At 64.9% G+C, this 54,449-nt stretch carries 57 protein-coding genes (2 of these 57 running past the window's edge); 34 read left to right on the top strand and 23 right to left on the bottom strand.

Going from position 1 to position 54,449, the window contains the following annotated elements; genetic code table 11:
• On the top strand, positions 1-12 hold the end of the coding sequence (lptG, locus tag Q4G24_RS08255) for an LPS export ABC transporter permease LptG (protein WP_303366040.1). Its footprint begins 1,119 nt before the window's first position; 12 of the gene's 1,131 nt are visible here — the last part of the coding sequence; the start codon falls outside the window, past its left edge; its stop codon occupies positions 10-12.
• On the top strand, positions 12-2,333 hold the full coding sequence (locus Q4G24_RS08260; RefSeq protein WP_303366041.1) for an LPS-assembly protein LptD: 2,322 nt from the start codon (positions 12-14) through the stop codon (positions 2,331-2,333). The genes lptG and Q4G24_RS08260 overlap by 1 nt, the downstream gene beginning before the upstream one ends.
• Positions 2,334-2,819: 486 nt before the next feature.
• Here the strand turns inward: Q4G24_RS08260 and Q4G24_RS08265 are convergent, their stop codons facing one another.
• The gene (locus Q4G24_RS08265; protein ID WP_303366042.1) at positions 2,820-3,371 is read right to left on the bottom strand and encodes a DUF1440 domain-containing protein; all 552 of its coding nucleotides are present in this window, start codon (positions 3,369-3,371) and stop codon (positions 2,820-2,822) included.
• Positions 3,372-3,602: 231 nt separating this feature from the next.
• On the opposite strand from Q4G24_RS08265, the gene Q4G24_RS08270 reads away from it, so the two are divergent.
• Genes Q4G24_RS08270 through rsmA form a run of 3 tightly spaced genes read left to right on the top strand, consistent with a single transcriptional unit; the run spans position 3,603 to position 6,695 of the window.
• Positions 3,603-4,880: a peptidylprolyl isomerase gene (locus Q4G24_RS08270; protein WP_303366043.1), complete on the top strand. Its 1,278-nt coding sequence runs from the start codon at positions 3,603-3,605 to the stop codon at positions 4,878-4,880.
• Entirely contained in the window at positions 4,858-5,850 is a 993-nt protein-coding gene (pdxA, locus tag Q4G24_RS08275) for a 4-hydroxythreonine-4-phosphate dehydrogenase PdxA (RefSeq protein WP_303366044.1), read from the top strand. Before Q4G24_RS08270 ends, pdxA begins: the two co-directional genes overlap by 23 nt.
• Positions 5,847-6,695, top strand: coding sequence for a 16S rRNA (adenine(1518)-N(6)/adenine(1519)-N(6))-dimethyltransferase RsmA (gene rsmA / locus Q4G24_RS08280; protein ID WP_303366045.1), 849 nt, complete (start codon positions 5,847-5,849; stop codon positions 6,693-6,695). The genes pdxA and rsmA overlap by 4 nt, the downstream gene beginning before the upstream one ends.
• Here the strand turns inward: rsmA and Q4G24_RS08285 are convergent.
• The gene (locus tag Q4G24_RS08285) at positions 6,692-7,297 is read right to left on the bottom strand and encodes an N-acetyltransferase (RefSeq protein WP_303366046.1); all 606 of its coding nucleotides are present in this window, start codon (positions 7,295-7,297) and stop codon (positions 6,692-6,694) included. The two genes, rsmA and Q4G24_RS08285, sit on opposite strands and share 4 nt — an antisense overlap.
• On the opposite strand from Q4G24_RS08285, the gene Q4G24_RS08290 reads away from it, so the two are divergent.
• Together Q4G24_RS08290 and Q4G24_RS08295 are read left to right on the top strand one after the other, a co-directional pair.
• Positions 7,296-8,078, top strand: a complete 783-nt coding sequence (locus tag Q4G24_RS08290; protein WP_303366047.1) for an AzlC family ABC transporter permease — start codon at positions 7,296-7,298, stop codon at positions 8,076-8,078. The two genes, Q4G24_RS08285 and Q4G24_RS08290, sit on opposite strands and share 2 nt — an antisense overlap.
• The gene (locus Q4G24_RS08295; protein ID WP_303366048.1) at positions 8,075-8,404 is read left to right on the top strand and encodes an AzlD domain-containing protein; all 330 of its coding nucleotides are present in this window, start codon (positions 8,075-8,077) and stop codon (positions 8,402-8,404) included. The genes Q4G24_RS08290 and Q4G24_RS08295 overlap by 4 nt, the downstream gene beginning before the upstream one ends.
• A 7-nt stretch (positions 8,405-8,411) precedes the next feature.
• Here Q4G24_RS08295 and Q4G24_RS08300 read toward each other — a convergent pair whose 3' ends face one another.
• The 4 genes from Q4G24_RS08300 to Q4G24_RS08315 form a co-directional block, all read right to left on the bottom strand.
• Complete coding sequence (locus tag Q4G24_RS08300; RefSeq protein ID WP_303366049.1) at positions 8,412-9,065, bottom strand: hypothetical protein; 654 nt, start codon at positions 9,063-9,065, stop codon at positions 8,412-8,414.
• Positions 9,066-9,080: 15 nt separating this feature from the next.
• The gene (locus Q4G24_RS08305; RefSeq protein ID WP_303366050.1) at positions 9,081-9,233 is read right to left on the bottom strand and encodes an aa3-type cytochrome c oxidase subunit IV; all 153 of its coding nucleotides are present in this window, start codon (positions 9,231-9,233) and stop codon (positions 9,081-9,083) included.
• 88 nt (positions 9,234-9,321) lie between these two features.
• Positions 9,322-10,365 carry an MBL fold metallo-hydrolase gene (locus tag Q4G24_RS08310; RefSeq protein ID WP_303366051.1) on the bottom strand — a complete coding sequence of 348 codons (1,044 nt, stop codon included), beginning with the start codon at positions 10,363-10,365 and terminating at the stop codon, positions 9,322-9,324.
• On the bottom strand, positions 10,362-12,053 hold the full coding sequence (locus Q4G24_RS08315) for an acyl-CoA dehydrogenase (RefSeq protein WP_303366052.1): 1,692 nt from the start codon (positions 12,051-12,053) through the stop codon (positions 10,362-10,364). Before Q4G24_RS08315 ends, Q4G24_RS08310 begins: the two co-directional genes overlap by 4 nt.
• A 114-nt stretch (positions 12,054-12,167) precedes the next feature.
• Here Q4G24_RS08315 and Q4G24_RS08320 point away from each other — a divergent pair, with 114 nt between their 5' ends.
• The gene (locus tag Q4G24_RS08320; protein ID WP_303366053.1) at positions 12,168-13,115 is read left to right on the top strand and encodes an L-threonylcarbamoyladenylate synthase; all 948 of its coding nucleotides are present in this window, start codon (positions 12,168-12,170) and stop codon (positions 13,113-13,115) included.
• 481 nt (positions 13,116-13,596) lie between these two features.
• On the opposite strand, the gene Q4G24_RS08325 is transcribed toward Q4G24_RS08320, so the two are convergent.
• Positions 13,597-14,154, bottom strand: coding sequence for a YqgE/AlgH family protein (locus Q4G24_RS08325; protein WP_303366054.1), 558 nt, complete (start codon positions 14,152-14,154; stop codon positions 13,597-13,599).
• Positions 14,155-14,259: 105 nt separating this feature from the next.
• On the opposite strand from Q4G24_RS08325, the gene Q4G24_RS08330 reads away from it, so the two are divergent.
• Positions 14,260-14,997: a protein-disulfide reductase DsbD domain-containing protein gene (locus tag Q4G24_RS08330; protein ID WP_303366055.1), complete on the top strand. Its 738-nt coding sequence runs from the start codon at positions 14,260-14,262 to the stop codon at positions 14,995-14,997.
• A 79-nt stretch (positions 14,998-15,076) separates the two neighbouring features.
• Here Q4G24_RS08330 and Q4G24_RS08335 read toward each other — a convergent pair whose 3' ends face one another.
• Entirely contained in the window at positions 15,077-15,901 is an 825-nt protein-coding gene (locus Q4G24_RS08335; RefSeq protein ID WP_303366056.1) for a uracil-DNA glycosylase family protein, read from the bottom strand.
• Positions 15,902-15,986: 85 nt separating this feature from the next.
• Between Q4G24_RS08335 and Q4G24_RS08340 the strand changes: the two genes are divergently transcribed.
• Genes Q4G24_RS08340 through plsY form a run of 7 tightly spaced genes read left to right on the top strand, consistent with a single transcriptional unit; the run spans position 15,987 to position 20,842 of the window.
• On the top strand, positions 15,987-16,952 hold the full coding sequence (locus Q4G24_RS08340; RefSeq protein ID WP_303366057.1) for an aspartate carbamoyltransferase catalytic subunit: 966 nt from the start codon (positions 15,987-15,989) through the stop codon (positions 16,950-16,952).
• Positions 16,945-17,430, top strand: coding sequence for a hypothetical protein (locus Q4G24_RS08345; RefSeq protein ID WP_303366058.1), 486 nt, complete (start codon positions 16,945-16,947; stop codon positions 17,428-17,430). Before Q4G24_RS08340 ends, Q4G24_RS08345 begins: the two co-directional genes overlap by 8 nt.
• Positions 17,423-17,983, top strand: a complete 561-nt coding sequence (locus Q4G24_RS08350; RefSeq protein WP_303366059.1) for a hypothetical protein — start codon at positions 17,423-17,425, stop codon at positions 17,981-17,983. Before Q4G24_RS08345 ends, Q4G24_RS08350 begins: the two co-directional genes overlap by 8 nt.
• Complete coding sequence (locus Q4G24_RS08355) at positions 17,973-18,419, top strand: hypothetical protein (RefSeq protein ID WP_303366060.1); 447 nt, start codon at positions 17,973-17,975, stop codon at positions 18,417-18,419. Before Q4G24_RS08350 ends, Q4G24_RS08355 begins: the two co-directional genes overlap by 11 nt.
• Positions 18,416-18,958, top strand: a complete 543-nt coding sequence (locus tag Q4G24_RS08360; RefSeq protein ID WP_303366061.1) for an aspartate carbamoyltransferase catalytic subunit — start codon at positions 18,416-18,418, stop codon at positions 18,956-18,958. The genes Q4G24_RS08355 and Q4G24_RS08360 overlap by 4 nt, the downstream gene beginning before the upstream one ends.
• Positions 18,955-20,241, top strand: a complete 1,287-nt coding sequence (pyrC, locus tag Q4G24_RS08365; RefSeq protein WP_303366062.1) for a dihydroorotase — start codon at positions 18,955-18,957, stop codon at positions 20,239-20,241. The genes Q4G24_RS08360 and pyrC overlap by 4 nt, the downstream gene beginning before the upstream one ends.
• Entirely contained in the window at positions 20,234-20,842 is a 609-nt protein-coding gene (gene plsY, locus Q4G24_RS08370) for a glycerol-3-phosphate 1-O-acyltransferase PlsY (RefSeq protein WP_303366063.1), read from the top strand. The genes pyrC and plsY overlap by 8 nt, the downstream gene beginning before the upstream one ends.
• 4 nt (positions 20,843-20,846) lie before the next feature.
• Here the strand turns inward: plsY and Q4G24_RS08375 are convergent, their stop codons facing one another.
• The 3 genes from Q4G24_RS08375 to Q4G24_RS08385 are packed head-to-tail and all read right to left on the bottom strand — an operon-like array spanning position 20,847 to position 23,056.
• The gene (locus Q4G24_RS08375; protein WP_303366064.1) at positions 20,847-21,083 is read right to left on the bottom strand and encodes a hypothetical protein; all 237 of its coding nucleotides are present in this window, start codon (positions 21,081-21,083) and stop codon (positions 20,847-20,849) included.
• Positions 21,084-21,142: 59 nt separating this feature from the next.
• Positions 21,143-22,513, bottom strand: coding sequence for a glutamate--cysteine ligase (locus Q4G24_RS08380; RefSeq protein WP_303366065.1), 1,371 nt, complete (start codon positions 22,511-22,513; stop codon positions 21,143-21,145).
• Positions 22,514-22,564: 51 nt separating this feature from the next.
• Positions 22,565-23,056 carry a hypothetical protein gene (locus tag Q4G24_RS08385; protein WP_303366066.1) on the bottom strand — a complete coding sequence of 164 codons (492 nt, stop codon included), beginning with the start codon at positions 23,054-23,056 and terminating at the stop codon, positions 22,565-22,567.
• Positions 23,057-23,169: 113 nt separating this feature from the next.
• Here Q4G24_RS08385 and Q4G24_RS08390 point away from each other — a divergent pair, with 113 nt between their 5' ends.
• On the top strand, positions 23,170-23,760 hold the full coding sequence (locus Q4G24_RS08390; protein WP_303366067.1) for a rhomboid family intramembrane serine protease: 591 nt from the start codon (positions 23,170-23,172) through the stop codon (positions 23,758-23,760).
• On the opposite strand, the gene Q4G24_RS08395 is transcribed toward Q4G24_RS08390, so the two are convergent.
• From Q4G24_RS08395 to Q4G24_RS08405, 3 genes are all read right to left on the bottom strand, one after another.
• Complete coding sequence (locus Q4G24_RS08395; protein ID WP_303366068.1) at positions 23,757-26,360, bottom strand: DNA translocase FtsK; 2,604 nt, start codon at positions 26,358-26,360, stop codon at positions 23,757-23,759. The two genes, Q4G24_RS08390 and Q4G24_RS08395, sit on opposite strands and share 4 nt — an antisense overlap.
• 3 nt (positions 26,361-26,363) lie before the next feature.
• On the bottom strand, positions 26,364-27,545 hold the full coding sequence (locus Q4G24_RS08400) for an aminotransferase class I/II-fold pyridoxal phosphate-dependent enzyme (RefSeq protein ID WP_303366069.1): 1,182 nt from the start codon (positions 27,543-27,545) through the stop codon (positions 26,364-26,366).
• A gap of 115 nt (positions 27,546-27,660) precedes the next feature.
• On the bottom strand, positions 27,661-28,989 hold the full coding sequence (locus tag Q4G24_RS08405) for an amidase (protein WP_303366070.1): 1,329 nt from the start codon (positions 28,987-28,989) through the stop codon (positions 27,661-27,663).
• Positions 28,990-29,095: 106 nt separating this feature from the next.
• On the opposite strand from Q4G24_RS08405, the gene Q4G24_RS08410 reads away from it, so the two are divergent.
• Positions 29,096-30,325 carry a UbiH/UbiF/VisC/COQ6 family ubiquinone biosynthesis hydroxylase gene (locus Q4G24_RS08410; RefSeq protein ID WP_303366098.1) on the top strand — a complete coding sequence of 410 codons (1,230 nt, stop codon included), beginning with the start codon at positions 29,096-29,098 and terminating at the stop codon, positions 30,323-30,325.
• Positions 30,326-30,331: 6 nt separating this feature from the next.
• Here the strand turns inward: Q4G24_RS08410 and Q4G24_RS08415 are convergent, their stop codons facing one another.
• The 5 genes from Q4G24_RS08415 to Q4G24_RS08435 form a co-directional block, all read right to left on the bottom strand.
• The gene (locus tag Q4G24_RS08415; protein WP_303366071.1) at positions 30,332-30,544 is read right to left on the bottom strand and encodes a Trm112 family protein; all 213 of its coding nucleotides are present in this window, start codon (positions 30,542-30,544) and stop codon (positions 30,332-30,334) included.
• Entirely contained in the window at positions 30,541-31,164 is a 624-nt protein-coding gene (locus Q4G24_RS08420) for an LON peptidase substrate-binding domain-containing protein (RefSeq protein WP_303366072.1), read from the bottom strand. Before Q4G24_RS08420 ends, Q4G24_RS08415 begins: the two co-directional genes overlap by 4 nt.
• A complete protein-coding gene (locus Q4G24_RS08425; protein WP_303366073.1) occupies positions 31,164-32,072 on the bottom strand; it encodes a co-chaperone YbbN in 909 nt (302 codons plus the stop codon). The genes Q4G24_RS08420 and Q4G24_RS08425 overlap by 1 nt, the downstream gene beginning before the upstream one ends.
• Before the next feature lie 130 nt (positions 32,073-32,202).
• Positions 32,203-32,994 (bottom strand): exodeoxyribonuclease III, encoded by a 792-nt coding sequence (locus tag Q4G24_RS08430; protein ID WP_303366074.1) that lies wholly within the window; start codon positions 32,992-32,994, stop codon positions 32,203-32,205.
• Positions 32,995-33,163: 169 nt separating this feature from the next.
• Complete coding sequence (locus tag Q4G24_RS08435; protein ID WP_303366075.1) at positions 33,164-33,850, bottom strand: response regulator transcription factor; 687 nt, start codon at positions 33,848-33,850, stop codon at positions 33,164-33,166.
• 144 nt (positions 33,851-33,994) lie between these two features.
• Between Q4G24_RS08435 and ribA the strand changes: the two genes are divergently transcribed.
• Positions 33,995-35,062 (top strand): GTP cyclohydrolase II, encoded by a 1,068-nt coding sequence (ribA, locus tag Q4G24_RS08440; protein ID WP_303366076.1) that lies wholly within the window; start codon positions 33,995-33,997, stop codon positions 35,060-35,062.
• Positions 35,059-35,595, top strand: a complete 537-nt coding sequence (locus Q4G24_RS08445) for a L,D-transpeptidase (protein ID WP_303366077.1) — start codon at positions 35,059-35,061, stop codon at positions 35,593-35,595. Before ribA ends, Q4G24_RS08445 begins: the two co-directional genes overlap by 4 nt.
• Here the strand turns inward: Q4G24_RS08445 and Q4G24_RS08450 are convergent.
• Positions 35,586-36,239 (bottom strand): YggS family pyridoxal phosphate-dependent enzyme, encoded by a 654-nt coding sequence (locus tag Q4G24_RS08450; RefSeq protein ID WP_303366099.1) that lies wholly within the window; start codon positions 36,237-36,239, stop codon positions 35,586-35,588. The two genes, Q4G24_RS08445 and Q4G24_RS08450, sit on opposite strands and share 10 nt — an antisense overlap.
• 68 nt (positions 36,240-36,307) lie before the next feature.
• Complete coding sequence (locus Q4G24_RS08455; protein ID WP_303366078.1) at positions 36,308-37,315, bottom strand: porin; 1,008 nt, start codon at positions 37,313-37,315, stop codon at positions 36,308-36,310.
• A 273-nt stretch (positions 37,316-37,588) separates the two neighbouring features.
• On the opposite strand from Q4G24_RS08455, the gene Q4G24_RS08460 reads away from it, so the two are divergent.
• The 5 genes from Q4G24_RS08460 (at position 37,589) to Q4G24_RS08480 (ending at position 43,494) form a co-directional block, all read left to right on the top strand.
• Complete coding sequence (locus Q4G24_RS08460) at positions 37,589-38,032, top strand: DUF3576 domain-containing protein (protein ID WP_303366100.1); 444 nt, start codon at positions 37,589-37,591, stop codon at positions 38,030-38,032.
• A gap of 66 nt (positions 38,033-38,098) precedes the next feature.
• Positions 38,099-40,759: a leucine--tRNA ligase gene (leuS, locus tag Q4G24_RS08465; protein WP_303366079.1), complete on the top strand. Its 2,661-nt coding sequence runs from the start codon at positions 38,099-38,101 to the stop codon at positions 40,757-40,759.
• On the top strand, positions 40,746-41,234 hold the full coding sequence (gene lptE, locus Q4G24_RS08470) for an LPS assembly lipoprotein LptE (RefSeq protein WP_303366080.1): 489 nt from the start codon (positions 40,746-40,748) through the stop codon (positions 41,232-41,234). The genes leuS and lptE overlap by 14 nt, the downstream gene beginning before the upstream one ends.
• A complete protein-coding gene (gene holA, locus Q4G24_RS08475; RefSeq protein WP_303366081.1) occupies positions 41,231-42,256 on the top strand; it encodes a DNA polymerase III subunit delta in 1,026 nt (341 codons plus the stop codon). The genes lptE and holA overlap by 4 nt, the downstream gene beginning before the upstream one ends.
• On the top strand, positions 42,253-43,494 hold the full coding sequence (locus Q4G24_RS08480) for a TIGR03862 family flavoprotein (protein ID WP_303366082.1): 1,242 nt from the start codon (positions 42,253-42,255) through the stop codon (positions 43,492-43,494). Before holA ends, Q4G24_RS08480 begins: the two co-directional genes overlap by 4 nt.
• Here Q4G24_RS08480 and Q4G24_RS08485 read toward each other — a convergent pair.
• A complete protein-coding gene (locus tag Q4G24_RS08485; RefSeq protein ID WP_303366083.1) occupies positions 43,491-44,903 on the bottom strand; it encodes a S8 family serine peptidase in 1,413 nt (470 codons plus the stop codon). The two genes, Q4G24_RS08480 and Q4G24_RS08485, sit on opposite strands and share 4 nt — an antisense overlap.
• An 83-nt stretch (positions 44,904-44,986) precedes the next feature.
• Here Q4G24_RS08485 and Q4G24_RS08490 point away from each other — a divergent pair, with 83 nt between their 5' ends.
• The 3 genes from Q4G24_RS08490 (at position 44,987) to Q4G24_RS08500 (ending at position 48,246) form a co-directional block, all read left to right on the top strand.
• On the top strand, positions 44,987-45,478 hold the full coding sequence (locus tag Q4G24_RS08490) for an RNA polymerase sigma factor (RefSeq protein WP_303366084.1): 492 nt from the start codon (positions 44,987-44,989) through the stop codon (positions 45,476-45,478).
• Positions 45,479-45,524: 46 nt separating this feature from the next.
• On the top strand, positions 45,525-46,277 hold the full coding sequence (locus Q4G24_RS08495) for a hypothetical protein (protein WP_303366085.1): 753 nt from the start codon (positions 45,525-45,527) through the stop codon (positions 46,275-46,277).
• A gap of 175 nt (positions 46,278-46,452) precedes the next feature.
• Positions 46,453-48,246: an SLC13 family permease gene (locus Q4G24_RS08500; RefSeq protein WP_303366086.1), complete on the top strand. Its 1,794-nt coding sequence runs from the start codon at positions 46,453-46,455 to the stop codon at positions 48,244-48,246.
• Here Q4G24_RS08500 and Q4G24_RS08505 read toward each other — a convergent pair.
• Positions 48,243-48,548 (bottom strand): hypothetical protein, encoded by a 306-nt coding sequence (locus Q4G24_RS08505; protein WP_303366087.1) that lies wholly within the window; start codon positions 48,546-48,548, stop codon positions 48,243-48,245. The genes Q4G24_RS08500 and Q4G24_RS08505 overlap by 4 nt on opposite strands.
• An 86-nt stretch (positions 48,549-48,634) precedes the next feature.
• On the opposite strand from Q4G24_RS08505, the gene Q4G24_RS08510 reads away from it, so the two are divergent.
• The 6 genes from Q4G24_RS08510 to Q4G24_RS08535 form a co-directional block, all read left to right on the top strand.
• Positions 48,635-49,792: a glycerate kinase gene (locus Q4G24_RS08510; protein WP_303366088.1), complete on the top strand. Its 1,158-nt coding sequence runs from the start codon at positions 48,635-48,637 to the stop codon at positions 49,790-49,792.
• A 93-nt stretch (positions 49,793-49,885) separates the two neighbouring features.
• Positions 49,886-50,269 (top strand): PepSY domain-containing protein, encoded by a 384-nt coding sequence (locus tag Q4G24_RS08515; protein WP_303366089.1) that lies wholly within the window; start codon positions 49,886-49,888, stop codon positions 50,267-50,269.
• A gap of 129 nt (positions 50,270-50,398) precedes the next feature.
• Entirely contained in the window at positions 50,399-51,976 is a 1,578-nt protein-coding gene (locus Q4G24_RS08520; RefSeq protein ID WP_303366090.1) for an ABC transporter substrate-binding protein, read from the top strand.
• A 62-nt stretch (positions 51,977-52,038) separates the two neighbouring features.
• Entirely contained in the window at positions 52,039-53,019 is a 981-nt protein-coding gene (locus Q4G24_RS08525; RefSeq protein WP_303366091.1) for an ABC transporter permease, read from the top strand.
• Between the two features lie 10 nt (positions 53,020-53,029).
• Positions 53,030-53,950: an ABC transporter permease gene (locus Q4G24_RS08530; protein WP_303366092.1), complete on the top strand. Its 921-nt coding sequence runs from the start codon at positions 53,030-53,032 to the stop codon at positions 53,948-53,950.
• Positions 53,950-54,449, top strand: the 5' portion of a protein-coding gene (locus Q4G24_RS08535) for an ABC transporter ATP-binding protein (protein WP_303366093.1). Its footprint extends 481 nt past the window's final position; the window shows 500 of its 981 coding nt (coding positions 1-500); its start codon is at positions 53,950-53,952; the stop codon falls past the right edge of the window. Before Q4G24_RS08530 ends, Q4G24_RS08535 begins: the two co-directional genes overlap by 1 nt.

The raw sequence follows: 54,449 nt of genomic DNA on the forward strand, positions 1-54,449 counted from the left end.
GAGGACGGATGATGAGCAGCAACCCCGCCAAGCGCCTGATTCTGGCCTCTGCCCTGTCGTTGCTCAGCCTGCCCGCGCTGGCACAACAGGAACCGCTGGTCGCACCGGAACCCTCGACCCGGCCCGGCCCGGCGCTGGCCCCGACCCTGCGGCCCGGCATTTTCAGCGCTGCCGATGGCACCGCGTTGTCCACACGGCCAGTTTCGGTCCGCAATATCCGGGTTCCCGCCCCCGCGCAGATCGACACGCAAGGCAGCGCCGCGACGCTGCTGGCCGATTCGGTGCGGCTGTCAGGCGGCAATGACATCACCGCCGAAGGTGATGTGGTGATCTGGTATCAGGGCGCGCGGCTGGTCGCCCGGCGCATCTTCGTCGATGGTCAGACCGGCGAAATGGAAATCACCGGCCCGGTTCATCTGACCCAGCCCGGCAAGGCCGGAACCGCCGATGAAACCACGCTGATTGCGGATCACGCACAACTTTCGGCAGATCTGAAAACCGGCATCCTGCGCGGTGCGCGCATGGTCATGGCGCGCGAATTGCAAATGGCCGCACAAGAGGCCACCCGCACCGAAGGCGGGCGCATCACCACGCTGAACCGGGTGGTTGCCTCGTCCTGCCAGATTTGCGCCGATGATCCCACGCCGCTCTGGGAAATCCGCGCCCGCAGCATCACCCATGACGCCGAAACCCGGCAGTTGCGGTTTGACCGCCCGCAGTTCCGCGCCTTTGGTGTGCCGGTGCTGTCGCTGCCATGGCTGACCGCCCCCGATCCCACCGTTGACCGGATGAGCGGCTTTCTGCGGCCTCGCATCCGCACCACCTCGAAACTGGGGTTCGGGATCAAACAGCCATATTTCCTGACGCTTGGCGACCATGCCGACCTGACCATCACGCCCTATCTGTCAGCCAGCCGCACCCGGACGCTGGATCTCAGCTATCGGCAGGCGTTCTGGAATGGTCAAATGCAGATCGACGGGGCCTATACCCGCGACGACATCCTGCCCGGCGAATCGCGCGGCTATCTGTTCGGAGCGGGCGAATGGCTGCTGCCCGGCGGCTATACGCTGGGGGTGCAGGTCCAGAACGCCAGCGACCGCGCCTATCTGCTGGATTACGACATCACCGACGCCGACCGGCTGTGGTCCGGGGTGACGCTGGACCGCGTGACCCGCCAGCGGCTGTTCTGGGGCCGCGTTGGCCGCTATGAAACCCTGCGCGACGGCGAGGATCAGGCCACGCTGCCCTCGCTGGTGGGGGATGCCGAATGGCTGCGCCGGTTCCAGCCGGGCCGCATTGGCGGCGAGGCGCTGCTGAGCTGGTCGCTGCACAGCCACCGCCGCGACAGCGATCAGGACATCATCGGCTCGGATATGTCACGCGCATCTGTCGGGCTGGACTGGCGCCGGACCGAAGTGCTGCCCGGCGGTCTGGTCGGTGCGGCAATGGCGGGGTTTGACGCCGACCTGTATCAGATCCGCCAGAACAGCCAGTATGACCGCACCGTGACCCGTGCCTTTCCCTATGTCGGGGCGGAATTGCGCTGGCCGCTGATTTCCTCGGGGCAGCGCGCGACCTTCATGCTGGAACCTGTGATGCAGGTGATCTGGTCGCGCCACGACCCACGCGATGTGCCGAACGAGGATTCCCGCCTGCTGGAGTTCGACGAAGGCAACCTGCTCGCGCTGGACCGCTCGCCCGGCTATGACCGGCGCGAAGGCGGGCTGCGGACCAATCTCGGGGTGACATGGACCCGGATCGACCCCTCGGGCTATAGCCTTGGGCTGACTACGGGCCGCGTGTTCCGCAGCAGCGACCGCGACGGGCTGGGGCTTTACGGGCCGCTGTCAGGGTCGCGCTCGGACTGGCTGGTGGCGGCGAATTATTCTGACAATCGGGGGTTGGCGGTATCGAACCGCACCCTGTTCGACGATGATTTCAAGATCAGCCGCAACGAATTGCGCCTTGGCCTGATGCGCCCCGACCGGGAATTGTCACTGGGCTATCTGTGGATCCGTGAGGACGCCGACGAAACCCGCCTGACCAGCGTATCGGAACTGTCACTGGATGGTGGCTGGCAGATCGCGGAAGGCTGGTGGGCCAGCGCCGCGACCCGCTATGATTTCGAACTGGACCGCGCCGCCCGCGCCGAAATCGGGGTGGCATGGCGCAACGAATGTGTGTCGCTGGAGGCATCCCTGCGCCGCCGGTTCACCTCATCCGACCAGATCAGCCCGGAAACCGATTTTGGTCTGACCGTGCAATTGGGCGGCTTTGGTCAAAGCGCCAGCACCGGCAAAGGCACCGCCGCCCGACGGCAATGCTTGCGTTAAGGTTAACCGACCGGGAAGGTAAACCGACCGGGAAGGCTGACTGGCCGGGTTAACCTTACCTGACGCTAGGTTAACCCCAATTGGAACCGAGTTGGCCTTACCAGACGGGCGTCAAGGTTAGCATGCCGGTGAGGGGGTTGCCGCGAGGATTTGCGGCCGATTTCGGACCGCCCTGCGATTAACCTTGAACGGTAGGGTTCGCCTTAGCTGACGGGCGCTCGGGTAGCTTCCCTGCGAGGCCAGATACTTGTATTAGCCTTAACCCCATTAACCTTAATGGTCCATCCCGCAGTCCATAGTGCCCCTGACATATATCTGGGAAGACCCGATGCAGGACGGGTCACTTGCGCTCAGCTTAAGCATGGGGCGCTTGGACAACGCCAACTTCAGCAGGGTGAAACCTTAATGGCCGCTAACGAGAGTTAACGACCACTTGGGATGCCCCTTTGAGGCCAGGCACCTGTATTAACCTTAACCCGGTTCACCTTAGCGGATCACCCAGTCGCCTTTGATCGGGCGGGCGAACCACGCCAGAACCGCGATCATGCAGACCTCGATCGAGACCGACCAATAGATGTGGCCCAAAAACTCGCTCCACAATTCAAACCCGTTCAGGTTCCACAGCCAGCCGGTCTTGCCCTCGGCATAGGCCGGATTGCGGAAATCCAACAGCGGGATCAGGAACCCATGCATCACCACGGTAATGATGATCCCGTAAAGCGCCCCGAACCACAGCCGGATTTTCGGCCAATACATCGAACCGACCACATAAACGAAGGCAAAGGCAAAGCTGAACAGCCAGTGATACAGCGTCACCGCCCCCAGCACGGACACACCCTGATAGGTGTAATCCAGCGAATGTTGGTTGAAGCCCAGCCAGCCCAGCCAGGCGTCGATATGCGCACCGGGGGGCGAGATTTCACCCGGCATCCGCGGCGGCATGTTCACCTCGGACCCCCATTTCACCAGCGAGCTGAAGAACCCGCCAACCAGCGTCACCCAGATGATGACCTGACGATTCAATTTGCTTTGCCACACAACAGTCATTCCTTTTGCGCAAGGAAGGCCCATTTTTCCGGGCCATTTCAGACGATTCGGCAACCCGATACGTCATATTACCATAGGTTAGCGCAAACATGCCGCATATTCTCTGATGTGGGTCAATTTTTGCACAATATCGTGCCGTATCAGAAAGCGGTTCACCATTGCCGCGCGGGGCGTTAATGTCGCCGCAAAGCCCGTCATGGGCATAAGGATAAGGACCGTTCCATGCGGCATCTTGCATTTACGCTGGCTCTTGCCATGGCCCCGGTGACAATGCCGGTGCTGACCAGCCCGGCGCTGGCGCAACAGGGGCAGTTCGCGCCCGTCGTCTATGTCAATAACGCAGCCGTCACCCGGTTCGAGCTGGACCAGCGCCTGCGCTTCATGCAGGTGCTTGGAATGCCCGGTGCCGATACCGCCACCGCTGAGGCGGAATTGATTAACGACCGCCTGAAGATGCAGGCCGCCGAGACGCTTGGCCTGACCGTCAGCGATGAAAGCCTTGACGCCGGGCTGGCCGAGTTTGCGGGCCGCGCGGGCATGTCCACGGATCAATTCATCGCCGCCCTTGCCGGTGCAGGGGTCGAACGCGAAACCTACCGTGATTTCGTCCGCGCCGGGGTGGTCTGGCGCGAGGTCGTCCGGCGGCAGATCGTGCCGCAGGTGCGGGTCTCGGAATCCGAGGTCGATCAGGTGATGAAGCGCGATCTGGAAACTCCGGTGCTGAACGCCGTCCTGCTGGCGGAACTGGTGATCCCTGCGCCGCCGGGCCAAGAGGCTGCCGCCCGCGCGCGTGCAGAACAGATCATTGCCAGCACCCGTTCGGAAGCCGATTTCACCGCTGCTGCGCGGCGCTATTCAGCGACGCCTTCGGCCAGCAACGGTGGGCGTCTGCCGTGGATGGATCTGGACAATATGCCGCCCTCGCTGCGTCCGATCGTGCTGGCGCTGCGTCCCGGTCAGGTCACGCAGCCGCTGACCGTGCCTGGCGCGGTGGTGCTGTTCTATCTGCGCGACACGCGCGGCAGCGTCCGCCCCGGTGCGCGCGAACAGGTGCTGGATTACCTGACCCTGCCGATGGCTTCGGCTGCCGAGGCTGCGCAGTTTTCCGCCCCGCTGACCGGCTGCGCCGATCTTTACGTCGCCGCTCGTGGCCTGCCCTTGCAGGAACAAAGCGGGCTGCGTCAGGGCCAGATTCCGGCGGATATTGGCCTTGCGCTGGCGAAGCTGGACGAGAACGAATCGACCGTTATCAACCGCGGTATCTCGGCCGAACTGGTGATGCTCTGCCGCCGGGTTCCGGCCCTGCTGGCCAACCAGACCCCGGATGTGCCAACCACCGCGCAGGCCCCTGATGGGGTCGAGGCCGCGACCGCCGCCCCTGCTGACGGGCTGCCGCAGCGGGCCGCCGTGAGCGATCAGGTCTTTAACGCCCGGATCAACAGCATGGCCGAAGCCTATCTGGCCGAGCTTCGTGCCAATGCCATCATGCGCCGTCCGTGAAATGCCGCCGGTCCTGCTGACCTGCGGCGACCCTGCCGGGATCGGGCCGGAGCTGGCGGCCAAGGCTTATGGTTGCGGCGTCCCTTTTGTCTGGATTGGCGACCCGCGCCATCTGCCCCCCGGCACCCATTGGACCGAGGTGCAAAGTCCGCTTGACCCGCTGCCTCCGGCATTGCCCGTGCTGCGCCACGATTTTCCCGCGCCGGTCACGCCGGGCCAGCCGGACGGGCGCAACGCGCAGGCGGTGATTGACGTGATTGCCCGCGCGGTGGCGCTGGTCACGGCGGGGCAGGGTGCCGCCATTTGCACCGCGCCAATTGCCAAACATGTGCTGAAATCCGGCGCCGGTTTCGCGTTTCCCGGCCATACCGAATATCTGGCCCATCTTGGCGGCGATGCGGATGTGGCGATGATGCTGGCCTCGACCACGGTGCAGCCGCCCTGCCGCGTGGTTCCGGCGACCATTCACATTGCGCTGCAAGACGTGCCGCAGGCACTGACCCCCGATGCGCTGAGCCGTGCCATCCGCATCACCCATGCCGCGCTGATCCGCGATTTCGGCATTGCCGTGCCGCGTCTGGCGGTGGCGGGTCTGAACCCTCATGCCGGTGAAAACGGCGCGATGGGGCGTCAGGAAATTGACTGGATCGCGCCGCTTCTGGACGATCTGCGGGCCGAGGGGATGGACATTCGCGGCCCGCTGCCCGCTGACACGATGTTCCATGCATCCGCTCGCGCGGGCTATGATGCGGCCATCTGCGCCTATCACGATCAGGCCCTTATCCCGATGAAAACACTTGATTTCGAGGGGGGCGTGAATGTCACCCTTGGCCTGCCCTTCATTCGCACCTCGCCCGATCACGGCACCGCTTTCGACATCGCCGGGCAGGGCCGCGCCAGCCCCGCCAGCCTGATCGCCGCGCTGCGCATGGCACGCGACATGGCCGAGGCCCGAAAGGCCCACGCATGAGCCAGATCGACGGCCTGCCCCCCCTGCGCGAGGTTATCGCGGAACACGAGCTAAGCGCGAAAAAGCAGCTTGGTCAGAACTTTCTGCTGGATCTGAACCTGACGGCCCGCATCGCGCGGGTGGCGGGGGATCTGTCGGAATGTGATGTGCTGGAGATCGGCCCCGGCCCCGGCGGGCTGACCCGTGGCCTGCTGGCCGAAGGCGCGCGCCGGGTGCTGGCCATTGAAAAGGACGCCCGTTGCCTGCCCGCGCTGGCGCAGATCAGCGCCGCCTATCCCGGACGGCTGACCGTGATCGAAGGCGATGCGCTGCATATCGACCCGCTGGCGCATCTGACGCCGCCGATTCGGATTTGCGCCAACCTGCCCTATAATGTCGGAACCGAATTGCTGGTGCGCTGGCTGACGCCGCCCGCATGGCCGCCCTTCTGGCAATCGCTGACGCTGATGTTCCAGAAAGAGGTCGCGCAGCGGATCACCGCGCAGCCGGGCAGCAAAGCCTATGGGCGGCTGGCGGTGCTGGCGCAATGGCGGGCCGATGCGCGGATTGCGCTGACCCTGCCGCCGCAGGCTTTCACTCCTGCGCCCAAGGTTGAATCGGCGGTGGTTCATCTGACCGCCCTGCCGCAGCCACGCTTTCCTGCCGATGCCGCCACGCTGTCGCGGGTCACAGCGGCGGCCTTTAACCAGCGTCGCAAGATGTTGCGCGCCAGCCTGCGCGGGCTGCATCCGCAGATCGAGGACATGCTGACCGCATCCGGCATCCCGCCCACCGCGCGGGCTGAGGAAATCGGGCTGGAAGGTTTCTGCACACTCGCCCGCGCCTTGCAGGCCGCAAAAAGCTAAACGTCCCGGCGCAGGATCAGCGCCTTGCCACCCCAGCCGATACGGGCGCGGGTGACGGGGGCAAAGCCTTCCGCGTGATACAGCGCCAAGGCCGCGTGGTTCGCCGGGCGCAGCTCAACCCGAAGGCCGGGATAGCCCTGCGCGGCGGCCTCATACAGCGCGGCGTGCAGCAAGGCACGGGCGATGCCCTGCCGTCGTGCAAAGGGGGCGACGGCCAACCCGTCGAGGACCAGATCACCACTGACCGGCCCACCGCGCCACAGGTGCAGCGCCCATGCCGCTGGCTGGCCCGCGATGTGGCGCAACCGGGCAGGCGGCAGAATCACTGCCCCGCCTTCTGCGCCACGCAGGCCCGCGCAGCCCAGCACCGCACCATCCGCCGCCAGCGCCACCAGCACCCGCCCGGACTGCAAGCCGCGCCGAACCAGCGCCCGCCCGGCGCGGTCAGGGATCATCCGCCCCATCTCGGGGCGCAGCACATGCGCCCAATACAGCCCGGCCACCGCCTTGCGCTGTCCCGCAAAGCCACGCGCAATCCGGGGCTTGCCCCCGGTCATCAAAGCCTTAACCTGCGTAGGTTGCATCAGGATGCCTTTCATCATGCCCGACCATTTGCCTAATTCTGCCACCGCCCGGCAAGAGCGCCGCGCCATTCGTGCGCTGGCCCGCAGCCCGGCGGACAGCTTCTGGCACGGGATCACCTCGACCCTGCCGCTGTTGCTGGTGATCGTGCCGTTCGGGGTGCTGTTCGGCGTGACCTCGATCGAGGCCGGGCTGACGCTGGCACAGACCATGGGCTTTACCACGCTGGTGCTGGCCGGGGCCTCGCAATTCACCGCCGTGCAACTGCTGTCGGATCAGGTGCCGTTACTGCTGGTGATCCTGTCGGGGCTGGCCGTGAACCTGCGCATGGCAATGTATTCGGCCAGCATGGTGCCTTGGATCGGCGCGGCCAGCCGGGCGCAAAAGGCTGGTGTCGCCTATACGCTGATCGACCAGAGCTATGCCTCGTCCATGATCTACTATCAGGCCAATCCGCGCCTGAACCTGTCGCAAAGGCTGGCCTATTTCGCGGGAACGGCGGTCTGCATGTGCGGGCCGTGGGTGCTGGCGACACTGGCCGGAGCGCTGTTCGGGCGGGCAATTCCACCGGGGTTGGCGCTGGATTTTGCGGTGCCGATCACCTTTTTGGCGATGATCGGGCCGGGGCTGGTGTCAGCGGCGCATGTGGCGGCCTTTGCGACCTCGGTGCTGCTGGCTTTGGCGCTGACATGGCTGCCTGCGGGGCTTGGCTTGCTGATCGCCGCACCGCTGGCCATGGCCGCAGGTGCGTGGACCGAGGCACGAACCGAGCGCCGCAAGCTGCGGGAAGGCCGGCCATGACGCGCGAGGCTTGGGAAATCTGGCTGGTGATTGCGGTGCTTGGCGCGGGAACATTCGCGCTGCGCTATTCGTTTTTGGGCGCCATCGGCAACCGCCCGCTGCCGCAATGGGCGCAGCGGTTGCTGCGTTATACCGCCGTTGCGGTGCTGCCGGGGCTGGTCGCGCCGCTGGTGCTTTGGCCGCAGGCGACGGGAGGGCAGCCCGACCCCGCCCGCCTGTCCGCCGCGGCCGCCACGCTGGCGGTGGGTGTCGCCACCCGCAGCACGCTGGCCGCCATCCTTGCCGGGGCGGCCACACTGTTTGGAATGTTGTGGCTGTTGGGCTGACCCCCGCTTAGCGCGAGGGCACCTCGTTCGGGCGGGCATAGCCTTCACGATAGCCGACAAGCTGGCCGTGCTGACGCAGCAGCACATCATGGCGGTTGTCGGGGTCGCCATCCTCATGCCGCTTGCTTTGCACATTCGGCAGGGTCAGGAACCAGGCCCGCAGCTTGTTCGGGTCAAAAGTGCTTGGCGCGCCCTCGAACCCCGGCACTTTGCGCAGCACATTCCCGGTGCCGACCGCACAGAAACTTTTGTTCACCGCGCCGTTTTCTTCTGCCGCCCGGATGGCCGCATCGGCAACCTCGCGGCTGACATAGACGGTATCTTCGGCCACCCAATAGGTCTGGCGGGCGTGATAGTCGATGTAGAAGTTTTTGAAATTATCGGTGATGCCATACATCACATCATGCCGTTCGGGGATTGCCGGATGCACCCAGCTACCTGCCGGATCGAACATCACCCGCTGGCTGCCGTTGATCATCAGACCGGAATGCCCGCCTTGCCCGCGCGGAATCCCAATCACGGTGAACAGGGTGATCGAAGGAGGCTCATCCGAAACATACCGCGCCCGGCGCACCTCATCATCGGTGGCCCAGACGTTATCCGCGCCGCAGGCCGCAAGGCCGACGCACAGCGCCAGCGCCGTCATGACTGCTCGAAGCATTTTATTCCCTTATATTCAGGCGTTGGACAGGGCCATGAAGATCAGAACCAGCACAATCGCCGCCGCAAACCATGCCCAAAAGCGGACAAAGCCATAAAAGGTGCGCTGCTGTTCGGCAATATCCATGCTGCCGGGAACATGGTCGGGGGTCTGGTGATCGCTGGCCATGGCCGTCCCTCATTGGTGTTGATGCGTTATGGATAGCGCAAACCGGCCTGCCTGTCACCAATCCGATGCGGATGTGGTAAAACCCGCGTTAACCCGCCTGCCAGATGATACCGCCCTGCGCGTTGCGCCCTGCTTCATGCACCCGGCTCTGATGGCGCAGGTGGTTGACGTGGCCCACGGCCTCGACCAGCGCCAGCCCGTATTCACCCGCGCCGATCTGGCGGCGATACAGCACGTCAAAGCAATCCGCCGCCGTCCGTGGCTGCGCGGCCAGCGATTGCGCCAGCCGGTCCAGCGCGTTCAGGTGGTTGTCGCGCATCTGCCGCAGCCGCAGTGGCAGGCCGGTAAACGGCAAGTGATGCCCCGGCAGCACAAGCTGACCGGGCCGCGCATGGGCGGCCAACCGGTTGCAACTGTCCAGCCAGTCGCCCACCGGATCAGCGAAAGGCTCGGTCGGGTAAACCCCAAGGTTGGGTGAAATCCGGGGCAAAAGCTGGTCGCCACCGATCACCAGCCCGTCATCGGACCAAAGGGTGATCTGTTCCGGCGCATGGCCGTCGCCCATATGCACCTGCCAGTCGCGGCCCGCCATGCGCAGGCTGTCGCCTTGCGCCAGGCGGCGATACCCCAGCGGCAGCGGATGCACCACATCGGCAAAGTTAAAGGGCCGCTCGGTCTGGCGCAGGGCCAACAGGTCCGGGGGCATCCCGGCCTCGCGCCAGAAGGCCACCTGCTCGGACGTGGGTCGGTCCTGCACATCCAGAACCAGCATCCGCGCCATCAGCCAGGCGGTGCGGCTGGTCCAGAGGTCAGCCCCCTGCGCCTGAAACCAGCCGGCAAGGCCGATATGATCGGGGTGATGATGGGTCGCAATCACCCGGCCCACGCGCCGCCCGGCCAAAGGCCCCGCCAGCGCCGCCTGCCAGATCGCCCGGCCACGTTGCGAATCAAAGCCAGTGTCAATGATGGTCCAGCCCCCGCCCTGCGCGGCATCCTCGGCCAGCGCATAGACATTGACGTGATCCAGCTTCATCGGCAGCGGCAGCCGCAGCCAAAGGACACCGGGGGCGAGTTCCACCGCCTCCCCCTCGGCCGGAGCCTCGGGGAAGGGGTGGTCGATAGGATCGGTCATGCGCCAGTGGTGAAGGTGCTGTCTGGCAGCGCCTCCAGATCGGCCACCCCTGCGGCCGCGGCGGCCAGCTCGGCCTCCAGACGCGGCAGAATCCGGGTGATATAGATGCGGGCCAGCGTAACCTGAGCATCTGTCCCGGCCAGTGCGGCCCGCAGATGCGCGGATGCACCCAGCAGACAGGCAAAACTGTTCAGGAACGGCACCGCGCCCGCGAAACGATCAGCATTGCCCTGATCCAGCAGCCGGGCAATGCCGTCGCGCATCGCCTCACCCGCGTTCCAGACAGCACCCGCCAGCTCCGGTTGCGTCGCCTGCGCGGCTTTGGCCCCCTCCATCACCTCGTCGATCAGGCGCAGAGCGGCATCGCCGCCGTCCATCATCTTGCGCCCGACCAGATCCATGGACTGAATCCCGTTGGTGCCTTCGTAAATGGCGGTGATGCGCACGTCGCGCAGATGCTGCGCCGCGCCGGTTTCCTCGATAAAGCCCATGCCGCCATGCACCTGCACGCCCATATCGGCCACGCGGATACCCACATCGGTGCCGTAAGCCTTGGCAATCGGTGTCAGCAGCGCACCCCGCGCCACCCACTCGGCATTGCCGGTCGCCTTGGCCATGTCCAGCGCCACCGCGCAGGCCAGCCCGATGGCACGGGCGGCAAAGACCTCGGCCCGGCCCTCGGCCAGCATCCGGCGCACATCAGGGTGGCGGATGATCGGGCCGAACTGCTGGCGGTCAGTGGCATATTCGGCAGCCTTTTGCAGCGCCGCCTCGGCCACGCCGACGCCCTGCATCCCGACCGCAAGCCGGGCGTTGTTCATCATGGTGAACATCGCCGCCATGCCCTTGTGTTCCTGACCGATCAGCCAGCCCTTTGCCCCCTCAAAGGACAGAACACAGGTCGGGCTGCCATGAATACCCAGCTTGTGCTCAAGGCTGACGGTGCGCACCGCGTTACGCTCACCGGGGTTGCCATCGGCATCGGGCAGGTATTTCGGCACCATGAACAGGCTGATGCCTTTGACCCCCGGCCCGCCCTCGGGCAGACGCGCCAGCACCAGATGGCAGGTGTTGCTGTTCACGTCGCTGTCGCCCCAGGTGATAAAGATCTTTTGCCCGGTGATGCGGAAGGTGCCGTCGTCGGCCCGTTCGGCCTTTGTCACCAGCGCGCCGACATCGCTGCCCGCGCCCGGTTCGGTCAGGTTCATGGTGCCGTTCCATTCACCCGAAACCAGCTTGGGAATATACAGTTCCTTGATCCAGTCCTCGGCATGATGTTCCAGCGCCTCGATCTGGCCCTGCGTCAGCAGCGGGTTCAGTTGCAGCGACAGGTTGGCGCCCGCGAACATCTCGGCCACGGCCATATTCACCGCCTGAGGCAAGCCGCCACCGCCATATTCCGGGTCCGCCGTCAGTCCGATCCAGCCGCCTTCGGCAATCGCCGCGAAACCCTTGTCAAAACCGGGCGAGGACCGCAGCACACCATTTTCCAGCCGCGCCGGGGTCAGATCGCCATTGCGGTTCAGCGGGGCCAGAACATCGGTGGCGACCTTGCCAGCCTCGGTCAGAATGGCGTCCACCGTGTCGGCATCGGCCTCGGCAAACAGCTCGGTTCCGGCCACGCGCGGCAGATCAACGACATTGTGCAGGATAAAACGAATCTGATCGGCAGGCGCTTGATATGGCATGACTTCCCCCTTGGCACCCCGGCAACGCGGGGCTATCTGACCTTTTGACTGACACGATGGCGCATCCACGTTCAAGCGGCAATCGGAACACAACGTCATTCTAAGGGCAAAACAATGGCGAAAACCCGGATACTGAGCGCCGATTCCGGTGGAATATCGCAGGCAGCAGAGCTGCTGCGCGCCGGAAGTCTGGTCGCCATTCCAACCGAAACGGTTTACGGCCTTGCCGCCGATGCCCGCAACGATCACGCTGTTGCCGGGATTTTCGCGGCCAAGGGCCGCCCCACGTTCAACCCCCTGATCGTCCACCTGCCGGATCCGACCGAGGCCGCGCGCATTGCCCATTTGCCCGCCCCGGCCGAGGCGCTGGCCCGCGCCTTCTGGCCCGGTGCGCTGACGCTGGTGCTGCCTCTGCGCCCGGATGCCGGGATCAGCCCACTGGTGACGGCGGGCGGCGATACGGTGGCGCTGCGGGTTCCGGCGCATCCGGTGGCGCAGGCGTTGTTGCGGCAGACCGGGCCGCTGGCCGCGCCCTCGGCCAATCCGTCGGGGCGCATCAGCGCCTCGACCGCGGCGCATGTGCTGGACGGGCTGGACGGGCGTATCGCTGCCGTGCTGGACGCCGGACCCTGTGCGGTCGGGCTGGAATCAACGATCATCGGCTGGCGTGAAGGCCACGCGACGCTGCTGCGTCCCGGCGGGATCAGCTCTGACGCCATCGAGGCGATCTCTGGCCCGCTGGACCGCCCGCAGATTAACGCCGGTGCCGATGCCCGCCCCGATGCGCCGGGACAGTTGACCAGCCACTACGCCCCGCGCCAGCCTTTGCGTATGGGCGCAACCACCGCGCATGAGGGCGAAATCCTGATCGGCTTTGGTCCCGGCCCGGCGGATATGAACCTGTCGCCCTCTGGCAATCTGGTTGAGGCCGCCGCCAACCTTTTCGCCACCCTGCACCGCGCCGATGCCATGGGCCGTCCGATCGCCGTCACCCCGATCCCCGACACCGGCCTTGGTCTGGCCATCAACGACCGCCTGCGCCGCGCCGCCGCACCGCGTTAGGGTTAATGGATGGCAAGCGGGGCGCCACCGTAATTACGCGATCAGCACCAAGCGTAATTCAACACCAGCAAGCCCGATCAAGCGATCCTTACCAACGTCAAGGTTAATCCTGTTAAGGTTAACGGCTGGCGTAACCGATCCTAAACCAATCCCAAGCCGATCTCATACCTGATTGGCCTCAGACGCTTAACCACCTTCAGCAACGCGGCATATATCGTTGTGTTCAGGTTAACGTAAGCCTGCAAGAAATACCCGGACAGGAACCAAAGCAACCTTTGAGAACGGTGCCCGCAAGCAAAAGAACACGCCCCGCAGCGACATCAAGGTGAACGACCGGCAAGAAGGTGAACGACTGACGATAGATGCCTCACCGGCCTCCATGGCCTATCGGCTGCCACCGATAAAACCACTACGTTAAGGCTAACCATCCGATTAAGCCCATTAAGGTTAACCATAGCCCAAAGAGACCCGCGCCCCAGCCTCAGGCCCGCCCTGCGGCCGGCGACAACAATGCCGGGTCAATCCCCAAGAACCGCAGCGCCTGCGCCCATTTTGCGGCATGATCCCCGCCGAACACCAGCGTTTCATCATAGGGCGCAGCCATCCAGCCGTTCGCCAGAAACTCGGCTTCCAACTGCCCCGGCCCCCATCCAGCATAGCCCAGCGCCAACAGCGCCGGGGCCGGATCGGGGTCACGGGCCAGTTCCCGCAGCACGTCCAGAGTCGCACTCATGGCCACGCCGGGGACGATCTCGGGTGCATCGCTGCCGCTGATATGGTGCAGAACAAAGCCACGCCCGGTTTCAACCGGACCACCAAAATGGACCGGGACCGGGGCGACCTCTGCACCGTGGTCGATCTGCAACTGATCCAACAGCTCGACAAACCCCGGCCGGGGCAAGGGCCGGTTCACGATCAGCCCCATTGCGCCATCCGCACCATGCGCGCAAATCAGCACCAGCGACTGCGCGAAACGCGGGTCGTTCATGCCCGGCATGGCAATCAGGATCTGGCCTGTCAGGTCTTGGCTTGCGCTCATCGGGGCCTCCTTTGTTTCCAAGATCATGCTTTCCGGGACATGGTGCAAGCGGCGCTTGCAAAATTGTGACTTTGCCCATGGCACCACACGGTCTAGACCGGCAGCATGAAACATCTTGCCGCCCTGCTGATCGCCCTGCCCCTGAGCGCCTTTGCGCAGGATTTGCCGCCCGGCGTGGCCTCGGCCCGGCTGCTGCCCGGCTGGATGGATCAGGACGGCAGCCGCGTGACCGCGCTGGAACTGAACCTGAAACCGGGCTGGAAAACCTATTGGAAATCACCGGGCGAGACCGGCATCCCCCCTGTCTTCGACTGGGCCAGCACGATACAGGCCGAATATCTGTGGCCCGCGCCCGAGATCATCGACAGCGGCGGCGAGCGCACCCTCGGTTTCCACGATGCACTGATCCTGCCGATCCGCTTGCAGGGCGCGGGTGACGGGCCGCTGACGACCAGCGTTGATCTTGGCGTCTGCGAGGACATCTGCGTCCCCGTGCATCTGGAGCTGACCACGGGTGCGGCGGGCCAGTCTGACCCGCTGATTCTTGCGGCACTGGATCGCGCACCAGAAGCGGCAGAGGGGCTGACCTGCCAGATCACCCCCGCAGCAGACGGGCTGGCGATTTCGGCCAGCCTGCCCTCCGATATGATCGCGGAAAGCGCCGCATTCACCACAGATGACACCGGCATCTGGATCTCGACCGCCGATCTGGCACAGGATGGTGGCACCGCCATCGCAAAGGCCGAGATGCTGGACGCCACCGGCAAGCCCTTTGATCTGGACCCGGCGCAGGTCACGCTGACCCTGATCGCCCCTGACCGCAGCATCGAGGCCCGTTGTTAAGGTGACTGCCTTAGCGAAATCAAGGTTAACAGATCAGGCCGGTTAAGGTTAATGCGTCCAGCCTGTTAAGGTTAACGCGTTAAACCGGCGGCAGATCCAGCCGCGCAGCCACCGCCAACAGGTCAGCCCAAGCCTCGCGTTTGGCGATAGCGGTGCGCAGCAGATAGGCCGGGTGCGTCATCGGCAGGGCGGGTTTCCCGAATGCCTCGGTCCAGTTGCCGCGCAGTTTCAGGATCCCCTCACGCCCCAAAGCCGCCTTGCAGGGCGTATTGCCCATCAGCACAATCACATCCGGATCCGCCAGTTCGATATGCCGCCGCACAAACGGCAGCGACAACGCAATTTCTGCATCGGTCGGACGGCGGTTGCCGGGTGGATGCCACGCCAGAACATTGGTGATATAGGCGGCGCGTTCCGCATCTGGGCTGTGCCGGTCCAGCCCGATGGCAGCCAGCATCCGGTCCAGCAACTGCCCAGCCCGGCCGACGAAAGGTTTGCCCTGCGCATCCTCGTCATTGCCCGGCGCTTCACCCAAAATCAGCAGCCGCGCCTTGGGGTTGCCGTCGCTGAACACAAAGTTCAGCGCACCTTTTTTCAGCTCGATCCCGTCAAAACCCTGCTGCAATTCGGCCAGCTCCGGCAGGCTTTGCGCACGGGCCGCCAAGGCCATGGCCTCTGCCATAACGGCGGCCCGGTCGGGTTCATCGGGCTGCGCAGGCTTGGCCGCAGGCGGCGGTGCCGCAACAGCAGGCGCAACCGGCGCAGGACGCTGCGCCTCCTCGAAACGATCCTGCGGACTGTCCAGAATCGCCTCATCGACGCCGAACTCGGCCTGCCATTCCAGCAAAGCCAGCGCCGCCGCGCCATCCAGCGCCAGTCCCCGCCATGTCGGATCGCCATTCATATGACAGGCTTAGGCAAAGCCGCGCCTTGCCGCAAGCGCACGCATTTGCGATAGGTGGTGCGCTGCCGAATAAAAGGGGGACATGATGACTTTCCGCGCCCGTCACCTGCTGGGGATCGAACCCCTGACCCCGCCCGAGATCACCACCCTGCTGGATCTGGCCGAATCCTATGTCGATCTGAACCGCCGCACGGTGAAACATTCCGATGCGCTGGAAGGGATGACGCAGATCAATATGTTCTTCGAGAACTCAACCCGCACCCAGTCCAGCTTCGAGCTGGCAGGCAAGCGGCTTGGGGCCGATGTGATGAATATGTCGATGCAGACCAGCAGCGTTAAAAAGGGCGAAACCCTGATCGACACCGCACTGACCCTGAACGCCATGCACCCCGACCTGCTGGTGGTGCGCCACCCCGAATCGGGCGCGGTCAACCTGCTGGCGGAAAAAGTGAATTGCGCGGTGCTGAACGCCGGTGACGGCCGCCACGAACACCCAACGCAGGCGCTGCTGGATGCGCTGACCATCCGCCGCGCCAAGGGTCGCCTGCACCGGCTGACCGTGGCGATCTGCGGCGATATTGCCCATTCCCGCGTGGCCCGCTCGAACCTGATCCTGCTGGGCAAGATGGAAAACCGGGTGCGTCTGGTCGGGCCATCCACGCTGATGCCTTCGGGCGCTGCCGATCTTGGCGTCGAGGTCTATGAGGACATGCGTGAAGGGCTGAAAGACGCCGATGTGGTGATGATGCTGCGCCTTCAGCGCGAGCGGATGGACGGCGGCTTCATCCCGTCCGAGCGGGAATATTTCCACCGCTGGGGGCTGGATGCCGAAAAGCTGGCACTGGCGAAACCCGATGCCATCGTCATGCACCCCGGACCGATGAACCGGGGCGTAGAGATCGACGGCACCATCGCGGACGACATCAACCGCAGCGCGATTCAGGATCAGGTGGAAATGGGGGTCGCCGTGCGCATGGCCGCCATGGACCTGCTGGCCCGCAACCTGCGTGCCGAACGCGGCCGCGCCGCAGCCGATGGCACCTATGTCTGACCCCACCCTGCCCCCCTTGTTACCCGGCGAAACCATCATCACCCGCGTCCGCGTCACCCCTGCCGGAATGCTGCGCGGCGGGCTGATCGCCACCGGCATCTTCGCGGTGATTATTCTGGCGCTGCAATGGCTTGGACCGACCGGGCTGTCACTGGGGCAATATCTGTTCACCCTCTGCGGTTTTGCTGCGGTCTTTGCCGCCGTCAGTTGGCTGTTCGACCGGGGGCGCGCATGGGTGCTGACCGACCAGCGCATCATTGACCGCAAAGGTCGGGCGCTGATCCTGTCGTCGGATATGTCGATGCGGCCCTTTGTCAACGGTTTCCGCCTGCGCGACCGCAAGGGCGGGCGCATGGCAATCCGCTCGATCCCCGATCCCGGCGGATTCGCGGCGCAGGTGCGGGCGCAGGCCATCGCCCGGACCGAAGCCGAAGTCACCGCCCTGCTGGCCGCAGCAAAAGAGAGGCACAATGGCTGAACTGACCGAGCGCGAATGGCGGGCGATCCTAGAACCGGGAGAACAGATCATCTGGCAAGGCGCACCGGAAGGCGCCCGCCTGCCCAAAGGCGAAGCCCGCTTTGCGTGGATGTTCGGTGGCCTGTTCGCCGCAGTCGGCGGGCTGTTTTTCCTCATCGGCGTAGCGACGACGGCCTCCGAACCAATGCTGCGGATCATTTTTACCGGGCTTGGCGGGATCTGTCTGAGCATCGGGCTGGCCGCCATGATCCTGCCGCGCATCCTGTTTCAGCGCAGGATAGCGCGAACCCGCTATGCGCTGACCAATCGCCGGGCATTGATCCTGGAACAGAAGATCATCTCATTCCGTATCACCCCCGACATGGAAATCGACTTTCAGCCGGGCAACCCGCCCGCGATCTGGTTCGGAACCGAGGAAACCAGTTTGGTCATCAACAATCGTCCAGTGATCCGTGACATCGGCTTCGCCGCCGTGCCAAATGCGCCCGAACTGGTCGAGCTGATCCGCGACATGCAGGCCAAAATGACAGGACAAGCGCCCCATGCAGGATAACGCCCCCGCCTATCGTGACCGCCTGCCCGCTCCCGTCGCCCCCGAAGGCGAGGTCGCACGGGCAAGTTTTGCCCCCGACCGCGCCCGTTACCTGCGCGATTACATGACCTTGGCCGCCATCGGCGGCAGCGCGGTGGTGCTGGTCCTGCTGCTGCTTGGCAAGGCCGACCAGCTTTGGGCGGGCATCCTTGGCACCAGCGCCGCGCTGATCCTGCGCGGCGGCTGGATGTATGCCGACACCATGGCGATGCGCTGGCTGCTGACCGACCGCTCGCTGATCGGTCCGGGCCAGCAGGTGATCGCACTGGCCGACATCGCCTCGGTCCGCGCCTTCATGGGCGATGTGCATGTCACCACCAAAGCCGGGCGCAAGATGCTGCTGAAACACCTTGCAGACCCGCAAGCCGCCGCAAGCCGGATCGAGGCCAGCAGATGAACACCGAAACCGCCGGCTGGTCCGGCATCCTCGACGATGGCGAAACGATCCTCTGGCAAGGCCGCCCGTCCAGCCGGTTCCGCCTGACCCTGGCCGACCTCAAGCCCGCACGACAGGGCCTGATGATGACCCTGTTCGCGGTGGTCTGGCTTTCGATGGCGATGCGTGCGCCGGGGATCTTCTGGCTGTTCGGCCTGCCGTTTCTGTTGATGGGGCTGTGGCAGATCGCCAAGCCGCTGCTGCTGCCCACGCTGCTGCGCCAATATAGCTTTTACACGCTCACCAACCGCCGCGCCTTTATCGCCACCGACGCGCCGTTTTTAGGCCGCAACCTGCGCTCATTCCCCATTACCGCCGACACCCGGCTGGATTTTATGGACAACGAGCCGGGTTCCATCCTGTTTGCCGATGACCGGCTGGCAGGGCTGACCATGCCCGGCCCGGATGGCATCCGCCGGGTCGGTTTCCAGATGATTCCCGACGCCCGCAGGGTGTATGGGCTGATGCGACAGATCCAGACAAAGGAACTGACCCGATGATCCTGCATTTCGACAATGCCCGCCTGATCGACCCCGAGGCCGGAACCGCTGATCCCGGCAGCCTGACCATAGCCGAAGGGCTGATCGTCGCCCGTGATGAGGCCGCGCCCGAGGGGACGGAACGCATCGACTGTCGCGGCGCCTGCCTTGCGCCGGGGCTGGTTGATTGGGGCGTCAAGATCGGAGAGCCGGGCGAGCGTCACAAGGAATCCTATCGCAGCGCGGGCCTTGCCGCCGCTGCCGGGGGGGTCACGACCATGATCGTGCGCCCCGACACGATCCCGCCGCTGGACGACCCCGAAACGCTGGAGTTTGCCGCCCGCCGGGCCGAGGGCATCCCGGTCCGCATCCGCCATATGTCGGCACTGACCAAAGGCCGCGAAGGCCGTGAAATGGTCGAGATGGGCTTTCTGCATGACGCGGGCGCGGTGGCTTTTACCGATGGCGTCCGCACGCTGCCTGACGCCAAGCTGATGGGCCGCTGCATGACCTATGCCCGCGGCGTTGGCGCGCTGATCGTCGGCCATCCGCAGGAACCCGCGCTGTCCAAAGGCGCGGCGGCAACCAGCGGCAAGTTCGCCTCTCTCTACGGGATTCCCGCGGTATCCCCCATGGCCGAAGTCATGGGGCTGGACCGCGATCTGGCGCTGGTGGCGATGACCGGGGCGCGGTATCATGCCGACCAGATCACCATTGCCGCCAGCCTGCCCACACTGCGCCGCGCCCGGCAGGCGGGGCTGGATGTAACGGCGGGCATCTCGATCCACCATCTGACGCTGAACGAATATGACGTCGGCGGCTATCGCAGCTTTTTCCGCTTTACCCCGCCCTTGCGGGCCGAGGATGACCGCATGGCGATGGTGCAAGCGATTGCCGATGGAGACATCGACGTGATCGCATCGTTCCACACCCCGCAGGACGAGGAATCCAAGCGCCTGCCGTTTGAATCCGCCGCCCCCGGTGCGGTCGGGCTGCAAACCCTGCTGCCGGCGGCGCTGCGGCTGTATCATCAGGGCGGGCTGAGCCTGCCGCAGCTTTGGCGGGCCATGGCGTTGAACCCGGCGCAGCGGCTGGGTCTGCCACAAGGCCGCCTGTCCATCGGCGCGCCTGCCGATCTGGTGCTGTTCGACCCGGACGCGCCCTTTGTCCTTGACCGCTTCAGCCTGCTGTCGAAATCCAAGAATACCCCCTTTGACGGCGCCCGGATGCAAGGCCGGGTGCGCGGCACCTGGGTCGGCGGCCAGCAGGTCTATGACCCCAAGCAAGAGGTCCCCCATGCCTGATTTTACCTCTGCCCCCGGCCTGCTGATTCTGTGGGCGGCCATCGGATATCTTCTTGGCTCGATCCCTTTCGGGCTGGTTATCAGCCGGGTGCTTGGCCTTGGCGACCTGCGCCAGATCGGGTCAGGCAATATCGGCGCAACCAACGTCCTGCGCACCGGCAACAAGCCCGCCGCGCTGGCAACCCTGCTGCTGGATTCGGGCAAAGGCGCCATTGCCGTGCTGCTGGCCCGTGCGCTGGCCGGCGAGGATGCCGCCATCCTTGCCGGTGCCGCCGCCTTTCTGGGCCATTGCTTTCCGGTCTGGTTGCAGTTCAAGGGCGGCAAAGGCGTTGCCACCTTTCTTGGCACGCTGATCGCGCTGCACTGGCCGCTGGGGCTGGCCGCCTGCGCGGTCTGGCTGGTGACGGCACTGGTCAGCCGGATCAGCTCACTGTCGGCGCTGGTCGCGGCCTGCCTGTCCGCTCCGCTGGCATGGGCGATGGGACGGCCCGATCTGATCGCCGCCTGCCTGTTCATGGCGGCGCTGATCCTGTGGCGGCACAAGGCCAATATCCAGCGCCTGATCGCCGGGACCGAGCCGAAAATCGGTCGCAAAAGCTGACCCATCATAACGGGCCATATCGTCGGCGGGTCGCATAGGCCCGCTGTCGCGCCACCGCGCGGCCCCACAACCGCAGTCCCACGGCCCCCAACACCACCAGCCACAACCCGAACAGCAGGCCCAAGCCCATCAGCCCGGCCCGCGCCGGTGCAAGCCCGAAACCCAAAAGCACGGCCGCAAGAAACCCCGCCAGTCCCATTCCGAGCAGCCGTTCGATTCGTCCGATGATCGCTGACAGCATAACCGCCCCCATTCCGCATGGGACCGGCTTAACAGCGAAATCCTAAGATCAGGTTAATCTCAGTAGGAATATTCGCCATAAATCCGGTTCAGATCACCGGCCCATTCGCCGTGATATTTCGCCAGAAGCTCATCTGCCGGGACCATGCCGGTATCGACGCTTTCGCGCAGAGCGTTCAGGAAATGCACCTCATCGGGGACCAGTCCGCCCGCACCGGGGCGCGCCCGCGCTTTCAGACCTGTCTCTGCAATATCAAGAACTTGCCCGGCCAGATCACGCATCTTGATCGCGCCGACCTGTCCCGCCAGCGCATCGCGCCCGGCCACATGGCGCAGGCTGTCACGGGTTTCGGCATCCCAGCCTTTGACCAGATCCCAGGCCGCATCCAGCGCCCCCTGATCATAGAGCAGCCCGACCCATAGCGCAGGCAAGGCGCAAAGCCGCCGCCAGGGGCCACCATCGGCGCCGCGCATTTCGATATATTTCTTGACCCGCGCTTCGGGGAACACGGTTGTCATGTGATCCGCCCAATCCGAAAGCGTCGGCACCTCGCCCGGCAGCGCAGGCAGGCGACCGTTCAGGAAATCGCGGAAGCTCTGCCCCAACGCATTGATATACTTGCCGTCCCGATAGACAAAATACATAGGAACATCAAGCACATAGTCCACCCACCGCTCATAACCGAAACCGTCCTCGAACACGAAAGGCAGCATCCCCGTCCGCGCCGCGTCAAGGTTCTGCCAGATATGCGCACGCCATGATTTCATGCCATTCGGCTTGCCGTCCAGAAAGGGCGAATTGGCAAACAGCGCCGTCGCCACCGGCTGCAAAGCCAGCGCAACGCGCAATTTCTGTACCATGTCGGCTTCGGACGCAAAGTCCAGATTCACCTGAACCGTGCAGGTGCGATACATCATCTGGGTGCCAAGCGTGCCAACCGTCTGCATATAGGGGGTCATCAGCGCGTAACGCCCCTTGGGCATCATCGGCATCTGATCCTGCGTCCAGATCGGCGCGGCCCCAAGGCCAATAAACCCGGCGCCGATACGCTCGGCCACCTCGCGCACCTCGGCAAGATGCTGGTTTACCTCATCGCAGGTCTGGTGGATGGTTTCCAACGGTGCGCCTGACAGCTCAAGCTGGCCGCCGGGTTCAAGGCTGACATTCGCACCGTTGCGGGTCAGGCCGATCAGCTTGCCACCCTCGCGCAGCTCGGACCAGCCAAAGCGGTCGCGCAGCCCCTCCAGCATCGTCAGGATCGAGCGTTCCCCGTCATAAGGCAGCGGCAGCAGGCTGTCGGTGCAGTAGCCGAACTTTTCATGCTCGGTGCCGATGCGCCAGTCCGCGCGTGGCTTTTCGCCGCTTTCGACATAGCCCGCAAGCTGGTCACGATGCTCGATCGGGCCGCCGCCCTGCTGAGGAATGGACATAACGGCCCCCATATTGTGCTGCGTGACAGGTGGAGGCCCGTGCCGGAACTGTCAAGCCGTTCCGGCGTCACGTTGCCAAATGGTCTGAACCGCCAGATCACGCCGCGCCAGCGCCGCAGAGGCCGCGCCCATGCTGAACCCCGGCAGCGCGGTGAAAGCGTCGGGCAGCGTCTCGGCCCCCTTGGCGGCGACCGGGACCAGCAGCGCCTCATCCCGCGTTTTCAGCCGCCAGTAAGGTTGCCCGTTCAGGCGCAGCAGGCGAAGCTCGGTCAGATCGCGCAGCGCCACCTGTCCGCCCAACGTCCGCGCCCCGAAATAGCGCAGCGCGCCCTCATCCACCTCGACCAGCCCCGGCGCATCCACCGGACGCTGAAACGCCCGCCGCCGCAAGGCAAAGCCGCCCCATGCCAGCGCGACAAAGACGACCACCGCTCCAAAGGGCAGCAGCACCCAGCCACCCAGCAAGATCAGCCACAACCCGAACAATCCCAGCAACAGGGCTGCGCCGGGTTCAATCCATGGTTTCAGTTCTGGCCGTATCATCTTTGATCCATCGGGTTGCCCGCCTGATATGGGATCAGCCGCAGCACGGTTTCAAGCGCCCATGCAAATTGGGCAACATTGCAACACCTGCCGCGGGTGCCTATCTGCCAAAGATGCGCGATACACGTTTGCCCCCTGTCTTTTGGGTCATCATCCTGACATGCTGCCTGTTCGAAGCGGTGGCGATGCTTTGGCCGGATCTCGCGGATCAGGCGCTGTTATGGGGTGGGTTCTGGCCGCAGCTTTTCCATGGTGTGCGCGGGGTCTATCCGGGCCAGATCGCCGGAATGTTCGTAACTTATGGGTTTCTGCACGCGGGCTGGCTGCATCTTGGCATGAACATGCTGTCACTGGCGGTTCTGATCCGGGCGATGCGACCCGGTTTCAGCACCGGGCAATTGCTGCTGATCTATGCGCTGTCGCAGATCGCCGCCGCCGGGCTGTTTGCGGTGATGCTGCCCGATGGCGGGCCAATGATCGGCGCATCGGGTGCGGTATTCGGGCTGGCAGGGGCGCTGTTCGGCTTTGCCTTTACCCGCGCCCGCCGGTTGCATCTGCCGATGGATCAGATCGCACGGTCGGCGGCCCTGCTGGTGCTGATAAACCTTGGCCTGACGCTGGTCCTGCCGGGAATCGCGTGGCAGGCGCATCTTGGCGGGGCCTTGGCCGGGCTGGCGCTTGGGGCGCTGATGGCCAGAGGTTAAACCTCTGGCACCAGAATGTCGCGCTTGCCGATGTGGTTGGCGGCACCGACAATGCCTTGTTCTTCCATCATATCGACCAGCCGGGCGGCCTTGTTATAGCCGATGGCCAGCCGCCGCTGGATATAGCTGGTCGAGCATTTCCGCTCTTTGGCGACGATCGCAACCGCCTGATCATAGAGCGCGTCATCGCCATCACCACCGGACCCCAGCCCCAGCACCGCGTCGATACCGTTGGCCTTATCGTCATCCGGGCCTTCCAGCACACCGGATTTGTAAGACGGCGGGCCAAAGGATTTCAGATAGCTGACGATTTCCTCGACCTCCTCATCGCTGACGAAGGGACCGTGAACGCGGGTGATCTTGCCGCCGCCCGCCATATAGAGCATGTCGCCCTGCCCCAACAGTTGCTCGGCCCCCTGCTCGCTGAGAATGGTGCGCGAATCAATCTTGGACGTAACCTGAAAGCTGATCCGGGTCGGAAAGTTCGACTTGATCGTGCCGGTGATCACATCCACCGAAGGCCGCTGCGTGGCCATGATAAGGTGAATACCCGACGCCCGCGCCATCTGCGCAAGCCGTTGAATACACGCCTCGATTTCCTTGCCCGCAACCATCATCAGATCGGCCATCTCATCGACGACAACGACGATATAGGGGAAGGTCTCGGGCTGGAACTCCTCGGTTTCAAAGATCGGCTCGCCGGTGTCCTCGTCAAAGCCGGTCTGGACGGTGCGCTTGAACATCTCGGATTTGGCCAGCGCCTCGCGGACACGGGCGTTATAGCCCTCGATGTTGCGCACGCCCATCTTGGACATGCGACGATAACGGTCCTCCATCTCGCCGACCAGCCATTTCAGCGCCACCACGGCCTTTTTCGGGTCGGTCACAACCGGCGACAGCAGATGCGGAATACCATCATAGACCGACAGTTCCAGAATCTTGGGATCAATCATAATCAGCCGGCATTCATCCGGCGTCAGCTTATACAGCAGCGACAGGATCATGGTGTTGATCGCCACCGATTTCCCCGAGCCGGTGGTCCCGGCGATCAGCAAGTGAGGCATTTTCGCAAGGTTCGCCACCACCGGCTCGCCGCCAATGTCCTTGCCCAGCGCCAGGGGCAGCGGCATCCGCGTATCGCCAAAGGCCGAGGCCGCAAGGATTTCCCGCAGCGCCACTTTCTCGCGGTTCTGGTTGGGCAGTTCGATGCCGATAACCGTGCGCCCCGGCACCGTGCTGACCCGCGCCGACAGCGCCGACATGGACCGCGCAATATCATCGGACAGGCCAATGACGCGGCTGGCCTTCAGCCCCGGCGCGGGTTCCAGCTCATACAGCGTCACCACCGGGCCGGGATGCACCTCGGTGATGCGGCCCTTGACGCCGTAATCATCCAGCACCGCCTCCAGCATCCGGGCGTTCTCGGTCAACGCCTCCTGGCTCAGCGGCGCGCGGGTGCTGGTATCAGCGGATGCCAGCAGCGCCAGCGGCGGGCGCTCATACCCGCCAGAGGTCTCGCTGAACAGTTGCGGCTGCGCCTCGGCACGCGCCTGACGCGAGGGGGCGGCAGCTTTCGCGGGCGGCACGACGGTGCGCTGCGTATCCGCGCCAAATGGCTCGGGCTGCGCGATACCGCCGGTCAGACGGCTGGTGATGGATTTCAGCACCGACTGGCGCGGTTCGGCCATGTGGTTCTCGACCGCCTCATGCACGCGCGCGCTGATCGCCTCGGGGTCATAATCATCGTCTGCATAGTTGGTCTCAGGCTCAACCAGCTCGGGTTCAGGGTTGAAATCCGTAACCGGCAGGCGGGCGTTTTTCAGCCCCGGCAGGTTCAGGCGCGACGGCGCAGCGGTGGCGGGCAGATCATCCAGCGCAGCGGCTTCGGCCTTGGCGGCGCGGCGCTCGGCCACGCGGGAGCGCAGGCCCGTCACCGCCCCGACCGAGGCAACGGCGCCCCGCCCCAAGGCCCGGCGTGCCAGCATGGATGCCGTCGCCAGACCATTGCGCAGGAACCGCGCGATGGCCTGCAACTCGATCCGGTCAAAGCCCAGCACAAAGGCCCCAAAGGCCAGCGCCAGCGCGGCAAAGCCCAGCGCCGTCAGCTTCAGCCCGAAACCGATCGGAAAGGGCAGGATGTTCAGCACCGCGCCCATAATCATGTCACCGAAATGACCGCCAAGACCATAGGTCTGCGCCCAGCCGGCAGGCGGCAGCATCGAGGTCGCATAGACCGACAGCACCGCAACCCAGATCGGCAGGAACGCCCCGCGCATGATCCGGTCCTCGCCCCGGTGCAGCATCAGCCGCAGGCCCCAGACCAAAGCCCCCACGACCAGCCCATAGGCCCCAAGCCCGGCAATCATCATCAACGGCGAGGCGATATAGGCCCCGATCCGCCCCAGAAGATTCGTCGCCGGCTGATCCGTTGCCGCCAGAAAGCTGGGATCGTCGGGGGAATAGCTGACCAGCAGCATCGCCAGCAGCGCCGCCACCACGATCAGCCCGGCCCCTGCCAGTTCCTTGACCCGGCGTTCAAGCGCGGCCTGCGTGTTCTGGTCGAACAGCGGATCACGATGTTTGGCGTGCAAGCTGGCCATGCGTCAAACCTCTGGATACAAACAATTCTTCAGCGCAATCAGCGCCTGTTCAGTTTGCGGCGCCGGATCGACCAGCGCCACGCGGATATAGGCCGCGCCGGGGTTTTCGCCCCCCACATCGCGCGACAGATAGGCACCGGGCAGAACCTGAATCCCGGTTTCCGCCCACAGTTTTTTCGCGGCTTCCTCGCCATCAGGAACCGGCAGCCACAGGAAAAAGCCCCCGGCAGGCGGGACATAGCCCGGCACATTGCCGAAAATGCGGTCAGCAATGGCGTATTTTTCAGCATAAAGGGCGCGGTTGGCAATGACGTGATCCTCGTCGCCCCAGGCACGTTCGCTGACCCGCTGGTTCGGCAGCGGAATAGGCGCGCCGGAATAGCTGCGCAGCCGCCGCATCGCCGCAATCTGCGCCGCACCACCCGCCGCAAAGCCCGAACGCAGCCCCGGCAGGTTCGACCGTTTCGACAGCGAGTTGAACATCACCACCCGATCCGCCAGCCCCATCCGCGCCGCGACCGCCAGCGCCGAGGGCGGCGGGGTGTCGCGGTAGATCTCGGAATAACATTCATCGGAAAAGATCAGGAAATCGTGCTGTTCCGCCAGCGCGACCAGTTGTTCCAGATAATCCGTATCCGCCACGCTGCCCTGCGGATTGGCGGGGGAACACAGATAGGCAATCGCCACCCGGTCCAGCATCGCCGCATCCAGAGCCGCATAATCGGGCAGGAAACCCGTCTGCGGCCCGGCAGGCACGAAAACCGCATCCGCATCCACGGCGGCGGCGGCAACGGCATAGACCTGATAAAACGGGTTCGGGATCAGAATGGCCGGGCGCTGGCCGTTCTTGCGTTCCGGGCATAACGCCAGCGCGGCGTTGAACAGCCCTTCGCGCGTGCCGTTCAGCGTGACGATACGTTCAGCGGGAACATCCAGCCCGTGACGGTGCGCCAGCCAGCCGCTGATCGCCGCCAGCAGTTCAGGCGTGCCCTCGTTTGGCGGGTATTTCGACAGTTCCGGCAGCGCCCCAGCCATCACCGGCCCCACCCATTCGGGAAAGGCGTGACGCGGTTCACCAATGGTCATGCGCAGAGGTTCGCCGCCCGGAACGATGTCCGCAAGCAGCGCCCGCAAGCGCGGAAACGCATATTCCGGCAGGTTCGCAAACCGCTCGGGGGAAACCATAACTGCCTCGCTTTCGGGGTCTTTGCCCCGTTAATTACCGGCAGAATAGCGAAGCCCGTTGGAATCGTCCAGCACGCAGCCGTGATTTGCACCGTTTTTTCCGTGATCCGGGCGATCAGCCGCGCAAAGCGGCCTCGATCCCCGCCGCCACGCGCAGCAGCGCCCGGTCGCCACCGGCCCGGCCAAGCGCCATCAGCCCACAGCCCGGATGCCCCGTGGGGATGGTCACGGCGGGCAGGCCCAGCATATTGCCGATCCGGGTATTGCGCAGCGCCAGCAGGTTCTCGGTCGCAAAGAAATCCTCATCCGCCAGCAACCGCGCCGTATCCGGCGGCAGGATCGGCGCGGTCGGCAGGATCACCGCATCAAACCCCGCCACCGCCTGCGCCCAATCCGCACGGGCGCGATCCAGCGCCTGCCACGCCGCGACATGATCCGCCGCCAGCACCGTGCCGCCAGACCGGAACCGGGTCAGGATACGATCATACATCAGTTCCGGCGCGGCCTCGATCTGGTCTTTCCAGATGCCATAAGCCTCGGGCGCAATCAGCAGCGGCGACAGGTCCATTGCCCGCGCAACCGCATCGGGCGCACCATGACTGACCGCAGCACCGGCGCGGGCCAGCCGGTCCACCGCATCCTGAAACGCCGCCACTGGCCCTTCACGCGCACCGTCAAAAGGCACCCCGTCCAGCACCATCAGCCGCAGCCCGCCCGGAACAGCATCCCGCAGGTCCACCTCTGCATCGCCCGTCAGCACCGCAAACAGGGCCGCACAATCCTCGACATTGCGGGCCAGAGGGCCTGCCACATCAAAATGCGGGGCCAAGGGGACCACGCCCTTACCCGAAACCGCCCCATGCGTCGGCTTGAACCCGACCAGATCGTTCCAGGCCGAGGGCAGCCGGATCGACCCGCCCGTGTCGCTGCCAATCGCCGCCGCCGCCAGCCCCAGCGCGACCGAAACCGCCGCGCCGCTGGACGACCCACCCGGCGCTAACGCCGCATCCAGCGCGTTGGGCGGTGTCGCGGTCATCGGGTTCAGACCAAGGCCGCTGAAGGCCAGCTCGGTCATGTGGGTTTTCCCGACCGAAACCAGCCCGATGCTTTCCGCATTGCGCAGAACCTCGGCATCCACAACCGGCTTGCGCCCCGCCAACAGGCGGCTGCCAGCCTCGGTCGGCTGGCCGGCCATGTCGATATTGTCCTTCCAACTGATTGCCACCCCGTCCAGCAGCCCGCGCCGCAACCCGGCCCGCGCCCGGTCATGCGCCGCCACGGCCTGATCGCGGGCGCGCTCAGGCAGCACTTGCGTATAGATCCGGTTGGCATAGGGGTTGCGGGCAATCGCATCCAGATAGGCTTCGACCTGCGATACCGTGTCCAACAGCCCCGCCATGATCGCGCGCCCCTGTTCCACCGCGCCCGCCTTCAGCCAATCCATGATCGCCCCCTTGGTTGCCTGCGCCACGCTAGCGCGGGCCGTGGGGCGCGTCCATGCCATCAATGCCGCATGGACTTTTGCCGCCCGCCGGGGCAATGCTGCGACCATGACACATAATTTCGACGTTATCATCGCAGGCGGGGGGCTGAATGGCCCGGCATTGGGGCTGGCTTTGGCGCAGGCCGGGCTGCGGGTGGCAATTGTCGATGCGCAACCTGCCCGCGACCGCGCGGGCGATGCCTTTGACGGCCGCGCCTATGCGCTGGCGCTGGCTTCTCAGCGGCTGCTGGCGGCGCTTGGGCTGTGGCGTGATCTGGCCGCGAAAGCGCAGGAAATCCGCAAGGTTCAGGCCGAGGACGGCCATGCAGGCAGCGGCCCCGGCCCCTTTGGCCTGCATTTCGACGGTGCCGAGATCGAGGAAACCCGCGTCGGCTATATGCTGGAGGACCGCCACCTTTACCGCGCCCTGCTGGCAGCGATGCAGGCCGCGCCGGGGCTGACCCATATTCCCGAAACTCAGGTCACGGGGCAGGAAACCGCCCCCGGTGGCATCCGCGTCACCCTATCCGATGGGCGCAGCCTGACGGCGGCGCTGCTGGTGGGGGCAGATGGGCGGCGTTCGGGCGTGGCCGAGCGGGCAGGTATCCGCCGCACGGGTTGGGATTACGGCCAAACCGCGCTGGTCGCCGCGCTGGACCATGAATTGCCACATAACGGCACCGCATATCAGTTCTTTATGCCATCCGGCCCGCTGGCGATTCTGCCCTTGCCGGAAAACCGCAGCTCGATCGTCTGGTCCGTCCGGCGCGATGAGGCCGCTTTTATCGCCGCCCTGCCCGATGACGCCTTCCTTGATACGCTGCGCCCGCGCTTTGGCGATTTTCTGGGACCGATCACACTGGCCGGGCCACGGTTCAGCTATCCGCTGAACCTGACGCTGGCGAACAGCTATATCGCGGATCGGGTGGCGCTGGTGGGGGATGCGGCGCATGGGGTGCATCCTATCGCCGGGCAAGGGCTGAACCTTGGGCTGCGCGATGTGGCGGCGCTGGCGGAATCCGTTGTGGACGCCCACCGGCGCGGCGAGGACATTGGCTTTGCCACCACGCTGGACCGTTATCAGGGCTGGCGGCGGTTCGACGCGACCACGCTGGCGCTTGGCATGGATACGGTCAACAGATTGTTTTCAAACGACAACCCCCTTCTGCGCGCGGCACGAGGGCTGGGCATGGGCATGGTCGATGCCATCCCGCCGCTGCGCCGCCGCTTTATGCGGCAGGCGGCGGGGCTGACGCTGGACCCGATGCCCCGACTGATGACCGGCAAGCCGCTTTGAGCGCCGTTAATCGGCCTTGATCTGCCGCGCCTCGCTGACCAGCATGATCGGGATGCCCTCTCGGATGGGGAAAGCCAGCCCGGCGGCCTCGGACAGCAACTCCTGACGGGCGGCGTCATAGCGCAGGGTCGTATGCGTTACCGGGCAAACCAGCGCCTCAAGCATGTGGCGGTCATAGCCGGGGGACGCGGCTTCGGGCAGGTCGGTGGCTTGGGTCATTGCAGGGTCTCCTCTCCGTCGCTGCGCAGGTCATATTCGATCAGCCCGGCCAGCAAAGCACGACGCTCGGCCAGCGTCGCGGCTTCTAGCAGCGCCTGTTTTTCCTCGGGCGGCAAAGGCAAAAGCTGCGACAGGGCGTTAATCAGAACCTCATCCGCCGCGCCGCTCAGGGCTTGCCAGTCGGTCGTCAGCTCATGTTCGGCCATATATTGCCCCAGCCGTTTCAGGAAGGGCTCACGGTCAAAATCGCGGTCCTGTTCCTCGGGGCCTTTGTCGGCGTCAAAGCCGGACCAGTCCACCTGACCGCGCAGATAGGGGGCGAAGCCCTCCTGCGCCTCGATCAGCCGGAACCGCGACACCGCCCGCAGCGAGATCATCAAACGCCCGTCATCCTCCTCGGAAAAGGCCACGATCCGCCCGCCTGTGCCGACCCGTGCCAACCCGTCACCAAGCGGCTGGATCATGCCCAGCATCCGGTCAGGGGTTTTCAGAACATCCTCGATCATCTGCAAATAGCGGGGTTCAAAGATGTGCAGCGGCAGATGCCCACGCGGCAGCAACACCGCGCCGGGCAAAGGGAACAGCGGCAACGCCGCTGGCAGGTCGAACCCCCGCGCCATTACGCAAAGATCAGCGAGGACAGCCGCCGCCGCCCCTTTTGCTGAATCGGATCGGTCGGGCCAAGCGCGTCGAAAATGGTGATAAGCTGTTCCTTGAACGCGCCGTCCTGCCAGTCGCGGTCGCGGCGGAACCCCTCCAGCAGTTGATCGACGGCCTGTTCGACCTGTCCGGCGGCGTGCAGGGCGCGGGCATAATCCAGCCGCGCGGCATGGTCCGTCGGGTCAGCCTCGACCCGCGCTTGCAGATCGCCCAAAGGCCCGGCCTCGGCAGCCTGTTTTGCCAGCGCAAGCTGCGCACGGGCAGCCTCAACCGGCGCTGCACCCGTAATCGCGGCAGGCACCTGCGCCAGCGCCGCATCGGCCTGATCGACGGCCCCGGCAGCCAGATGCGCACGGATCAGCCCACCCCATGCCTGCGGGTTTTCGGGTTCCTCTCCCAAAATCGCAGCGAAGGTTTCGGCAGCATCATCCGCCGCGCCTTCGGTCAGCATGGCCTCGGCAGCCTCCAACGCGGCACCAAGCCCGCCATCATCGCCACCCAAAGCGACCAGCTTTTCCACGAATTTCTTGATTTCAGACGGCGGAACCGCACCCTGAAACGCATCAACGGGCTGGCCCTGAAAGAACGCATAGACCGTCGGGATCGACTGAACCCGCAACTGCGCGGCGATCATCTGGTTCTGGTCCACATCGACCTTGGCCATGAACACCCGGCCCTTGGCCTTTGTCACCTCGGCCTCCAGCGCGGGGCCGAGCGTTTTACAAGGCCCACACCAGGGTGCCCAAAAATCGACAATCACCGGCTGCGTCATCGACCGCTCGATCACCTCGGCCATGAAATCGGCCTCGGTCACGTCCTTGATAAAATCGGCGGGGTTGGCAGCGGCTTCGCTTCCTTGCAGCAGCATTGCTGGATGCTCCGTTAAATCACATTTGCGCCTAATATGGGCGCTCAGCGGGCCGGTGGGAAGGGGTCAGCCCGCCGCAAACATCCTGCCTTACGATCCGGGCAGCAGCGGCCCCAACCACGGAGCTCAATCAGACGTCCAGATCAAACCGCGCAAACACCGGCACATGGTCGCTTGGGCCTTCCCAGCCGCGCACCGGGCGCAGGATGCGGCTGTCATGGCCTGCATTGGCGATGTCGGGCGTGGCCCAGATGTGATCCAGCCGCCGTCCCTTATCCGCCGCATCCCAGTCGCGGGCGCGATAGGACCACCACGAATAGAGCTTGCCCTCGGGAATATCCTTACGGGTCACATCGACCCAGCCGCCCGCGTCCTGTGCTGCGCCAAGGTGTTCAACCTCGACCGGGGTGTGGCTGACGATCTTCAGCAGGGCCTTGTGGTTCCAGACGTCATCTTCGCGCGGGGCGATGTTCAGATCACCCACCATGATCGCACGTTCGGGCCGGTCAGCATGGAACACGTCACGCATCTCGGTCAGGAAATCCAGCTTTTGCCCGAACTTCTCATTCACCTCGCGGTCGGGAATATCGCCGCCAGCGGGGACATAGAAATTATGGATCACCACGCCGTTTTCCAGCCGCGCCGCGACGTGGCGGGCATGGCCAAGGCCGGCATAATCCCGGTCGCCCGCATCCTCGATCGGCAGGCGCGACAGGATCGCAACGCCATTGTAGCCCTTTTGCCCCCGCGCCACCATCCAGCGATAGCCAAGCGCGGCAAAAGCCTCATGCGGGATTTTCTCGACCGGGGATTTACATTCCTGGAGGCACAGCACATCCGGCGCTTCCTCGCGCAGCAGCCGTTCCACCAGCCCCTGCCGCAGCCGGACCGAGTTGATATTCCATGTCGCCAGCGAAAACATCCGCACCCCCTTTGTTGCCCCCGACATAACCCGGCAGCGGGCAAAGAAAAACCCCGGCGCAAGCCGGGGCCAGTCAAGACAGGGAGGGATGTGGCCGCATCCACCGGCCACTGGGTTTCAGCCCATTAACCCCCACCGCCCGGCGTGGTTCCGGGCTAATGTGACATTTTTATGCAACCAGCCGATAACCGCCCGATTCCGTCACCAGCAGACGCGCATTCGAGGGGTCCGGCTCGATCTTCTGGCGCAGACGGTAGATGTGGGTTTCCAGCGTATGCGTGGTCACGCCCGCATTATAGCCCCAGACCTCATGCAGCAGCGTATCACGCGGCACGACCCCATCCTGCGCCCGATACAGGAACTTGAGGATGTTCGTTTCCTTTTCGGTCAGCCGGATCTTGCGCTCTTTTGCGTCGATCAGCAGCTTCATCGAAGGTTTGAACGTATATGGCCCAAGCTGGAAAATCGCATCCTCGGACTGCTCATGCGTGCGCAATTGGGCGCGCAGCCGGGCCAGCAGAACCGGGAACTTGAACGGCTTGGTGATGTAATCATTCGCACCACTGTCCAGCCCCAGAATGGTGTCGGCATCGCTGTCATGGCCGGTCAGCATCACGATGGGGCATTTCACGCCCTGCTTGCGCAGCCGTTTGCACAGCTCGCGCCCGTCGGTGTCAGGCAGGCCCACATCCAGCACCACCAGATCGAAAATCTGGCCCTTGGCCTTTTCGACGGCATCGGCACCGGAACCGGCCTCGAACACGTCGAAATCTTCGGTTGCCACAAGCTGCTCGGCCAAGGCTTCGCGCAGGTCGTCCTCATCATCGACCAGAAGGATCTTTTTCAAACCGGGCATATCTTGCCTCCTTTGACTGCTTTGGGCGAAGGTGATAGCCGACGGCGCAGCCTGCAAGCGTGCGGTGCGAAACTGCAAAAAACCTCACGCGAAGGTGTCAGAAGCGGGGCAAATGTTTCAGTTTGTTACAAAATGGGGCGACGTATGACCGGGTTGTTGCCGACATTGACCGAGGAAATCGCCCGCGCCCGCGCCGATCTGCGCATCGGCCTGCCGGTGCGGCTGGTCACGCCGGGCGGAACATGGCTGGCGACAGCGGTGGAATCGCTGACGCCGGACCGGCTGGCGGCGCTGACTGCAACCGGGCCGCTGGTCATGGCAATCACCGCCCAAAGGGCAGAGGTGCTGAAAACCGCTGCTTATGACGGCGACCTGCTGCGCCTGCACGCGCGGCCCGATCTGCGCTGGCTGCGGGCCATGGCGGATCCGGCGCAGGATCTGGACTATCCGCTGAAAACCCCGCTTCAGCCGATTCGTGATGGCGACCCGCTGCCCGCCCGCGCCGCGATTGCGCTGGCGAAATCGGCACAGCTTCTGCCTGCCGTGCTGCTCACCCCAGCGCCGGACACGCCTGGCCTGACCACGCTGGACGCCGCCCTGACCCTGCCGGAATTGACCCGAGCGGCGCAGTTCCACCCCATCGCCGCCGCCAGCCTGCCCATTGCCGCGTCCGAGGCCACCCGCCTGCATGTCTATCGTCCCGATGATGGTGGAACCGAGCATTACGCCATTGAAATTGCCAGCCCCGACCGAGATGCCCCGGTGCTGACCCGGCTGCATTCCGCCTGTTTCACCGGCGACGTGCTTGGCAGCCTAAAATGCGACTGCGGCCCGCAGCTTCACGCCGCGATTGACGCCATGGCGCAGGCGGGCGGCGGGGTGCTGCTGTATCTGAATCAGGAGGGCCGCGGCATCGGGCTGGCCAATAAAATGCGCGCCTATAGCCTGCAAAATCAGGGCTTCGATACGGTCGAGGCCAACCACCGCCTTGGTTTTCAGGACGACGAGCGCGACTTTCGCATCGGCGCGGCGCTGCTGGCAGAGCTGGGGATCAACTGCGTGCGCCTGCTGACCAATAACCCGCGCAAGATCGCCATGCTGCAATCGCAGGGGATCGAGGTCACGGAACGGGTGCCGCTGATCGTGGACCGCAACCGCCACAACGCCGCCTATCTGGCGGTCAAGGCGGCAAAATCGGGGCATCTGCTATGATCCTGACGCCGCAAGGGCTGCTGGCCTTTGGCCGCCGCCTGCCGTGCAGCATCGGGCGCGGCGGCATCAGCACGGACAAGTGCGAAGGCGACGGGGCCACCCCCGCCGGACGGTTGCGGATCATCGGCACCCTGTATCGCCCCGACCGGCTGGCGCAGCCCGCACCTTGGGCGCGGCCCATCGGACCGTCTGACCTGTGGTGCGACGAATCAGGGCATCCCGCCTATAACAGCCCGGTGCGTGTGCCCTTTGACGCCAGCCATGAAAAGCTGCGCCGCGCCGACCCGCTTTATGACATCATCCTGCTGACCGACTGGAACATCCCGGCGCAGCCCGGCAAAGGCTCGGCCATTTTCCTGCACCAATGGCGGCGGCCCGGCTGGCCCACGGCGGGCTGCATCGCCTTTGCCCGCGCCGATCTGATCTGGCTGGCCGCCCGCGCCGCGCCGGGAACCGGGTTGTTCGTCCCGGCTTCTTCTTCACCCAAATATCCAAATCAACGCCGCCAGCAGGACGACCGCTTTCAGGTGTAATCCCGCGCCCCGAAAATCGCACTGCCAACGCGGACAAAGGTGGCACCCTCGGCAATGGCGGCTTCAAAATCCGCGCTCATGCCCATGGACAGGTCAGGCAAGCCGTGAACCTCGGCCATCTGGCGCAACTGGCGGAAATGCGGCACCGGGTCGGCCCCGTCGGGCGGAATACACATCAGCCCGCGCGGGCGCAGGCCGCTGTCACGGACCTGCCGCATGAAGCCATCCAGATCAGCGGGCGAAATCCCGGCCTTTTGCGCTTCCGCCCCGGTGTTTACCTGCACGAACAGGTCCGGGCAGCGCCCTGCCTGATCCGCCAGCCGCGCCAGCTTGGCCAACAGCGATTCGCGGTCCAGCGTGTGAATGGCGTCGAACAGATCGAACGCCAGCTTGGCTTTGTTCGTTTGCAGCGGCCCGATCATATGCACCGAAACGCCGGGATATTCTGCCCGCCAACCGGGCCATTTGCCCTGCGTTTCCTGCACATAATTCTCGCCAAAGACACGCTGCCCGGCATCCAGCACCGCCCGCACCCGGTCGGTGGGCTGCACCTTGCTGACGGCGATCAGGGTCACGCCGTCTGGCGTGCGCCCGGCGGCGGCTGTGGCCCCGGCAATGCGGGTTTTGATCTGTTCCAGTCCCATGCGCCCAAAATCCCAAAAGAAAAGGGCGGACACAAGGCCCGCCCTTTCCCGATAAAGGTTACGTTCGATCAGAAGTCGAAACGAACACCCATGTCGGCGCGCACGTTTTTGTCGTAGCCGCGCTCAATCCCACCGGCCAGCATCGCGCCGCCCAGATCATAGTCAGCACCGATACCGTAAGCGGTGTCAGAGGCTTTAACGCCCAGATAGCCGTTGTTCAGCGTGGTGCCGTTGTCAGCGTCGTTGGTGGCGACATAGCCGCGAACGATGGTGCCCGGAGCAACTTCGTAGTTGCCATACAGGGTGAAGGTCTGACCACGGTCAGCAGCAGCGCCGGTGCCGTAACCGCCGTTGTCGTTCCAGTTCAGACCAACGGTGCCAAGATCGTTGAACTTGTAAGCCACGCCCAGGAAATACTGGTCGTTGCCGTCAAAGCCAGCACCATCGGTGACAGCGGCACCGGCAAAGGTCCACTCGTTGTATTTGTAGGTCAGCGACAGGGCCAGTTCTTCTTTCTGACCAGCCAGGTTTTCGACGTCGGCACGACCGCGCTGATCCGGGTCGATGTAGGACAGACGGCCGGTGAAGTCAGCGAACTTGTATTCAGCCGCGATGCCCAGACGGTCTTTGTTGTCGTAGGGGCTGGATTCATAGCCAAAGAACTCACCGCTCGGGTTACCGAACGAACGACGCTGGATGCCCACTTCCGAACCATACATCAGGTCCGAATCGTCGAAAGCCGAGCCGACGTTACCAACGGTCACTTTCAGACCGTTCGAGCGAACCCAGATGTTACCAGCGTTCAGCGCACCAGCCTCGCCGCGCGAGCTGCTGCCCTGATCCCACTGAAGACGGAAGCGCGCACCGAAATCAACGTCCTGATCGGTGGAGCGCGTCGCGTCGATGTTCATGCGCAGACGGCCGAAAACCTGGGTCTTGTTTTCCGCGTCCGCGAAGTCGCCGCGGCGTTCCTGATAGTCGATACCGGTCCGGGCATAGCCCGAGATGGACACTTCAGCGGCAGCAACGCCGGCCGACAGAACCAGCGCGGTGGTCGCAAAAAGAACCTTTTTCATGGTGTTTCCCTCTTGTCTCTGGTCTTGCCCAGCCGGAACAATCCGGCGGGAATACGGCAGTTGTCACGCTTTCGAGAGGGCATTGCAACGGAATCAGCCCTGCCTTTTGGTCAAGGCCCGCCGCCTGATGCATAAGGGTCACACCCGGCTTTGCGGCCTGTATAGAATCATGCAGGAATCTGCATGTCGGCCCTGTTGACGGGAAATACTTGTGACGGGCGCATATTCCGGGCTAAACCCATGCGGACGGAACAAGCCTTTGGAACCATCACCATGACGCACCGCCCGATTCTTGCCCTGACGCTGATTGCGGCGCTGGCCGCCTGTGGCGGCGACCGCGCCACCCCCACCACCCAGCAAGAGGAACGGCGCACGACCATCTGGGATGTGTTCAACAACAACAGCAATCCCAATGACACCGTGGCGGTGAACAAATACCTGTGGAACGCCAGCCTTGAGGTGCTGAACTTTCTGCCGGTGCAGACCGTGGACCCGTTCACCGGCGTGATCGTGACCGGATACGGCACCCCGCCGGGCGGCGGGCGGTCCTATCGCGCCACCATCAAGATCAGCGACCCGGCGCTGGATGCACGCTCTCTGAACCTCGTGCTGCAAGGGCCGGGTGGCAGCAACGTGTCCGCCGATACCGTCCGCGCGGTCGAGGACGCGATCCTGACCCGCGCCCGTCAGTTGCGGGTGCGCGACGGCGGGCTGTAACTCTGGACGCCCATTGCGCGGGCCTGTAAACGGCGGGGACACGCCCACCGCAGAAAGGCCCGCCCCATGACCTATGATCCCGCAAACAGCGAAGCCCGCTGGCAACAGGCATGGGACGAGCGCGGCACATTTCGCGCCATCCGCGACGACCGCCCCAAATATTATGTGCTGGAGATGTTCCCCTATCCGTCCGGGCGCATCCATATGGGCCATGTGCGCAACTATACCATGGGCGACGTGGTGGCGCGGTTCAAACGCGCGCAGGGGTTTTCCGTGCTGCACCCGATGGGCTGGGATGCTTTCGGGATGCCCGCCGAAAACGCCGCGATGGAACAGGGCGGCCATCCGCGCGACTGGACCTATGCCAATATCGCCACGATGCGCGATCAGCTGAAACCGCTGGGCCTGTCGATCGACTGGTCGCGCGAGTTCGCCACCTGCGACACCGATTACGTCAAGCAACAGCAGACCATGTTCCTTGATATGCTGGAGGCCGGGCTGGTCTATCGCAAATCCGCTCAGGTCAACTGGGACCCGGTCGATATGACCGTGCTGGCGAATGAACAGGTGATCGACGGCAAGGGCTGGCGCTCGGGTGCTGCGGTCGAGCGGCGCGAGCTGACGCAGTGGTTCTTCCGCATCAGCGACTATTCCGAAGAACTGCTGGAGGCGCTGGACGGGCTGAAAGGCTGGCCGGAAAAGGTCCGGCTGATGCAGGCCAACTGGATCGGCAAATCGCGCGGGCTGCAATTCCGCTTCCAGATGGACGGCACCGATCCGGTCGAGGTCTATACCACCCGCCCCGACACGCTGATGGGCGCGTCTTTCGTGGCGATCAGCCCGGATCACCCGATTGCGAAATCACTGGCCGACCGCCCCGAAGTCGCCGCCTTTATCGAGGAATGTCGCAAGGGTGGCACCACCGAAGAAGCCATCGAGACCGCCGAAAAGCTGGGCTTCGACACCGGCCTGACCGTGCGGCACCCGCTGGACCCGGACTGGCACCTGCCGGTGTGGATCGCCAATTTCGTGCTGATGGATTACGGCACCGGCGCGATTTTCGGCAGCCCCGCCCATGATGAACGTGACCACGAATTCGCAACCAAATACGGGCTGCCGATCCGGGCGACGTTCGGCCCCTTGGGCAGCACGCAGGAACAGGCCGATGCGCTGGTGGCGGATGCGCCCTATGTGCCGCTGAAATCCGAAACCGTGACCTATGTGCGTGGCTTTGCCGGCGCGGCGGATCAGACCGGCGATGCAGCTGTGGCAGCCGCGATCACTCTGGCCGAACAACAAGGCTGGGGCGAGGGCGTGACCAAGTTCCGCCTGCGCGACTGGGGCATTTCGCGGCAACGCTATTGGGGCTGTCCGATTCCGGTCGTCCATTGCGAGAGCTGCGGCACCGTCCCCGAAAGCCGCGAGAACCTGCCCGTCGCGCTGCCTCTGGATGTCAGCTTCGACCAACCCGGCAACCCGCTGGACCGCCACCCGACCTGGCGCGAGACCACCTGCCCGAAATGCGGCGGCCCGGCGCGGCGCGAAACCGATACGATGGACACATTCGTGGATTCGTCGTGGTATTATGCGCGGTTCACCAACCCTCATGCCGCAACGCCCACCGACCGGGCCGATGCGGATTACTGGATGAACGTGGACCAGTATATCGGCGGCATCGAACATGCGATTCTGCACCTGCTCTATTCCCGGTTCTTTGCCCGCGCGATGGTGAAAACCGGCCATCTGCCGGAAACGGCGTGTGAGCCGTTCGACGCGCTGTTCACGCAGGGCATGGTCACGCATGAAATCTACCAGACCCGCGATGACCGGGGCCGCCCGGTCTATCACCTGCCCGAAGATGTGACCAGAATATCGTTGCCTGACGGGAACGTGGTGGCAGTGCTCAATGCAGCTTTGGATAATGAAAAGTTCGAAAAGAACTTTGCAAAATGGGAGCATTCCGATGGGTTTGATGGAGACCGGTCCATCCAAGGGAAAGCTCTCCTTGCTTGGAATTTGGATATAGGCGTCGTCGAGATCATCCCTTCGGCCAAAATGTCGAAATCCAAGAAGAACGTGGTCGATCCGGTCAATATCGTTTCCAGCTTCGGGGCGGATACCGCACGCTGGTTCATGCTGTCCGACAGCCCGCCCGAACGCGATGTGGAATGGACCGCATCCGGTGCCGAGGCGGCTGCCAAGTTTCTCGCCCGCCTGCATCGTCTGGCCGAGGACACCCGCCCCGACCATGACGACCCCGAGCTGACCCGCGCCGCCCATCGCGCCATTGCGGATGTGACAGCGGCCATCGAAGGGTTCGCCTTTAACAAGGCGGTGGCGAAACTTTACGAGCTGGCCAATGCCATCGGCAAGTCCTCTGCCGGGGGTGCGCCGCGCCATACCGTTCTGCGCATCACCGCGCAGCTTATGGCCCCGATGGTGCCGCATCTGGCCGAGGACATCTGGCAACTGGCGGGCGGCGAAGGGCTGGTTGTGGATGCGCCCTGGCCCAAACCCGACCCGGCGCTGCTGGAAAGCGATTCGGTCACGCTGCCCATCCAGATCAACGGCAAGCGCCGGGCGGAAATCACCGTGCCAAAAGATATGCCGAAACAGGACATCGAAGCTCTGGTGCTGGCCGATGAAACCGTGCAACGCTTCCTTGAGGGCACAAGCCCCAAGAAGCTGATCGTGGTGCCGGGGCGGATCGTCAATGTCGTTGCGTGATCTTATGCTGAACCGCCGTGTGGCGCTGGCCGGGCTGCTGGCGCTGGCGGGCTGCGGCTTTACCCCGGTCTATGGGCCGGGCGGCGTCGGCAATGCGCTGTTCGGCCAGATCGAGACCCGCGCCCCGCAAACCGCCGAGGATTTCGCCTTTGACCGCCGCATCACCGAGCGGCTTGGCACCGTGACCACCCCGCGATTCGCGCTGAATTACGACCTGAGGATTGCCTCGGTCGGGCAGGCGATCACGGCGGATGAGGTCACGACCCGCTATGCGCTGAATGGCACCGCCGCCTTTGCGCTGCGCGACCCGGCGGGCGCGACCGTGGCACAGGGCGAGGTCAGCAGCTTCACCTCTTATTCCGCCACCGGCACCCCGGTTGCCACCACCGCCGCAGAACGCGATGCGCGGGAACGGCTGGCACGGATGCTGGCCGATCAGGTGGTGACGCAACTTCTGGCCTCGGCCGCGCGATGATCCTGAAGGGCGCGGAAATCGCCCGCTATCTGGCGCGGCCCGACCCGACCCGCCCGGCCCTGCTGATCTATGGTCAGGACGCGATGCGGGTGGCGCTGAAACGCGCCGAAGCGGTCAAGGCCCTGACCGGCGAAAACGCCGAAGAAGAAATGCGCCTGACCCGCCTTGCCGGGGGCGATCTGCGCAAAGACGCCGCCAGCCTGCTGGATGAGGTCAAGGCCGTGGGGTTTTTCCCCGGCCCGCGCGTGGTGCTGGTCGAGGACACCCCCGACGGCGCCGCCCCCGCCATCGCTGCGGCGCTGGAGGCATGGGCCTCGGGCGATGCGGTGATCGTGGTCACGGCAGGGGCGCTTGGCAAATCCAGTGCCCTGCGCAAGCTGTTCGAGGGTCACAAGCAGGCCGTCACCGCCCCCATCTATGACGACCCGCCCGGCGAGGACGAGATCCGCCGCTGGCTGGCTGATGCCGGTCTGCGCGAGATTCCCGGCCCTGCGATGGCTGACCTGATCGCCCTGTCCCGCGCCCTCGACCCCGGCGATTTTCGCCAGACGGTCGAGAAAATCGCCCTGTATAAATACGGCGGCGACCAGCCGCTGACTGGCGCGGAAATTGCCGCGCTGGCACCTGCGACGATTGATGCGGAACTGGATAGCCTGATCGAAGCCGTGGCGGATGGCGACCCGGCCCGCTTTGGCCGGCTGATGCGGCGGATCGAATCGCAGGGGTTGGCCCCCGTCACCATCGCCATTGCCGCGCTGCGCCATTTTCGCGCCCTGCACGCAGCCTCGGCTGATCCGCAAGGCGCAGGCGCGGGCCTGTCCAAGCTGCGCCCGCCGGTCTTTGGCCCGCGCCGCGACCGCATGGCCCGTCAGGCAGGGGTATGGGGGATGCTGCGGCTGGAAGATGCGCTGCAACATCTGGTGGAAACCGATCTGGCGCTGCGTTCATCCACCCCTGCGCCGCAGATGGCGCTGGTCGAACGCGCCCTGATCCGGCTGACCATGATGGCCAAGCGCCGATGAGCGACGCTCTGGTGATCGGTGCCGGGCCTGCCGGATTGATGGCAGCCGAGGTCATGGCCCGCGCCGGTCTGCGTGTGGTCGTGACAGAATCGCAGCCGACCCCGGCGCGAAAGTTTCTGATGGCCGGAAAATCCGGGCTGAACCTGACCAAAGCCGAACCCGGCGTTACGTTTGCGGCGCGGGTTGCAGGGGGGCTGTCTGCCCCCCGTCCTGCGGACTCCCCCCGAGGATATTTGACGACAAAAGATATACAGGCGCTGGTCGCGGATTTCGGACCTGCGCAGGTGGCGGATTGGGCAGAAGGGCTTGGGGTCACGCTGTTCCAAGGCTCCACCGGGCGGGTGTTTCCGGTCGGGATGAAGGCTTCGCCGCTGCTGCGGGCGTGGCTGGCGCGGCTGGCGGGGACCGGGGTGGTGCTGCACAGCCGCTGGCGCTGGACCGGGTTTCAGGGCGCGGGGTTTGCCTTTGACACGCCAGAGGGGGCGCAGGTTCTGACCCCGCGCGTGGCGGTTCTGGCGCTTGGCGGGGCAAGCTGGCCGCGTCTTGGCTCGGATGCCGCATGGGTGCCGTGGCTGACGGCGGCAGGGGTGCGGGTCAACCCGTTCCGGCCCGCGAATATGGGCTTTGCCGTCGATTGGTCGCCGCAGATGGCCCGGCATTTCGGGGCCGCCGTCAAGGGTGTGGCGCTGTCCGCCGGAGGGCTGGCCAGCCGGGGCGAATGGGTCATCACCGCCAAAGGGATCGAAGGCGGCGGGATCTATGAGGTCGCCGCCGCGCTGCGTGACGGCGCAGCGGGTATGGTCGATCTGGCCCCGGATCTGGACATGGCCGCGCTGGCGGCACGGCTGGCGCGGCCACGCGGCAAGCTGTCCCTGGGTAACTGGCTGCGGCGGGTGTTTGGCGATCCGGTGCGGGCGGCGCTGCTGATGGAATGGGGGCGGCCTCTGCCCGCCGATCCGGCGGCGCTGGCGGCGCGGGCCAAGGCGCTGCCGCTGCGTCACGCCGGGCCGTTCGGGCTGGAGCGGGCGATTTCCAGCGCGGGTGGCATTGCCCTGTCCGCGCTGACCCCGGAACTGGAACTGATCGCCCGGCCCGGCACCTTCGCGGCAGGCGAAATGCTGGATTGGGAAGCCCCGACCGGCGGCTATCTGCTGACCACCTGTCTGGCGCTTGGCCGTGCGGCAGGGCTGGCGGCGGCGCGGTCCTTTAGCCGCCAGCCAGATCCACCTTCCGGTTAAGGTGCCTCTGCCGTGGCTTCGGCCTGTTCCACCGTTTCTGCGGCCCCGGATACATCCCCGGCACAGCCCTCAGGTGGGGTCAGCAGCCCATGACCGAACACGTCATCACGGCCTTCGGTCCCCAGGTCGCGGGCGTTTTGGCGCAGCTTGTGGCGCAGAGCTGCGGGGGTCAGCGTGGCATCATCAGCCAGCATCACCGCCGCCGCCGCCGTCACAAAGGGCGCCGCAAAAGAAGTGCCGGTTTTGGTCCGCGCCCCGCTGATTGAGGCTGCCGTCCACACATCCACCCCCGGCGCGGCAATGTCGATATGCGCCCCGCGATTGGCGCGGCGATAAACCTCGCCCCGGCGGTCAACCGCCGTCACCCCGATCACCGGCCCATATGCGGCAGGATAGACCGGCGGCGCTTTCGGCCCGCCATTGCCACCCGCTGCAATCATCGCGACACCGGCTTCGTTCAGTGCCGCAACCTTATCCGCCAACAGCAGATTATCCGGCCCGGCCAGCGACAGGTTCACCACCTGCACCTGCTGGGTCTGCAACCAGTCCAGCGCCTCGACCAGTGCAAAGGCGTCAGCGCGCTCATCCTGACCGCCACGATGGAACGCATCCACCGCGAACAGCGACACCCCCGGCACCAGACCGGGCGAGCGCGTGTCAGAGGCCCCGACCAGCAGCGACGCCACCGCCGTGCCGTGGATCGCACCCGAAGGCTGCGCATCGGTTTCCAGCTTATGCAGGGTCAGATTGGCCCCTTTCAGCGCAGCATGGTCGCTGTTCAGGCCCGAATCAATCATGCCGACCCGCACCCCCGGCGCATTGCATGTGGCAGGCCAGTCGATCATCTGCCGGGCCGGGCAATCTGCGCCTTTACAGGCTGCCGCCGATTCGGCGCGGTAGTAATGGTTGAAATCCGCCCGCACACCGGCATCGCCACCAGCCTGACGCACCCGGTCGCGGGCGGCCTCCAATGCCAGCGCCCGTGGCTTGCGCAAACGATGCACCTGCCCCCCGCCCGATAAGGACACCTGCCGCAACGGGCTGAAGCCCTCGGTCTCCAGCGCGGCCAGCGCCTCGGGGGTCAGGTCACGGGCAATCACCTCATCGGGCGCATATTGCGGCGGTGGCGGGGCCGGACGGCTTGGGGCTGCGGCACGGCGCACGGTCCGGGCGGGCTGACGCACCGTCCGGGCGGGCTGACGCACCGTCCGCTGGGGCTGCACCCGGCGAATCAGCCGCTGAACATCGTTCCGGTCGCCGCTACGGTCGTCGTCATCATCGTCGTCATCGTCGTCATCCGCCCATGCGGCACTGACCGCATAGCCCTGATCCAGACGCCAATCTGACGCCACCGCCAGCGTAAAGACAACAAACACCAGCACTATCCTGCCAAACAGCCGCGAAAGCATCGTCTTTTCCTTCTTGGTTAACTGGACATATTACGGATAACCCGCCACATTATTCCCGAAACCGCAGAATATGGACAGGTGCAATGCCCCCCGAGTTTTCCGAGGAGCTGATCCGGCTGCTGCCCAACCTGCGCCGCTTTGCGCTGTCTTTGGCGCGGCGGGCTGACGTGGCGGATGATCTGGTGCAAACAACGGTCGAAAAGGCGCTGGCGAACTGGGCCAGCTTTGACACCGAAACCCGGATGGAGCCGTGGCTGTTCCGCATCTTGCGCAACGCCTTTATCGACCTGACCCGCCGCGACCGCACCCGCGGCACCGGCATTGAGGTCAGCGAATCCCCCGAAATCCTGCCCCATGATTCCCGCCCCGCGATGGAGGCCCGCCTGATGCTGCAATCCGCGCAAGCTGCGATGCTGGAGTTGCCCGAAGAACAGCGCGAAGTCCTGCATCTGGTCTGTATCGAGGAACTGTCCTATGCCGATACCGCCGAGGCTTTGGGCATCCCGAAAGGCACAGTCATGAGCCGCCTGTCCCGCGCCCGGCTGGCCTTGGCAGAAAAATTGGGAATAAACTGACGCGCCGGGCGTAAGCCTTGCGAAAGCGGTGAACAGGGTGGTTCGGATGCAGATTAACGATGAAGTCTTGATGGCCTTCGCGGATGGCGAACTTGACGTGGCAGAGGCCGCGCAAGTTGCGCAGGCCGTGGCCGGTGATCCGGCGCTGGCGGCGCGGGTTGATCTGTTCCGACAGACGCGGGCGGCGTTACAGGCCGCGCCCGAGGCATCACCCAAGGATCAGGCGCTGACGGATATGATCCGGGCGACGCAGGCACAGGCGCAGGACAGCCGGGCGGCTGACCCGCTGGCCGATCAGATCCGGGCCGCAGCGGCGGCAGCGACCACCGCGCATCTGGCCGGGCGTGACCCGCAGATCGCCGCGAACCGCAGCCTGCCGACCCCGGCCAATCGCAACTGGGCGCCTCTGGCGGTGGCGGCCTCGCTGGTTCTGGCGCTCGGCATCGGCTGGCTGGCCGGGCCTTGGGGGAACGCCCCCACGCCGGGGCTGGAACCGACCGTCATTGCGGCGCTGAACAGCCTGCCTTCAGGGGAAAGCACCGGCGACGTCACCGCAATCGCCAGCTTTCGCACCGCTGACGGCACGCTTTGCCGCGAATATGAGACCGCAGCCGAAATCGCTGTCGCCTGCCGCGCAGGCAGCACTTGGGAAAACCGTTTCGCTGCCGCGCAGGTCGATTCGCCGGATTACGTTCCCGCCTCGGGCGAAGGTAATGTGGACGACTTTCTGGCCAGCATCGGCGCTGGCGAGCCGCTGACCACGGCGGATGAGCAATCCGCGCTGGCAACGCTGAACTGATCGTCTGAACGCTTTGGGCAGGGCCGCTCGCCGGCCCCGTGCCGCCTCTGGCGGCTTCGTTGCGGGGCTGTGGCTGCAACCTTGCGTGACGCACCCGTTGCAGGAAAGTTTCCAGCGCCGGGAATAAGCGGCGCAGCACGGCGTAAGCATGACAGTTTGATGAAGGACAACTGCCATGACCAGCACAACCGGCCCCCGCCAGATCACCCTGACCCTGCCCGCCCCACGCAGCCTGCTGGCACTGGGGCTGGCCGCCGGGATTGTTGCGGGCGGGCTGGCCCTGCCGGGGTTGGAACGTCCTGGCCAGTTGTCGCTGATCGCGGTCGGGCTGGCGATGGTCGGCTGGATCTTTACCCGCCTGCCGGAATCGCTGGTGGCGCTGGCCGTCGTGCTGGCTCTGGTCGCGGGCGGCGTGTTGGGCGAGACTGAGCTGTTCGGCGCTTTGGGCAGCGAGCTGGTCTGGCTGCTGCTGGCGGCTTTCGTGATTGCCGCCGTGCTGAAGGACGCGCGGCTGACCGAACGGCTGGTTGCGCCGCTGGCCGCGCGCGGGCCACGTTTCAGGCCATTCGCCTTTATGCTGACGCTGGCGATTGCGGCAACGGCTTTTGTGCTGCCCTCGACTTCGGGACGGGCCGCGCTGCTGATGCCGGTGTTTCTGGCGCTGGCCGGGGCGCTGCCGGACCGGCGGCTGGTTCGGCCGCTGGCGCTGATCTTTCCCACCGTGATCCTTTTGTCGGCGGGGGCCTCGCTGATCGGGGCGGGTGCGCATCTGCTGGCCGCCGAGGCGATCCGCAGCGCCACCGGCCTGCGTCTGGGCTATCTGGACTGGGCGCTGCTGGGCCTGCCCTTTGCGCTGCTGAGCAGCCTTGCCGGAACGGCGCTGATCCTGTGGCTGTTCGTGCCGCGCGACTTGCGCCGCGCCCGGATCAGCGCGCCGGAACAGGCCCCGGCGGACCCTGCGCTGACCGCCCGTCAGCGCCGCATCGGGCTGGTGCTGGCCACGCTGGTGGCGCTGTGGCTGAGCGCCCCCTGGCACGGAATCGGCATGGCGATGGTCGCGTTGATCGGGGCGATGGTCTTGCTGACCAAACCCTTTACCCCGCGCAAGACCAAAGAGATGTTCCGCGCCGTCGATGTCGAGTTGCTGCTGTATATGGCCGCCACCGTGCTGCTGGCGCAGGCGATGACCAAGACCGGGGCTGACCGCTGGCTGGCTGGGCAGGCGCTGGCGGCTCTGCCTGCGTCCCTGTCGGGCAACCTGCCGGTGATCGCGGTGATCCTGTCAGCGATTGCGGTGACGGCGCATTTGTTCGTGACCTCACGTTCGGCGCGGGCGGCGGTGCTGATCCCTGCGGTGGCGCTGCCGCTGGCCGGGTTCGGGCATGATGCGGCGCTGATGATCCTGATTGCGGTCATGGGGACCGGCTTTTGCCAGACGATGATGGCTTCGGCCAAGCCGGTGGCGATCTTTGCCAATGCCGAGGCCGAAACCTTTGACCAGCGCGACCTGTTCCGGCTGGCCTTGCCGCTGATGCCGGTGGTCTGGCTGCTGCTGACCGGCTTTGCGCTGACGGTCTGGCCCGCACAACTGGCCGGGATGCGTGGCGAGGTCGCCACCCCGGTGGCAGAAACCCAGCTTGCCGAAACGCTGCCTGTGCCGGGCGCAATTCAGCCGCAAGCCCCTGCCATGGTCAGCGCGACCCCGGTTATCGCAGCCCCGGTTATCGCTGCCCCGGCCCTTGCGCTGACGGAAAGCGCCCGGCCCGCGCCACGCCCGACGATCCGCAGCGCCGCCGTTACCGGCCCGGCCAACGCCAGCCCGTCCAACACCAGCACGGCCAAGGCCCCTGCCCCCACGCGCCGGGCCACGACCCCGCGCCGCGCCGCGCAACCCGCAAACCTGCGCCAGCTTCAGCGCGACATCAACCGCGCCGCCCGGCCCTTTGGCCTGCGCGTTACCCTGCGCTAACCGCGCATCACCGGCAGACCCGCCAGCGCATCCCGCAGGCGGGCCATGTCTTGGGGCGGCATATCGCACAGGATCAGCCCTTCGGCCTGATTCCAGCCGCCCCTTCCGGCGATCAGCACCCGGTCAGAGTCCAGCGGCACGGGAACCCCGACACCGTAACAGCGCAAGCACATGGGCGTAGGCATGGGCGTGAACGCGGAAAACTCGGCCACGCTGATCACATCGGGGTGCGCACCATCCACAGCCCCCAATTCCAACCCATATTCAGCCGCAGCGTGACCCTGCCGAAACCCTGCCGACATAAAATCGTCACATTTTTCCCCACCGCACGGGAATAAGCCCTGACCCGCAGCGTAAGCCTTCCAATCAGATTGGAAAGGAAAAACCCATGTCTCTCACCTTGCTGATCGCGCCTTCGGGCTTCAAGGAATCGCTGTCGGTCAATGACGTGACCCACGCCATTTCCGAAGGCGTCCTGCAAGCGATGCCCGATGCGCAAATCCTGTCCGCGCCGATGGTGGATGGTGGCGAAGGCACCACCGAAGCCCTGATCGCCGCGACCAATGGCCGCCTGATCCCCGCAACCGTGACCGGCCCGGTCGGCGACCCGGTGGCCAGCTTCTGGGGCCTGATGGGCGACGGCGAAACCGCCGTGATCGAGATGGCCGCCGCCGCTGGCCTGTCGCTGGTGCCGCGCGACCGCCGCAACCCGATGCTGACCACCAGCCGGGGCGTGGGCGAGCTGATCCTCAGGGCGCTGGATCATGGCGTCAAGCGCATCCTGATCGGCTGCGGTGACAGCGGCATCAATGACGGCGGCGCGGGCATGGCGCAGGCGCTTGGGGCGCGGCTGCTGGACGCCAACGGGCGCGACCTGCCCGCAGGTGGCGGCGCGCTGGTGCATCTGGCCCGCATCGACATGGCCGGGCTGGACCCGCGGCTGAAGCGGGTGCAGATCGACGCCGCCGTGAACTGGCACAACATGCTGCTGGGGGAAAAGGGCGTCGCCCGCGTCTTTGGCCCGCAAAAGGGCGCAACGCCGGGGCAGGTTCAGGTGCTGGAAGCCGGGCTGGAAACCTATGCCGCGCTGATCCGCGCCGAAACCGGCATCGACCTTGGCGCCGCTCAGGGCGCAGGCGCCTCGGGCGGGCTTGGCGCCGGGCTGATTGCCTTCGCCGGTGCAACGCTGCATCCGCGCTTTGATATTGTCCTGCAATATCTGGATTTTGACGCACTGCTGGGGCGGGCCGATCTGGTCATTACGGCAGAAGGCTCGCTGGACGGTCAATCGCCCTATGGCAAAGTCCCCTGCGAGGTCTCGCGCCGCGCCGCCGCGCTGAATATCCCAACGGTCGCGCTGGCCGGGACCATCGGCAAAGGGGCCAGCCTGACCTTTGACCACGGGATTGCGGCCTTCGCCTCAATCGTCAAGCGGCCCTGCTCGCTGGAGGAAGCCATCGCCAAGGGGGACAAGCTGCTGCGCCGCGCCGCCGAAGACGCCATGCGCATGATGCAGGTCGGCTTGCGACTGGCAGCGCGGGCCTGAGAAGGGCCTGAAGGCATAAAATAGCGGGCGGCGGGAATAGATCCGCCGCCCGCGCGTATTCAGGGCAGATGATGAAACAGAAAGGAAATCATCATGTTCCGCAAAATCGCCCTTGCAGGGATTTTGGCTGCCATCGCAGGCACCGCCTCGGCCCAAAGCCTTGAACGTCAGATCTATAACCAATTGCGCGCACAAGGTTACACCAATATCGAAATCGAGCGTGACGATGGCAAGATCGAGGTCGAAGCCCGCCGCCGTGGCGTGGAAATCGAGCGCGTTTACAGCGCCCGCACCGGCCGCCTGCTGAAACAGGAAATCGACCGCGACGATGACGACCGCCGCCGGGTCAGCCGCCGCGACCGCGACGACGACCGCAAGAACGCCCGGCGCGGCAAGCGTGACGAACACAAGGCGCGAAAGGGTGGCAACCGCCGCGATGACCGCCGCCGTGACCGGGAAGATGACGACGACGATTGATCCTGTCGGCCCGTTATCACCCTGTCGGCCCCTGTCTTTTCAGACAGGGGTCTTGACGTTATTTTCCGTGCCGCTTGAGGCTGCGCGGCTTTGTGCCTATGCTGCGCGGGATGAAAACAGGGGGATAACATGACGAAACTTGTTTCGCGGCTGACCGCCGGCACAGCTTTGGCGCTGGCCCTGTCGCTGACCGCCGCCAATGCCGAGACCCTGCGCTGGGCGCGCAGCGCCGATGCGCTGACCATGGATCCGCACGCACAGAACGAAGGCCCCACGCTGACGCTGCTGCACAATGTCTATGAAACGCTGCTGGGCCGCGACACCGACGGCACGCTGACCCCGCGCCTGGCGACCGAATGGGCGGTGGACCCGGAAGACCCCTCGGTTTGGGTGTTCAAGCTGCGCGAAGGCGTCAAGTTCCACGATGGTGCCGATTTCACCGCCGAAGACGTGGTGTTCTCGCTGAACCGCGCCAAGGCCGAAACCTCCGACTTCAAGGCGCTGCACGCCGCCGTGGCCAGCGTCGAGGCTGACGGCGATTACACCGTCCGCGTCAAGATGAACGGCCCCGCGCCGATCTATCCGCAGAACCTGACCAACACGTTCATGGTCGATAAGGGCTGGACCGAGGCGAACAACGTCGTCGCCCCGCAGAACTTTGCCGCCGGTGAGGATAACTTTGCCGTCCGCAACACCAACGGCACCGGGCCTTACAAACTGGTCAGCCGCGACCCCGAGGTGCGCACCGTCCTGACCCATTTCGACGGGCATTGGGACGAAACGCCGCCGGTGACGGACATCGTTTACACCCCGATCAAAGAGGCCGCGACCCGCGTTGCCGCCCTGCTGTCGGGCGAGGTGGACTTTGTGCAGGACGTGCCGGTTCAGGACATTCAGCGTCTGGAAACCACCGACAGCGTGACCGTGACCACCGGGCCGGAAAACCGTTCGATCTATTTCGCCTATGACATGGGTTCGGACAAGCTGCGCTCGGGCGATACGCAGGAAAACCCGTTCAAGAAGCCCGAGGTGCGCGAAGCCTTCTGGCTGGCGCTGGATCGTGACGCGATTAAAACCGTTGTGATGCGCGGCCAGTCTGATCCGTCGGGTGTCGCGGTGCCGCCCTTCGTGAACGGCTGGACCGAGGAACTGAACGCCTATGCCGCCCCCGATTACGACCGGGCCAAGGAATTGCTGGCCGAGGCGGGCTATCCCAACGGGTTCAGTCTGGACCTGCATTGCCCGAACGACCGCTATCTGAATGACGAGGCGATCTGTCAGGCTTATGTCGGGATGCTGGGCCGCATCGGCGTGCGCGCCAATCTGGTGGCACAAAACCGCAGCCTGCATTTCCCCGCGGTCCAGAACGGCGAGGCTGATTTCTTCCTGATGGGCTGGGGCGTGCCGCCGTTTGACAGCCAGTATGTGTTCGACTTCCTGATCCACAGCAAAACCGACGATTTGGGCGGCTGGAACGCCTCGAACTATTCCGATGCGGATGTGGATGCGAAAATCGACTCACTGTCCTCGGACGTGGACGAACAGCACCGCAACAACACCATCAACGAGATCTGGAACAAGGTTCAGGAAGATCGCGTGTTGCTGAACGTGCATAATCAGGTGCTGGCCTATGCGACCCGCAAGGGCGTGAACATCGCCGTCCACCCGGAAAACCAGCCGCGTATTCCGACGGTTTCTTTCGACTAAAACCTGAACCCAGGCTGAACGGGGCCGCCGCCGTGCGGCCCCCTTTCTGATCCGAGGCATCCATGCTTGCATTTACCATCCGGCGGCTGGCGCAATCCGTTCTGGTCATGCTGGCCGTCGCGCTGGTGGCCTTTGCGCTGTTCCGGTTCGTGGGCGACCCCGTTGCCACCATGCTGGGACAAGAGGCATCCGCCGCCGACCGCGCCGCGCTGCGTGACCAGTTGGGGCTGAACGATCCGTTCGTCGTGCAGTTCTGGAACTTTATCACCCGCGCCGTGCAGGGTGATTTCGGCGTGTCCTATCGCCTGCGCGAACCCGTTTTGCCTCTGATCCTGTCGCGCCTGCCCGCCACACTGGAACTGGCGCTGGTTTCGGGGACGGCGGCGTTCATCGGCGGGGTGGGGCTTGGGATCTACACCGCGCTGCGCCGCAAGGGCTGGCTGTCGAACCTGATTATGACGGTTTCGCTGATCGGGGTGTCACTGCCTACATTCCTGATCGGTGTGCTGCTGATCTGGATTTTCGCGGTGGAGCTGAAATGGCTGCCGTCCTTTGGGCGGGGCGAGACCGTGCGCCTTGGCTGGTGGACGACCGGGTTTCTGACGCCATCGGGGCGGGCCTCGCTGATCCTGCCGGCGATTACGCTGGGCCTGTATCAGATGACGCTGATCATGCGTCTGGTCCGGGCCGAGATGCTGGAGGTGCTGCGTGCCGATTACATCAAATTCGCCCGCGCACGGGGGCTGTCGCAACGCGCGATCCATTTCGGCCATGCGCTGAAAAACACGCTGGTGCCGGTCATCACCATTACGGGCCTGCAACTTGGGTCGATCATTGCCTTTTCGATCATCACCGAAACCGTGTTCCAATGGCCCGGCGTCGGTGCGCTGTTCATCAACTCGGTTCAGGCGGTGGATGTGCCGGTCATGGCGGCCTACCTTATGATGATCGCGCTGGTGTTCGTTGTCATCAACCTGATCGTTGACATGCTGTATTACGCCGTCGATCCGCGCCTGCGCGCGGACCGGGGCGCGGCGCATTAAGGGGGTGCCGATGTCTCAATCCCGCCTTTCCCGCATGTGGGACAGCGATGTGATGTGGTCGTTCCGGCATTCGCCAATGGCCATCGTGGCGGCGCTGGTCGCCGTGGTCATTATTCTGGCCGCCGCACTGGCACCATGGGTCGCGCCACATAACCCGTTCGATCCGGCCAGCCTGAACCTGATGGACGGCTTCAGCCGCCCGATGCAGCCGAATGACTTTACCGGCAACACCTATATCATGGGGACCGACAATCAGGGCCGCGATATTCTGTCCACCATCCTCTATGGCGCGCGAATTTCGCTGTTTGTCGGCTTTGCGGCGGTGGGCTTTGCAATGGTGCTGGGCATCACGCTGGGTCTGATCGCCGGATTCCGCGGCGGCTGGGTCGATAATCTGCTGATGCGGATTGCCGATGTGCAGCTATCCTTTCCCTCGATCCTGATTGCGCTGCTGATCTTTGGCATTGCGCGGGGGTTCATCCCACCCGCGATGCGCGACCAGATGGCGATCTGGGTGCTGATCGTGTCCATCGGCCTGTCGGATTGGGTGCAATTTGCCCGCGTCGTGCGCGGCGCGACCATGGTCGAAAAGAACAAGGAATATATTCAGGCCGCCCGCGTCATCGGCGTTCACCCGGCGCGGATCGCGGTCACGCATATCCTGCCCAACGTCATGGGGCCGGTGCTGGTCATCGCCACCATCGGCCTTGCGCTGGCGATCATCGCCGAGGCCACGCTGTCCTTCCTTGGCGTCGGCGTGCCGCCGACCCAGCCGTCACTGGGAACGCTGATCCGTGTTGGCCAGCAATATCTGTTCTCGGGCGAGTGGTGGATCTTGCTGTTCCCGGCCCTGACACTTCTGGCGCTGTCGCTGTCGGTCAACCTGCTCGGCGACTGGCTGCGCGATGCCCTGAACCCGAGGTTGCGCTGATGGCTGAACCGCTTCTTTCCGTCCGCGATCTGGTGGTCGAATTTCCGACCCGGCGCGGTATCTTGCGGGCGCTGGATGGCGTCAGCTTTGACATTGCACCGGGCGAAGTCCTTGGCGTTGTCGGCGAATCCGGTGCGGGCAAATCGCTGACCGGCGCGGCAATCATCGGGTTGCTGGAACCGCCGGGCCGCATCGCGGGCGGAGAAATCCGCCTGAACGGCGCGCGTATCGACAACCTGACGCCCGAGGCGATGCGCAAGCTGCGCGGTCGCCGCATTGGCATGGTGTTCCAAGACCCGCTGACCAGCCTCAATCCGCTTTACACCGTCGCGCGGCAATTGACCGAAACCATCCGCACCCATCTGCCCGTTGGCGCGGCTGAGGCGCGGGCGCGGGCGATTGCTCTGCTGGATCGTGTCGGCATCCCGGCGGCGGCGCGACGGATCGACGATTACCCGCACCACTTTTCCGGCGGAATGCGGCAACGGGTGGTGATCGC

Origin of the sequence: Paracoccus sp. (in: a-proteobacteria) (assembly GCF_030538695.1) — a bacterium.
Taxonomy (GTDB): domain Bacteria; phylum Pseudomonadota; class Alphaproteobacteria; order Rhodobacterales; family Rhodobacteraceae; genus Paracoccus.

Excerpts from the sequence above, each read along its gene's own strand:
- Q4G24_RS08260 (WP_303366041.1), top strand. The coding sequence starts at position 12 with ATGAGCAGCAACCCCGCCAAGCGCCTGATTCTGGCCTCTGCCCTGTCG.
- Q4G24_RS08270 (WP_303366043.1), top strand. The coding sequence starts at position 3,603 with ATGCGGCATCTTGCATTTACGCTGGCTCTTGCCATGGCCCCGGTGACA.
- pdxA (WP_303366044.1), top strand. The coding sequence starts at position 4,858 with ATGCCATCATGCGCCGTCCGTGAAATGCCGCCGGTCCTGCTGACCTGC.
- rsmA (WP_303366045.1), top strand. The coding sequence starts at position 5,847 with ATGAGCCAGATCGACGGCCTGCCCCCCCTGCGCGAGGTTATCGCGGAA.
- Q4G24_RS08290 (WP_303366047.1), top strand. The coding sequence starts at position 7,296 with ATGCCCGACCATTTGCCTAATTCTGCCACCGCCCGGCAAGAGCGCCGC.
- Q4G24_RS08285 (WP_303366046.1), bottom strand. The coding sequence starts at position 7,297 with ATGATGAAAGGCATCCTGATGCAACCTACGCAGGTTAAGGCTTTGATG.
- Q4G24_RS08295 (WP_303366048.1), top strand. The coding sequence starts at position 8,075 with ATGACGCGCGAGGCTTGGGAAATCTGGCTGGTGATTGCGGTGCTTGGC.
- Q4G24_RS08300 (WP_303366049.1), bottom strand. The coding sequence starts at position 9,065 with ATGCTTCGAGCAGTCATGACGGCGCTGGCGCTGTGCGTCGGCCTTGCG.
- Q4G24_RS08305 (WP_303366050.1), bottom strand. The coding sequence starts at position 9,233 with ATGGCCAGCGATCACCAGACCCCCGACCATGTTCCCGGCAGCATGGAT.
- Q4G24_RS08310 (WP_303366051.1), bottom strand. The coding sequence starts at position 10,365 with ATGACCGATCCTATCGACCACCCCTTCCCCGAGGCTCCGGCCGAGGGG.
- Q4G24_RS08315 (WP_303366052.1), bottom strand. The coding sequence starts at position 12,053 with ATGCCATATCAAGCGCCTGCCGATCAGATTCGTTTTATCCTGCACAAT.
- Q4G24_RS08320 (WP_303366053.1), top strand. The coding sequence starts at position 12,168 with ATGGCGAAAACCCGGATACTGAGCGCCGATTCCGGTGGAATATCGCAG.
- Q4G24_RS08325 (WP_303366054.1), bottom strand. The coding sequence starts at position 14,154 with ATGAGCGCAAGCCAAGACCTGACAGGCCAGATCCTGATTGCCATGCCG.
- Q4G24_RS08330 (WP_303366055.1), top strand. The coding sequence starts at position 14,260 with ATGAAACATCTTGCCGCCCTGCTGATCGCCCTGCCCCTGAGCGCCTTT.
- Q4G24_RS08335 (WP_303366056.1), bottom strand. The coding sequence starts at position 15,901 with ATGAATGGCGATCCGACATGGCGGGGACTGGCGCTGGATGGCGCGGCG.
- Q4G24_RS08340 (WP_303366057.1), top strand. The coding sequence starts at position 15,987 with ATGACTTTCCGCGCCCGTCACCTGCTGGGGATCGAACCCCTGACCCCG.
- Q4G24_RS08345 (WP_303366058.1), top strand. The coding sequence starts at position 16,945 with ATGTCTGACCCCACCCTGCCCCCCTTGTTACCCGGCGAAACCATCATC.
- Q4G24_RS08350 (WP_303366059.1), top strand. The coding sequence starts at position 17,423 with ATGGCTGAACTGACCGAGCGCGAATGGCGGGCGATCCTAGAACCGGGA.
- Q4G24_RS08355 (WP_303366060.1), top strand. The coding sequence starts at position 17,973 with ATGCAGGATAACGCCCCCGCCTATCGTGACCGCCTGCCCGCTCCCGTC.
- Q4G24_RS08360 (WP_303366061.1), top strand. The coding sequence starts at position 18,416 with ATGAACACCGAAACCGCCGGCTGGTCCGGCATCCTCGACGATGGCGAA.
- pyrC (WP_303366062.1), top strand. The coding sequence starts at position 18,955 with ATGATCCTGCATTTCGACAATGCCCGCCTGATCGACCCCGAGGCCGGA.
- plsY (WP_303366063.1), top strand. The coding sequence starts at position 20,234 with ATGCCTGATTTTACCTCTGCCCCCGGCCTGCTGATTCTGTGGGCGGCC.
- Q4G24_RS08375 (WP_303366064.1), bottom strand. The coding sequence starts at position 21,083 with ATGCTGTCAGCGATCATCGGACGAATCGAACGGCTGCTCGGAATGGGA.
- Q4G24_RS08380 (WP_303366065.1), bottom strand. The coding sequence starts at position 22,513 with ATGTCCATTCCTCAGCAGGGCGGCGGCCCGATCGAGCATCGTGACCAG.
- Q4G24_RS08385 (WP_303366066.1), bottom strand. The coding sequence starts at position 23,056 with ATGATACGGCCAGAACTGAAACCATGGATTGAACCCGGCGCAGCCCTG.
- Q4G24_RS08390 (WP_303366067.1), top strand. The coding sequence starts at position 23,170 with ATGCGCGATACACGTTTGCCCCCTGTCTTTTGGGTCATCATCCTGACA.
- Q4G24_RS08395 (WP_303366068.1), bottom strand. The coding sequence starts at position 26,360 with ATGGCCAGCTTGCACGCCAAACATCGTGATCCGCTGTTCGACCAGAAC.
- Q4G24_RS08400 (WP_303366069.1), bottom strand. The coding sequence starts at position 27,545 with ATGGTTTCCCCCGAGCGGTTTGCGAACCTGCCGGAATATGCGTTTCCG.
- Q4G24_RS08405 (WP_303366070.1), bottom strand. The coding sequence starts at position 28,989 with ATGGATTGGCTGAAGGCGGGCGCGGTGGAACAGGGGCGCGCGATCATG.
- Q4G24_RS08410 (WP_303366098.1), top strand. The coding sequence starts at position 29,096 with ATGACACATAATTTCGACGTTATCATCGCAGGCGGGGGGCTGAATGGC.
- Q4G24_RS08415 (WP_303366071.1), bottom strand. The coding sequence starts at position 30,544 with ATGACCCAAGCCACCGACCTGCCCGAAGCCGCGTCCCCCGGCTATGAC.
- Q4G24_RS08420 (WP_303366072.1), bottom strand. The coding sequence starts at position 31,164 with ATGGCGCGGGGGTTCGACCTGCCAGCGGCGTTGCCGCTGTTCCCTTTG.
- Q4G24_RS08425 (WP_303366073.1), bottom strand. The coding sequence starts at position 32,072 with ATGCTGCTGCAAGGAAGCGAAGCCGCTGCCAACCCCGCCGATTTTATC.
- Q4G24_RS08430 (WP_303366074.1), bottom strand. The coding sequence starts at position 32,994 with ATGTTTTCGCTGGCGACATGGAATATCAACTCGGTCCGGCTGCGGCAG.
- Q4G24_RS08435 (WP_303366075.1), bottom strand. The coding sequence starts at position 33,850 with ATGCCCGGTTTGAAAAAGATCCTTCTGGTCGATGATGAGGACGACCTG.
- ribA (WP_303366076.1), top strand. The coding sequence starts at position 33,995 with ATGACCGGGTTGTTGCCGACATTGACCGAGGAAATCGCCCGCGCCCGC.
- Q4G24_RS08445 (WP_303366077.1), top strand. The coding sequence starts at position 35,059 with ATGATCCTGACGCCGCAAGGGCTGCTGGCCTTTGGCCGCCGCCTGCCG.
- Q4G24_RS08450 (WP_303366099.1), bottom strand. The coding sequence starts at position 36,239 with ATGGGACTGGAACAGATCAAAACCCGCATTGCCGGGGCCACAGCCGCC.
- Q4G24_RS08455 (WP_303366078.1), bottom strand. The coding sequence starts at position 37,315 with ATGAAAAAGGTTCTTTTTGCGACCACCGCGCTGGTTCTGTCGGCCGGC.
- Q4G24_RS08460 (WP_303366100.1), top strand. The coding sequence starts at position 37,589 with ATGACGCACCGCCCGATTCTTGCCCTGACGCTGATTGCGGCGCTGGCC.
- leuS (WP_303366079.1), top strand. The coding sequence starts at position 38,099 with ATGACCTATGATCCCGCAAACAGCGAAGCCCGCTGGCAACAGGCATGG.
- lptE (WP_303366080.1), top strand. The coding sequence starts at position 40,746 with ATGTCGTTGCGTGATCTTATGCTGAACCGCCGTGTGGCGCTGGCCGGG.
- holA (WP_303366081.1), top strand. The coding sequence starts at position 41,231 with ATGATCCTGAAGGGCGCGGAAATCGCCCGCTATCTGGCGCGGCCCGAC.
- Q4G24_RS08480 (WP_303366082.1), top strand. The coding sequence starts at position 42,253 with ATGAGCGACGCTCTGGTGATCGGTGCCGGGCCTGCCGGATTGATGGCA.
- Q4G24_RS08485 (WP_303366083.1), bottom strand. The coding sequence starts at position 44,903 with ATGCTTTCGCGGCTGTTTGGCAGGATAGTGCTGGTGTTTGTTGTCTTT.
- Q4G24_RS08490 (WP_303366084.1), top strand. The coding sequence starts at position 44,987 with ATGCCCCCCGAGTTTTCCGAGGAGCTGATCCGGCTGCTGCCCAACCTG.
- Q4G24_RS08495 (WP_303366085.1), top strand. The coding sequence starts at position 45,525 with ATGCAGATTAACGATGAAGTCTTGATGGCCTTCGCGGATGGCGAACTT.
- Q4G24_RS08500 (WP_303366086.1), top strand. The coding sequence starts at position 46,453 with ATGACCAGCACAACCGGCCCCCGCCAGATCACCCTGACCCTGCCCGCC.
- Q4G24_RS08505 (WP_303366087.1), bottom strand. The coding sequence starts at position 48,548 with ATGTCGGCAGGGTTTCGGCAGGGTCACGCTGCGGCTGAATATGGGTTG.
- Q4G24_RS08510 (WP_303366088.1), top strand. The coding sequence starts at position 48,635 with ATGTCTCTCACCTTGCTGATCGCGCCTTCGGGCTTCAAGGAATCGCTG.
- Q4G24_RS08515 (WP_303366089.1), top strand. The coding sequence starts at position 49,886 with ATGTTCCGCAAAATCGCCCTTGCAGGGATTTTGGCTGCCATCGCAGGC.
- Q4G24_RS08520 (WP_303366090.1), top strand. The coding sequence starts at position 50,399 with ATGACGAAACTTGTTTCGCGGCTGACCGCCGGCACAGCTTTGGCGCTG.
- Q4G24_RS08525 (WP_303366091.1), top strand. The coding sequence starts at position 52,039 with ATGCTTGCATTTACCATCCGGCGGCTGGCGCAATCCGTTCTGGTCATG.
- Q4G24_RS08530 (WP_303366092.1), top strand. The coding sequence starts at position 53,030 with ATGTCTCAATCCCGCCTTTCCCGCATGTGGGACAGCGATGTGATGTGG.